The organism is Sphingobium sp. VMM (assembly GCF_056790315.1).
In genome coordinates this window covers 1-55923 of sequence record NZ_JBXGSI010000025.1, presented here as the reverse complement: position 1 = coordinate 55923, position 55923 = coordinate 1, and the positions used below count along the sequence as shown (strand labels likewise).

Sequence of the window (55923 nt, the reverse complement as noted above, 5' to 3'; positions counted from 1 at the left end):
CGCCCCAGATCAATACCACGCCGACCGCCAGGATGAAGGCGAGCGGCTGGCCGGTCCAACTGGCGATCCGTGCCGACAGGGCGGAAAATATCCGATCCATGCAAACTCCTTTGGATGTCCTGCGCATTTAGGCTCTGTTCAGCCATCTGCTGTCATGGCCATGCCCATGGCAACCATATCTTTTCGTGCAACGATCGGCGCGCTCGCCGGCTACCTTCTGCTGGCCTCCTGCGCCAGCGTTTCCCCCGAATCACGTGTGCGTGCCGGATTGATCGACGCTGGTCTTTCGCCGCGAATGGCGGGCTGCATGGCCGAACGCATGGTTGATCGGCTCAGTTTGGTGCAGTTGCGGCGGCTCCAGTCGATCGCATCGCTCCACAAGTCGCACATGGGCAAGATGAGCATGGATGAACTCCTCTATAAAGTCCGTGCGCTGGAGGATCCGGAGATTTTCCTGGTGACCAGCAAGGCCGCCATTCACTGCTCCTTCTGACGCCGATTTCACAATAAAGCAGGGTCGGGCTTCGCAAGGGTTTTGCAATTTTGCAAAGTCGTTTTGCGAAATGGCTCTGGCCCTGCTTCCTCGCCTGTGCTTAACCCGCCTCAACAGTTTTCCTGTGAACAAAGGACGGGCTAGCCCATGAACATTCACGAATATCAGGCGAAGGAACTGCTCGCCAAGTATGGCGCGCCGATCGCCGCCGGTCACGCTGCCTTCACCGTCGAGGAAGCCGTCGAGGCCGCCAAGAAGCTGCCCGGGCCGCTCTATGTCGTGAAGTCGCAGATCCACGCTGGTGGCCGCGGCAAGGGCAAGTTCAAGGAACTGGCCCCCGAAGCCAAGGGCGGCGTCCGCCTCGCCTTCAACCTGGACGAGGTGAAGGCCCACGCCACCGACATGCTCGGCAACACGCTGGTCACCATCCAGACCGGCGAAGCGGGCAAGCAGGTCAATCGTCTGTACATCACCGACGGCGCCGACATCGCCAAGGAATTCTACTTGGCGTTGCTGGTCGATCGCGCCACCAGCCGCATCGCCTTCGTCGTGTCGACCGAAGGCGGCATGGACATTGAAGAGGTCGCCCACTCGACCCCCGAAAAGATCCACAGCTTCTCGGTCGATCCGGCCACCGGCTTCCAGCCGCACCACGGCCGCGCCGTTGCCGCTGCGCTCGGCCTGACCGGCGACCTCGCCAAGCAGGCTTCGAAGGTTGCTGCGTCGCTCTACGCCGCGTTCCTCGACACCGACGCCGAGCAGATCGAAGTCAACCCGCTGGCGCTGACCGAGCAGGGCAACCTCCTCGTCCTCGACGCCAAGGTCGGTTTCGACGGCAACGCCATGTTCCGTCACAAGGACATCGCCGAACTGCGCGACCTGACCGAGGAAGATGCGGCCGAAGTCGAAGCGTCGAAGTACGACCTCGCCTACATCAAGCTGGACGGCAACATCGGCTGCATGGTGAACGGCGCTGGCCTGGCCATGGCGACCATGGACATCATCAAGCTGAATGGCGAATTCCCCGCCAACTTCCTGGACGTGGGTGGCGGCGCCACCACCGAAAAGGTGACCGCGGCGTTCAAGATCATCCTGAAGGACCCGGCCGTTAAGGGCATTCTGGTCAACATCTTCGGCGGCATCATGAAGTGCGACATCATTGCCAATGGCATCGTCGAGGCTGCCAAGGAAGTGAACCTGTCGGTTCCGCTGGTTGTCCGCCTGGAAGGCACCAACGTCCAGCAGGGCAAGGACATTCTGGCCAATTCGGGTCTGCCGATCGTCCCCGCCGACGATCTGGGCGATGCGGCCAAGAAGATCGTGGCAGAAGTGAGGAAGGCGGCCTGAGCCCCCTAATCACCTGAGAAGATACGCCATAGGGCGTGGGTGACCTGGAAACGGGTCGCCCACGTCCGTGTTCGCGTTGGCGGGCGATGGCGTGAAAATGGAGGATGTTGAAATGAAGATCCTTGTGCCCGTGAAGCGGGTTATTGATTACAATGTGAAGCCGCGGGTGAAGGCGGATGGCACGGGCGTGGACCTGGCCAACGTCAAGATGAGCATGAACCCGTTCGACGAGATCGCCGTCGAGGAAGCCATTCGCCTGAAGGAAAAGGGCGCGGCGACCGAGGTCGTGGCGGTATCGATCGGCGTCGCCAAGGCGCAGGAAACGCTGCGCACGGCGTTGGCGATGGGCGCGGACCGCGCCATCCTGATCCAGACCGATGACGAAGTCGAACCGCTGGGCGTTGCCAAGCTGCTCGCCAAGGTTCAGGAAGAGGAAGGCGCTGGCCTGATCATCCTGGGCAAGCAGGCGATCGACGATGACAGCAACCAGACCGGCCAGATGCTCGCCGCGCTGCTGAACCTGCCGCAGGGCACCTTTGCCAGCAAGGTCGAGGTAGAGGGCGACAAGGTCAACGTCACCCGCGAAGTCGATGGCGGCCTGGAGACGGTGAAGCTCAACACCCCGGCGATCATCACCACCGACCTGCGCCTCAACGAGCCGCGCTATGCGTCGCTGCCGAACATCATGAAGGCCAAGTCCAAGCCGCTGGCGAACAAGACCCCGGCTGATTACGGCGTCGACATCGCCGCCCGTCTGGAGACGCTCAAGGTCTCCGAACCGCCCAAGCGCTCGGCCGGCATCAAGGTTGCCGATGTCGATGAACTGGTGGCCAAGCTCAAGGCTCTGGGAGTTGCAGCATGACGAAGACGCTCGTTTGGGTTGAACATGAGGGCGGCGCCGTCAAGGACGCGACCCTTTCCGCCGTGACCGCTGCAGCCAAGCTGGGCGAAGTCCATCTGTTGGTCGCTGGCCAGGGCGTCGACGGCGTTGCCGCCGAAGCCGCCAAGATCGCCGGCGTGGGCAAGGTCCATGTCGCCGACGACGCGGCCTTTGGCCATGCGCTGGCAGAGAATGTCGCGCCGCTGATCGTCGAACTGATGGGCCATCATGACGCGTTCGTCGCGCCGGCCACCAGCAACGGCAAGAATATCGCGCCGCGCGTCGCCGCCCTGCTGGACGTGATGCAGATCAGCGACATTCTGTCGGTCGGGAGCGAAGATACCTTCACCCGCCCGATCTATGCCGGCAACGCGATTGCCACGGTCAAGTCGAAGGACGCCAAGAAGGTCATCACCGTTCGCGGAACGGCCTTTGAAAAGGCGGCCAAAGAAGGCGGCAATGGTGCGGTGGAAGCTGTGGCCTCGACCGGCGACAAGGGCATTTCCTCTTTCGTCGGCGCCGAGATCGCCAAGCTGGAACGCCCCGAGCTGACCAGCGCCAAGATCATCGTGTCGGGTGGCCGCGCGCTGAAGGACGGTCCGACCTTCGAGGAATATATCATGCCGCTGGCCGACAAGCTGGGCGCGGCGGTCGGTGCCTCGCGCGCTGCGGTCGACGCTGGGTATGTCCCCAACGACTATCAGGTCGGCCAGACCGGCAAGATCGTCGCCCCGGAAGTCTATATCGCGGTCGGCATCTCTGGCGCGATCCAGCATCTGGCCGGCATGAAGGACAGCAAGACCATCGTCGCCATCAACAAGGATGAGGATGCGCCGATCTTCCAGGTGGCCGACATCGGCCTGGTCGGTGATCTGTTCAAGGTGGTGCCGGAACTGACCGGTAAGCTGTAAGCCGGATTGGCTTGAGTAGGAAAGGGCGTGGGGAGTGATCCCCACGCCCTTTTTCTGTGCGGGCTATTCGCAGTTGATGTCGTTCTTGTCGATGGCCCGGCCGGCAAGGGCGCCGCCGGCGCCGCCGAGGATAGTGCCGAGCGTCTTGGAGCCGCCGGGAGCGATGACATTGCCGAGCACGCCGCCGGCAAGGGCGCCGACGATGGTGCCGGTGGTGCCGTCATCCCGCTTGCAATAATAGCGGCCGTCGCGGTCGCGGTAGATCTGGTCATTGTCGCCGAGGTGGCGGCGCGGCGGGCGGCGATCCCGGTCGCGGTCACGGCCGCCGGGCGGGCGGTTGTAGCCGCCGGGGCGGTCATAGCCATAGCCGCCGCCATAATTGTCCGAGGCGCAGGCGCCGAGCGGGAGCATGGCAAGGGCGGCAAGCGCCATTATGGGGGTACGCACGGGATAGTCTCCTCTTCTTTTCCCTGTCGGGAGGAGAACCCGCAAGCGACGCGAAGGTTGCGCCAAGATACTGATCAGAAACGCGAAACCGCCCGCCGCTGCCATCGAGAGGGGAGTGCGGCAGCGAGCGGACGGCATCAACGGCGCGTCGAGGAGGCGCGCCGCCGAGAGGATGGGCGTCAGTGCGCCAGGGGCGAGGCGCCGCTGGCCGTGGCCGGGGTGACGACCGGGGCCGGGCTGTCCTGGATGCGCTGGTCCTCCAGCTTGGCCTTGGCGTCGTTGTAGCGGGCGACGAGGTCGTCCTTGAACTCGGTCAGCTTGCCGTCGTCATAGAGCTTCTTGCCGACATAGCCGGCGATGGCGCCGAAAATCAGGGTGCGGATCATGGGGAACTCCTTGGTTGCCATTCGGGGAAAAGAACCGGCGTCGGCGGCAAGGGTTCCGAGCATGATTGCGTCCGCGACGGGCCTTGCTAGTCTTGCGACGGACGGTGGCGGGGGCCGCCGTGACTAGGGGGTGGGCATGTCGGCATTCGATCTGGTGTTCGCGGTGTTCGGGCTGCTGCTGGGGCTGGCGATCGCCGAGGTGCTGGGCGGCTTTGCCCGTGCGCTGAAGCTCAAGCGGACCGCCAAGCCGGTGCGGATCGGCTGGCTGACGCCGCTGCTGGGGCTGTTCGTGCTGCTGGACCTCACCAGCTTCTGGGGCAGCGCCTATATCATGCGGGACCAGATGGATGCGAGCTATCTGACGCTGGTCGTGGTGCTGGCGATCGTGGGCGTCTATCATCTCGCCGCGTCGCTGATCTTTCCCGACGAGCCGGAACAATGGCCCGATTTCGACGACTGGTATGACCGGCAGAAGCGGATGGTGATCGGCGGGCTGCTGCTGGCCAATGTCGCGGTCACGATCGGCCAGGGCGTGCTGGAGGAGGTGAGGCCGGTGGCCGATGCCCCCGCCGGGCCGCTTGCCCCCTATGCCGCGCCGATCCTGCTGGGCGGGCTGGTGGGGCTGCTGACCCTGCTGGTCGCGCTGCTGCGGGTGCGGAGCCGGCGCGCGAACATGGCGATGCTGATCGCGGCGAACCTGATCCTGCTGGGCGCCAGCATTGCCGAGGATTATATCTGAGCGGGATCGGGCGCCACCGTGAGGCGGCGCCCGATCCCGGCCGGGGGCCGATTATTCGGCGTGGGCGATGTTCACCGCGGCCATCTTGCCGCGCTTGTCCTGCTCCAGGTCATAGGTGACGCGGTCCTTCTCGCGCAGGGTGGCGAGGCCGGCGCGCTCGACCGCGCTGATATGGACGAACGCGTCCTGGCCGCCGGTGTCGGGCTCGATGAAGCCATAGCCTTTGTCGGCGTTGAAGAACTTCACGGTTCCGGTGATGCTGCTCATGATATTTCCTTCTTTCATGCGGCGGACCCATGGCGGGCACGCCGGGTCGCTAGAGGGGCAGGGAAAGAGGGAGATAGGTGCCGCAAAGCGCCGAAGACCGTCGATTTGCGACTATAGCAGCGCCCTTGTACGGCATTGCCGGCGTCCTGGCAAATCGCTGGCCGTTTCGGCGGGGTCTGCCGCCGCGTCCTCCTCTTCCTCCTCGTCTTCCTCATCCTCGCTCAGCAGCTCGTAACCGGCCGCTTCCAGGACGGCGATTTCCTCGTCGCTGCCCGGCGCGAAGCCGAAACGGGCGTCGCGGGCGCGGGTGGCGGCTTCCTCATAGGGGCGGGCCTCCGCCTCCAGCTCCGCGGCATAGGCGGCCTCCTCGGCTTGCGTCAGGGTGCGGTCATAATCGTCGATATCGTAATAATCCCCGCTCTGGTCGCCGGTGAAGTCGGGCGGGGCGGGGTAATCGGTGCGCAATTGCTCGCGATCCTCATCCCACCAGACGCCGCGCAAACGGGTCGCGGCCTCCTCCGGCGGCAGGTCGGCGCGGTGGATATGGGGGCGAAGTTCACACCGTTCATTGCGGTCGGAAAAGGGCGAGATGCCGGGCTGGACAGGTGGGCGCTTCGCACCGGGCTGGAGCGCCAGCCGGGCGGCGATGAAGAGCGCTACCGAGGCGGCGGGGGCGAGGGCGGTTGCCGCTTCCGGTGCGACGGGTTCGGGCGTCTCGGGCTGGTCGCCGTTGAGCAGGCGGGCGTCGGCCATCTGGCGGGCCATATGTTCCATTCCCGTGCGGGGCAGGCCGATCAGTTCGGATTCCTTGTCGGCCTCTTCGGCCGGGCAGATGAGGTCGAGATAGGCGGTGAAATCCTGGGCGACGACGCGGGCGAGCGCGGCATCCGACCCTTCGGGCGGGCTGTCGGCCATGCGATCGAGCCGCGCGAGCATCGACATGGCGAGGCGATTGTCATGGCGGTGGCGGCGGACTTCGTAATTGTCGGGATCCTTGCGGATCGTCTCCTCGCTGCCCATGATCGCGCGCGACAGGAGATCGTCGGCAAGGCGGGCGCGGGCGATCAGGATCGCGGCGTCCCAGCCGAGGCGAAAGGCGGCGCCGTCATGGCGGATACGCAGTGTATAGGCCGAGCGCGCGGTGATGTGCACCCCTTCGCAGGCGAGCATGATGACGCCGGTGGCGGCGAGTATCTCCAGGAAGCGCCGCTGGCGCGCCGGGCTCCAGCCATCGACCCGCCGCTGCGGATCGGGCGTGGGCATGGTGTCCGGCAGGGGCGGCGTGATCGGCGGGAATGTGCAGGACATGGCAAGGCCCTTTCAGGGAAAGAGGACGCGTTGCCGGAAGGGTAGGCAGAAAGGCGGGGTGTAGGACAGCGGAATAGGAATTGGCCACCAGTGCGCCCATCCGGGCCTGCAAAGCGCGCCTTTCTGCGTTCCGGTGCTCAGGGATATTGCTGGCGCGCGTGAACGAGCGTCAATATCTCGATCGCCTCGATCCCGACGCGGTAGATGAGGATATAATTGGGATGAACCACGGCTTCGCGCGTGCCGGGCGTGCGGCCTGGGCGATGCGCATAGGGGTGGTTGGGCAGATTGTCGGCAGTGTGCCGGATGGCGGCATAGAGGCGCTCGGCCGCAGTTTTGTTGCGCGGGCCGATATAGTCGAGGATGGTGAGGAGGGCCGTTTCGGCCTCGTCATCCCAGACGACCGGCAGGGTCATTTATATTTGTCGAGAACGGCCTGCGCCTTGGCCATGACTGCGTCATGTGGGATGCGCTGTTTGGTTGATGCCAGTGCCCGTTCCACCTTGGCTCGGACCCATGCGTCATGGGCTTCCGCATCCTCGGTCGTCGCGAATTCGGACTCGATGGGGGTAAGCTTGGTCATGGATAAGAAGGTATCAGGGATGTGGCGTGGTGTCGATTGAGAGGGGTGAGTTTGGTTCAGATTGGAGGATGTTCGGTTGGGGTTTAGCGGTTAAGTAAAATGTCATGATAATCCCGTAACCCCATGAAATTTCCTTCATGCTACCCTCTTGAATGAACTCACGGCTCATCTTATATCTTGCACATCACTTCGGTGAGTCGTTTGTTAAGACTGTCAAGCGGTATCTGCGAGACCAGTGCAAAGAGTAAGTCCATTGTGATTTCTCCTAGCGCAAAGTCGCGCCGATTCTGTGACGGGCGGGCTTTCTGAATCAGAAAGTTCCATACCCCGATAGCAACAGTATAACATACTTCGTCGAACCTCTTCAGGTTAGAGCTTTCGAGTTCGCAGACAACGGTGTGGGGCGGGCCTTGGTTGATGAAGACAACTGGTGCCGCCCCCTCTCGCTCTGTTTCTCAAGATGTTTGGGATCCCAGCTTTGAAGATCTTAAGCATTATCCGCACTTCGATGCGCCGCTGAAGCTATCGGAAATACGAAGCATAGTGAACAGCCCTGTTAAGGTTGCTCATAATGCCTTTTTTCCACTAATACAGTATGAGAAGCGCTGGCAGCCATTCCGTGGTTCAAAAGCGAACCCAAAGCCAGACCCTAAAATTCGAAAGATTAGATATGCTGCGCGGCGTGATGCGTATATCTACGCAAAATATCGCCGGATACTATCGCCGCTCTATGAAGCGCGAATTTCCTCACTGGGAATATCGGATATTCCGATTGCTTATCGGAAGATAGTTGGAGCTGGTGGCAAGGGGAAATGTAACATTGATTTTGCAAAAGATGCCTTTGGTTTTATCGCCAGCATGCCGAATTCTTTTGTTATAACTCTTGATATCTCAAAGTTTTTTGAATCTCTTGATCACCAGATGATTAGGAAGATTTGGACTGATCTGTTGGAGGCGGATGCGCTGCCTGCCGACCATGAAGCGGTCTTGAATTCTCTAACAAACTATCGTTGGGTTGATCGAATTGAAGTTTACGAACGACTGGGCTATTTCGGCAAAAAATTGGCAAAAAATGGCACGTTGGTTCAAGGGTATTTGAAGCCATTCAAGGATATCCCGAAGCAACTTTGTAACCCCAAGGAATTTCGAGAAAAAATTGCAGGATCAAAACATTTTAGTTCGATAATACGCAAGAACCTTGATGATTTCGGCATACCCCAAGGAACTCCGATAAGCGATTTGGTCGCGAATATGAATCTGATGAACTTTGACGTTTATCTGAAAGAGATTGCCGATAGCCACAACGGCAGGGCATTTCGATATTCCGATGATATAATGCTCGTCGTGGCAGTTGAGGATCAGGCGGCGGCTGAGAACCTAGAAAAACAGGTCCGGCTAAAGATGCCATCGTTCGGTAATCAGCTTGTTATTAAAGAGTCTAAAAGCAGCATTCACGAATTCAATATAGATTCTGGAAGTGTTCTAAGGTGTAGGCATATTAAAGGGGCTGGGAAAAATGGATTGGAGTACCTTGGATTTAGATTCGATGGTTCCAAAGTTTTTCTAAGAGATTCGACAGTTTCTAATCTCAAAAGGAAATTAACATTCGCTGCAAGGATTAGGGCTGAAGGCCATAAGCGTCGATATTCAAATAGAACGCCAGTTCAGTTAATTGACAGCTTTAATTTTGATCATCTCTTCCAGACATTTATGCGTGTCGAGGAGTTCGATAAGGCAAAATCGGTGAAGAGCTGGACCTTTTGGACTTATGCACGCCGCGCTTCAGAAACATTTGGCGCGCCCGGCAAGCCGATTTTGAAACAATTAAAATTTCTCAAGTCCGATGGTAAGCGTTTAGTAGAAACTGTGCTCTCGTGATGCACTCGGTGGGCGCCGCTGGCGCGTGCTCGCCAGCGGGCACCGCAGTGTTGTCATTCTGCTGCTTTCACTGAGGCGTGGCTCAGCAACGGCGCCAGATAGCGTCCGGTAAAGCTGCGCGGCTCCTTCACCACCTGCTTCGGCGTGCCTTGTGCGACGACTTCGCCGCCCCCTTCGACTAGGTTCTCGGCTTCGCTCGAACTTCGGTCAGGACAGGCTTTACGCCGCCCTCCGGTTGATCGCGCCGAGACCGTCCCCCGGACGGTCTCGGCGCGATCAAATGTCGATGATCCTTTATTCAGCGGCCTCGGTCTTCGGCTGGCGTAAAAGGGGGGCGAGGTAGTGGCCGGTGAAACTGCGGGGTTCCTTCACGACCTGTTCCGGCGTGCCCGTAGCGACGATCTCACCCCCTTTCACTCCACCCTCGGGACCGAGATCGATAATATAATCCGCCGTCTTGATGACATCGAGATTATGTTCGATCACCACGACGCTGTTGCCCTGGTCTACTAGGGCGTGGAGGACTTCCAGCAGCTTGCGGACATCCTCGAAATGCAGGCCGGTGGTGGGTTCGTCGAGGATATAGAGGGTGTTGCCGGTGGCGCGGCGGGACAATTCCTTGGCGAGCTTGACGCGCTGGGCTTCGCCGCCCGACAGGGTGGTGGCCTGCTGGCCGACCTTGATATAGCCAAGGCCCACTTCGGCGAGCATCGCCATCTTGTCGCGGATCGGCGGCACGGCCTTGAAGAACTCCACCGCATCCTCGACCGTCATGTCGAGCACGTCGGCGATGCTCATCCCCTTGAACTTCACCTCCAGCGTCTCGCGGTTGTAGCGGGCGCCGTGGCAGACGTCGCAGGTGACATAGACGTCGGGGAGGAAGTGCATCTCGATCTTGAGCACGCCGTCGCCCTGACAGGCTTCGCAGCGGCCGCCCTTGACGTTGAAGGAGAAGCGGCCGGGCTTGTAGCCGCGCGCCTGCGCTTCGGGGAGGCCGGCGAACCAGTCGCGGATATTGGTGAAGGCGCCGGTATAGGTGGCCGGGTTGGAGCGCGGGGTGCGGCCGATCGGCGACTGGTCGATGTCGATCACCTTGTCGCAATGTTCCAGGCCCGTGATCTTGTCATGCGGGCCGGCGACGATGCGGGCGCCGTTGAGGGTGCGGGCGCTGGCGGCATAGAGGGTGTCGATGGTGAAGCTGGACTTGCCCGAGCCGCTGACGCCGGTGATGCAGGTGAAGGTGCCGAGCGGGATCGACGCGGTGACGCCGGTGAGGTTGTTGGCGCGGGCATTGTGGACGGTGAGCTTCTTGCCCGAGCCCTTGCGGCGCTTGGCGGGCACCTCAATGCGGCGGGTGCCGTTGAGATAGTCCGCGGTCAGGCTGTCCTTGTGCGCCAATAGCTGCGGCAGGGTGCCCTGGGCGACGATGGTGCCGCCATGGACGCCGGCGCCCGGCCCCATGTCGACAATATAGTCGGCGGCGCGGATCGCATCCTCGTCATGCTCGACGACGATGACGCTGTTGCCGAGGTCGCGCAGGCGCTTGAGGGTGACGAGCAGCCGGTCATTGTCGCGCTGGTGCAGGCCGATCGAGGGTTCGTCGAGGACGTAGAGGACGCCCGACAGGCCCGAGCCGATCTGGCTGGCGAGGCGGATGCGCTGGCTTTCGCCGCCCGACAATGTGCCTGATGTGCGGTCGAGGTTCAGATAGTCGAGGCCGACATTGTTGAGGAAGCCGAGGCGCTCGACAATTTCCTTGAGGATGGCGCGGGCGATCTGGTTCTGTTGCTCATTGAGCGCGTCGGGCATCGCGGTGAAGAAGGCGAGCGCGTCCACCACCGAGCGGCGGGTGGAGACGGAGATGTCCTCGCCGGCGATCTTGACCGCGAGTGCCTCGGGCTTGAGGCGCGCGCCGTGGCAGGTCTCGCAGGGCATGGCGGTCTGGTACTTGCTCAGTTCCTCGCGCATCCAGGCGCTTTCGGTCTGGAGCAGGCGGCGGTTGAGATTGCCGATCACGCCCTCGAACGGCTTCTTGACCTCATAGCTCTTCTTGCCGTCGACGAAGCGCAGGGTGACGGGCTTGCCGCCGGTGCCGTGGAGGATGATGAGCTTCACTTCGCCCGGCAGCTCGGCCCAGGCGGTGTCGAGGGAGAAGCCGAATTCCTTGGCGAGGGAGCCCAGGACCTGCATATAGTAAGGGCTGGGCGGGTTGGACTTGGCCCAGGGGACGACGGCGCCCTTCTTCAGGGAGAGGGCTTCGTTGGGGACGACCAGTTCGGGGTCGAACTCCTGCCGCTCGCCCAGGCCATCGCAGGCCGGGCAGGCGCCCATCGGCGCGTTGAAGGAGAAGAGGCGCGGCTCGATCTCGGGGATGGTGAAGCCGCTGACCGGGCAGGCGAATTTCTCGGAAAAGACGATGCGGTTGGCGGGGATGCCGGCATTCTTCATCTTGCCCGCGGACTGGGCCCTAACGGCTCGCCCAGGCGAGCCGGCTTCGGGGCTGCCTGCTTCCCCCGGAAGCAGGCTGTCCGCCCCTACGCCCTCGCGGCCGGGGACGACGCCCTCGGCCAGGTCGACGAAGGCGAGGCCGTCGGCGAGTTTGAGCGCCTGCTCGAAACTGTCGGCGAGGCGGGTGGCCATGTCGGCATTGACCGCCAGGCGATCGACCACGACCTCGATGTCATGCTTGTATTTCTTGTCGAGGGCGGGGGCATCCTCGATCAGGTAAAGCTCGCCGTCGATGCGGACGCGGGTGTAGCCCGCCTTCTGCCACTCGGCCAGTTCCTTCTTATACTCGCCCTTCCGCCCGCGCACGACCGGGGCGAGCAGGTAGAAACGGGTGCCTTCGGGCAGGAGGGCCACGCGGTCGACCATCTGGCTGACGGTCTGGGCGCTGATCGGCTCGCCAGTGGCGGGCGAATAGGGGATGCCGACGCGCGCCCAAAGCAAGCGCATATAGTCGTAGATTTCCGTGACCGTGGCGACCGTGGAGCGCGGGTTGCGGCTGGTGGTCTTCTGCTCGATCGAGATGGCGGGGGAGAGGCCCTCGATATGCTCGACATCGGGCTTCTGCATCATCTCCAGAAACTGGCGCGCATAGGCGGAGAGCGACTCCACATAGCGGCGCTGCCCCTCGGCATAGATGGTGTCGAAGGCGAGGGAGGATTTGCCCGAGCCCGACAGGCCGGTGATGACGATCAGGCTGTCGCGGGGCAGATCGACATCGACGCCCTTGAGGTTGTGCTCGCGCGCGCCGCGGACGCTGATGTGGGTCAGCATTCGGTAAACCTCTGCTTCGGAATGTGGGTCAGACTCATGGGGGCGTTGTTCCAGATTTGTTCCGTGGGGGCAAGGGGCGTTGCCCGGTCGGGAGGCAAGATAGGAAGGGGGAGCGGCCAGGGGAAGATGGCCGGGCGTGGACGATGGCGCGCTGCGCCGGCCGAAGGGCGTTTCTGGTTCGGCTGCGGGCGCGTCTCGGCCTGTCTCGGGGTTTCCATGGATGGCCGCGGCTATGGGATCGCACGTAGAAACGGGGCATGACCTATTGGCGGCTCCATTGGCATGCGGGCGTCCTGAGCGTGGCGGGCAGCGTCGCGGGCATGGCATTGGCGACGACCGGGGCCATGGCCCAGAGCGAGACGCCGGCGGGGCGGATCATCTTCCTGGGCTGGACCGAGGGCAAGGACCATTCGGTGTGGCTGTCCGGCGTCGATCCGGGCGAGTTTTTCGTCGTCTTTCCCGAGACCGGGGAGCGGGTGGACAGTTGGACCCAGCCCGATACCGGCCTGCACCTGACGGTATCGCCCATCGTGCGGGAAAATGGCGGCACCCATAATCTGTTCGCCCATATCCGCACCGAATATGCGGAATATGACAATTTCGTCGATTCCGCCGACCAGCATCCGGGCGGCATCAATTTCCCCGATTACTGGAACCGGCCCGACCCGGAACTGCCTGATCTGGTGACGCCGGAATTGCGGCCGAACCCGGATACGGTGACGCCGGGGCTGCGCCCCTTGCCGGATACGGTAACGCCGGGGTTGCGCCCCAATCCGGATTTGATCACGCCCGGATTGCGGCCCTTGCCCGAGACCGTGACGCCGGAGCTGCGTCCGAACCCCGATACGGTGACGCCAGGGCTGCGGCCTGACCCCGACACGGTGACCCCGGAACGGCAACCCGATCCCGAAATCGTCACGCCCGAACTGCGGCCAGTGCCCGTTCCCATTACGCCGGAGGCGCGACCAGACCCCGATACGGTGACGCCGGAAGTCCGCCCGGACCCTGATACACCGACACCCGAATTGCGACCTGACCCCGATACGGTGACGCCGGGCCTGCGTCCTGATCCGGATACAGTGACGCCGGGCTTGCGTCCTGATCCGGACACGGTGACGCCGGGCTTGCGGCCTGATCCGGATACGGTGACGCCGGGGCTGCGACCTGATCCGGATACGGTGACGCCGGGCTTGCGGCCCGATCCTGATACGGTGACACCGGGCTTGCGACCTGATCCGGATACGGTGACGCCGGGCTTGCGGCCTGATCCGGACACGGTGACGCCGGGACTGCGTCCTGACCCGGATACGGTGACGCCGGGACTGCGTCCTGATCCGGACACGGTGACACCGGGGCTGCGGCCTGATCCGGACACGGTGACGCCGGGACTGCGTCCTGATCCGGACACGGTGACGCCGGGACTGCGGCCCAATCCGGATACGGTGACGCCGGGACTGCGGCCCAATCCGGATACGGTGACGCCGGGCCTGCGGCCCGACCCGGACACGGTGACACCGGGCTTGCGGCCTGATCCCGATACGGTGACACCGGGGATTCGGCCTGATCCGGACACGGTGACGCCGGGCCTGCGGCCCGACCCGGACACGGTGACACCGGGTCTGCGGCCCGATCCCGATACGGTGACGCCGGGCTTGCGACCTGATCCGGACACGGTGACGCCGGGCTTGCGTCCTGATCCTGACACGGTGACACCGGGACTGCGGCCTGATCCTAATACGGTGACGCCGGGCCTGCGGCCTGACCCGGACACGGTCACGCCGGGCTTGCGGCCCGATCCGGATACGGTGACGCCGGGCCTGCGACCCGATCCGGACACGGTGACGCCGGGCTTGCGTCCTGATCCGGACACGGTGACGCCGGGCTTGCGTCCTGATCCGGACACGGTGACGCCGGGCTTGCGACCTGACCCGGATACGGTGACGCCGGGTTTGCGGCCCGATCCCGATACGGTGACGCCGGGCCTGCGGCCTGATCCGGACACGGTGACGCCGGGCCTGCGGCCTGATCCGGACACGGTGACGCCGGGTCTGCGACCTGATCCTGATACGGTGACGCCGGGCTTGCGTCCTGATCCGGATACGGTGACGCCGGGTCTGCGGCCTGATCCGGACACGGTGACGCCGGGGCTGCGTCCTGATCCCGACACGGTGACGCCAGGACTGCGGCCCGATCCGGACGTGGGCGGGCCGACCGTGCGGCCGATACAGCGGCCGCGCCCCGAGACGCTGCCGCCGATCGCGCCGACCGGTGTCGCGCCGGGCCGCGATGAGCGGCGCCCGATGCTGATGACCGCCGATGAGGTCTGCCGGGCCGGGCGTGAAGGCCGGCTGCGGGGCGATCCGCAACTGGTCGCGAAGGCCTGCCGGATTGCGGCCAATGCCCGCCGGCGCTGGACCGCCTGGGGAGAATGGAGCTATTCGACGCTGAAGGATGACCGTTCCGGCGCCCGGACCAGGGGCAGCGCGAACCAGTATAATATTGGCCTGGATCGCTGGATCGACAAGCGCACCGTTGCCGGCCTGGCCATCCAGTTCGGCAATTCGGATTATAAATCCTTCAATGGCGGCATGCGCCAGCAGGCCGATTCCATCACGGTGAAGCCATACATGGTGCATCGGATGGCAGATTCGGACGTGGTGCTGGATGCCAGCATCGGCTTCAACTTCGGCGAATATGAACAGCATGTGCTGATGCTGTCGGGCAAGCATGACAGCTTCACCCTGTCGGGCACGGTCGGGATGAGCGCGCAGCGCCCGATCGGCAGCTTCCTGCTGCGGCCCCGCCTGTCGTGGAGCTATGCCAGCATCTGGCACGATAATTATGTGCTGCAGGGGCAGGTGGGCAATATCGACCTGCGCGTGCTGCAGGGCGATGCGCGCTATGATTATGGCGCGGTGGCGACGTCGCTGGAGATCAGTCGGCCGTTCCGATCGGATGACATGGTCATCACCCCCTATGTCGAGGGTGGCGTCGATTTCGCCTATCTGCGCCCCAATGGCGGCCGTGTCCTGGGGCCGGACCTGCGCCTGATCGCGACCACGCCGGCGACCGGATCGGTCCGGTTCGGCACGCGCATCCAGTTGCGCGGCAATGTCGCGCTGATCGGATCGGGCGAATATTACGGGATCGGATCGGGCGGCCTGTCGAGCTGGCAGTGGCGGGGGAATCTGTCCTTCCGTTTCTAGCGCGGCGGGACGGGGTGAGCGGGTCGCAGGCGAGGGGGCGGACGAGCTGTCGCGTCGCTGATGGCGCGTATCGGCGCAAAAACACTGGTCAAGCCTGTTCGGGTGCGGCACAGGCGACGGGCATGACGTTGCCCGATCCTTCCACCTTCATTGCCGAGGGCGCTTCCGCCGCGGTCTATCGGCTGGACGGGGGGCGGGTGCTCAAACTATTCCATGAGGGCGTCGACGCCGGGATCATCGCCCGCGAACATGCGACGGCGCAGGCGATCCAGGCGACCGGCCTGCCGGTGCCGCGCGTGTTCGGGCGCGCGGAGGCTGGCGGGCGGCAGGGCATCATCTATAGCGAGATAGAGGGGCCGAACCTGCTCCATCATATCGTCCGCCATCCCCATCGGATCGGCTGGGCGATGGGCGCGATGGCGGCGTTGCAGCGGGCCATTCATGCGCATGACCTGCCCGAACTGCGCAGCCGCAAGGCGATATTGGCCGAGGATATCGAGATGGCGCCGATCGGCGATCGGCTGCGCGCGGCGGCGATCGACCGGCTGGACCAGTTGATCGAGGGCGACCTGCATCCCGCCAATCTGATCGTAAGTGGCGACGGGCTGGCGGTGATCGACTGGTCGAAGGCGGCGCGATCGGCCCCGGCGGCCGATGTGGTGCGCAGCGAGATGCTGATGCGTTTCGGGCCGGGGCAGTCGGCCGGGAGGCTGGAGGGCATGCTGCGCGACGCGACGACGGCCTATTATGTCGGGCGCTATCGCAAGCTGGCGGGGATGGAGCCGGAAGCGCTCAACGCCTGGCGGGCGCTGGTGGGGCTGGCCTGGTTGCGGCACCGTCTGCCGGGACGGGATGCCGCCTTTGCCGCCTATCTGGCCGATGCGTTGCGGCGCGCCGGATTGCCGCCGCTGGAAGGCTGATGTCGTTGGTGGATGGCGGTGGGCGGTTCGTCCGCGTCCGATGCCGCCCGGCGGATGCTGTGCCCCGGTTATCGAAGCGGCGTGCGCAGCGCTAGTCCTGTCGCTATTCTGACATGGAAACAGGCCAGAGAGCAGCGCGTTAAGCGACGGTTCACGGCCGATGGTGCCGTGTTGACGGTAACAGTTGAGACAAGATCTGGAGTGCCCGACAGCATCCGGATACGCCCCCGGCATTCCCTTGCGCCGGGGGCGTTTTCATGTCCGCTTTCCTTCAATCTCCGTAATTTCCCCTAGGGAATTGGCTGTCGTTTCGCGGACGAATGCCATTCGTCCGGTCGTTCGTCCTCGCAAATCCGCGCTTGGTCGATGGATCGGTCGTTGGCCGATGACGAGGGTTGCCGGTCGAAGCGGACGAGCGGCGAGACGGCCGGGCGCGTACACAGGATGGGCGAACGGGATATGGCGCAACGCCCCTACAAGACCCCCGCCGAACCGTTCGCATCCGGCGCGTCGACGCCCCCTGACGACGCAGGCCGGATGCCATGACAGTTTTGAGGAGACACGCCATGTTCGCCACCGCCAAGATCATCACTGCCCTGAGTGCCGCCGCCGCCCTGCTGGCAGGTTCCGGCATCGCTTCGGCCGAGGAGTTCACGTCCAACGGCCGCACCACCGAGGTCCGCTTCGGCGACCTGGACCTCACGCGCCACGCCGACCAGCAGGAACTGCGCACCCGCATCTCCCGTGCGGCCAGTCGGGTCTGCTTTAGCACCGACATCAACACCATGAGCGCGTGCCGCGCGGCGGCGATCGCCCAGGTCGAGGCGCCGATCGCGACCGCCATCGCCCGCGCCCAGACCAACGAACGCTATGCCGATGCCAAGGATGCCCGGCCGGTGGTCGGCAACTGACGCCCATCATCCCGCCAAGGGAGGGAGAGGGCCTGGCGCGAGCCGGGCCCTTTTCGCGTTGGGATAACCGGCGCGTCCGCCCCGGCCATTCTCGGTATTTCCCCCGATAGCGGACCTCCGGATTTGCGACGATCAGAAGGGACAGGTTCAAGGGGATAATGGTCATGCGCGCGCGTCTTCCCGGCACTTCGCCCGTCATCATGGCAATGCTGATGGCCGGGGGGCTATGCGCGCCCGATGCCTGGGCGCAGAGCACGGAATCGCTCTACGAACCGATCGGCCACCATAGCGGCGGCGACGTGCATGCGGTGGACGAGACGCCGAGCTATGTCGTCCCCGATTTCGCGCCGGCCAAGCCCGCCGACCCGAACAAGGAACTGCCCTTCTTCAAGATCCGGCTGGGCCTGTCGCTGATCGGCGACTGGACCGATTTCAGCCAGGACGCGGTCAATGAAAGCCAGATCGGCCGGCAGGAGAATGAGTTTCAGGTGCGATCGGCGCGGCTCAGCCTGATCGGATCGGTCGGCGGCGATTATCGGGTGAGCTATCAGGTCAGCGGCGAATATAAGGGGTTCGACACCAACCCCGAGCAGAAATGGAAGCTGACCGACGCGTCGCTGACCTTTCCGCTGGGCAGCCGCACCAAGATGACGCTGGGCAAGACCAAGGAGACATTCTCCTACGAAATGGTAGGGGATTCGGCGAACCTGCCGCATAGCGAGCGCGTGCTGACGCCCTTTTTCACGTCGCGCAATTTCGGCGTCCGCTTCGTCCAGGTGCTGGGCGCGAACAAGGCGGCGACCTTTTCGGCGGGGGCCTACAAGGATAGCTGGGATTTCGGCAGCTCGACCGATCGTGGCTGGGACTATTCGGCGCGCATGACCGGGCTGATCTGGGACGTGCCGGACCGCAACGAGTTCCTGCATGTCGGTGTCGCCTATCGCCATGCGGCAGCGGACGGCACGATCCGCTATAGCGGCCGGGCGGAAACCAATGTCGGCGATGTCGCGATCGACACCGGGAAATTCGCGGCGCAGAGCAGCGACGGCTTTGCCGGCGAGGCGCTGCTGAATGTCGGGCCGGTGTCGTTCCTGGGCGAATATATATTGAACCGGACCAATTCGCGCGAATTTCGCGATCCGGTCTTCCATGGCTGGTATGTCACCGGCAGCTGGATATTGACCGGCGAAACCCGGCCCTATGACCGCAATGTCGGCTATGCCCGGCGCGTCATTCCCAAGGGCCGCTGGGGCGCGCCGGAACTGGTGGCGCGCTATTCGGAAATGGACCTGGACGATAGTGGCATCGAGGGCGGCCGCTTCAAGAAGACGATGCTGGGGCTCAACTGGTGGGCGACGACGCGCTGGAAATTCGGCGCGACGTGGGGCCATACTTGGCTCGATCGGTTTGGCGAGCGCGGCGAGAGCGACACGGTGCTGACCCGCATCCAGTGGATCTACTGAGCGGGTAGCGGGCGCCTGTTTTGGAAAATGCGCGGAAGAGCGCATTTTCAGTTCGGCACCGGCCCGCCCCCCCACCCGACCGCCCAGGCATTCTACCCTGATGGGTGGTCGGGTGGAGGTGCGGACCCGTCAGGACATTCCTAAAAGAACACTCAGCGCCTGATTAGCGTCCCGTCATCGCCCGTGCATTGGCGAGATAGGTGCGGCCGATGCGGATCTCGTTGCCGTCGGCCAGCGCCGCGAACCAGACGCCGCTGCCATCATGGCGCAGTCGCGCAATATGCGGGCGGCGGACGATGTGCGAGCGGTGCAGGCGGACGAACGCCTGCGGATCGAGCCGTTCCTCCAGCGAACTGATGGTCTGGTGCAGCAAATAGCTATGGGCGCCGACATGGAGGCGCATATAATCGCGCTCCGCCTCGATCCGGTCGATCTGGTCGGCGGCGATGCGGACCAGTTCGGAACGGTGCGGCACCCAGAATTCCTCGGCCCATTCGGGCGCGGGTTCGGCCGGGGCGGGCGGGGCGCCATCCTCCCCCTCGCGGCTGCGCAGCGCCTGTTCGACGCGGTCGACCGCGCGGGTCAGGCGATCATGGGCGACGGGTTTCAGCAGATAATCGACCGCGGCGAGATCGAACGCCTCGACCGCGAAGCTTTCGAAGGCGGTGACGAAGATGATCGCCGGGCGGATGCCCATCTGGCTGATCGCGCGGGCGACGCCGATGCCGTCGAGCAGCGGCATGGCGATGTCGAGCAACAGCAGGTCGGGCTTGAGCCCTTCGACCAGGCGCAGCGCCGCCTCGCCATCATTGGCGGTGCCGACCAGCGCGATGCGCGGTTCGCGCGCGCACAGCATCTGCAATCGCTCGACCGCAAGCGGCTCATCATCGACGATCATGGTGCGGATGGACATGGGCGTCAGCACCCCCGGCGGTTGAGCGGAAGGAAGAGATTGACGGCAAAGCCGCCATCGGCCTGCGGACCATAGTCGATCCGGCCCTGATCGCCAAAGCGGGCGGACAGGCGGTCGCGCACATTGGCGAGGCCGATGCCGCTGCCGCCATCGCCCGGGCTGGGCGGCTTGTCGCCATTGTCGGCGACGATGAGGTGCAGCAGGCCATGCTCCTCGCGCGCGCGGATGGTGATGGCGACCGGGCTGGAGGTGCGCGAGACGCCATATTTTATCGCATTTTCGACCAGAGGCTGGAGGATGAGGCCCGGCACGCAGGCGGTCAGCAGGTCGGCGGGAATGTCGATCCGGGTGGCCAGACGGTCGGGGAAGCGCACCGCCTCGATATCCAGATAGAGTTTCTGGAGATGGACTTCCTCCTCCAGCGGCACGTCATCGAGCGGATCGCCGGTGAGGCTGGTGCGGTAGAAATTGGAGAGCGACATGATCATCTGTTCGGCCTCGTCGCGCCGGTCCTTCATCACCAGGGAGGAGAGCGAGTTCAGCGTGTTGAACAGGAAATGCGGGTTCACCTGATAGCGCAGCGAGCGCAGTTCGGCCTGCTGCGCGGCGCGTTCGAGGCGCGCGGCACGGCGTTCGGTGCGATGCGCCTCGCTGGCATAGGAGAGGCCGAGATAGAGGCCGGCCCAGGCGGACAGGAAGAAATAGCGGCTGACGGCGTCATCGACGATATAGATCAGCGCATGGGACTGGGCCTCATATTTCTGCTGGTCCATGTCGGGAAACATACCCATCGGGTCATAGATGTTGAACACATAATAGTTGGCAACCGCCATCGCGAGCGCGAAGGGCGCGGCGAGCGAGAAGGCGGCGACGATGCGGACCGCCAGCGGCTTGGCATCGAACCGGCGTATCGCCAGATAGAGAATCCACGTCACGATGATGCCGATCAACGTCACCACGGCGCGGCGGGCCGCCATTTCGCCCTGATAGTCGAAGCCCACCACCAGCGCCCGCACGCTGATGAGGATCGCGTAGAAGAACCAGAAGCCGATGATGGAATAGAGGGCGGCGGTCGGCGAAACGCCGCGTGGCCCCTCTTCGGTGGGAAGTGTCATGGAGGATATCTACGCCAGCTTGGCGACGCTGTCGCCCCCTGCGCGCGATGCTGGTCGAAGCGGCTTGGCGGTTGGTCGAAGCGGTGGCGTGGGGAACCGATGCTGGCTCCTGTCGGTTGATCCGGCAGGAGAAAAGGAGACGCGCAGATGAGCGATACCAGGCGCGAGAGCGAGAAGAAGCTGGACGAGGCGCTGGAGGACAGCATGGACGCGTCGGACCCGCCCGCGACCAGCCGGCCAGACGATGACGGCGAACCGGTGCCGTCATCGGGATTTCCAGAAAAGCCCGAGCGCTGACCGATAGCGGACCGCGAAAATCCATGTTATTCCAGTCGGGCAAGCGCGGCCCCGACCGCCATCAGGCGTCAGGCCGGCTTCCCGCGCGAGAGGAGCAGACGACGATGCCGACTTCCACCACCCCCGCGATCGAACGCATTGCCCGCGTGCTGGCCGGGCGCCAGCTCAGCCTGAATGGCGGCGGCAAGGACCCCCATGCGGCGGGCGCGGTGGATGCGGCCTGGCCCGACCATGTCGACGATGCCTATGCGATCCTGCACACGCTGCGCGAACCCGATGCCGACATGGCGCGCGCCGGCGACGTGGCGGTGTGGCGCAGCATGATCGGCGCGGTGCTGGAGCGGCGCCCGGCCTGAGCAGGGGCGTCCCCGGAGCGAAATATTAACCCGGTCGTGGCAGGGAGCGCGCAGGAGACTGCGCCATGTACCACATCGAATTTCGCCATGATCTGAACCTGCTGGACATCAAATGGTCCAAGCTGTTCACGGCGGAGGAAGTCGCGGCCTATGCCCGCGAGTGCAAGGCCCGCTTCCTGGCCGAGGGGTTCAAGCCGGGCTATCTGCTGCGCATGGACATGAGCGCCAGCAGCGCCCAGCCGCAGGAGGCGGTCGCGTCCTTCCGCGCGAATCTGGGCGATTTTCCCAAGGCCCGGCGGATCGCCATCATCACCGGCAGCGCGATCACGCGGTTGCAGGTGAAGCGGGAAATGACGCAGCCCTATCTGCGGATATTCGATGATGCGACGGCGGGGCTGGCCTGGTTGCTGGAAGCCGAAGCGGTTGAAGCGGAGGCATAATCCTCCGTCCGTCGCATTTCACAAAAATATCATGTTGCACTGCAAAACGAAATCTGGTCCCTTGTGACAATCGGTGGGACAGGTGCCCGTTAAGCCTTTGCTAACCATGTGAGGCGCATGTTCTGCTGATCGACTTCAAGTCGGAGGGCATGAGCAATGGGCACGAGTGCAAGACCGGCGGACGGGGCCATTACCCTGGCGGAATTGCGGGAATTCGCCAGTTTCCCGTCGGCCACGCAAAGATATATTCGCAGATCGCTGGACATCGGGCTGCATCGCCGCGACGCGATGAAGCTATGGTCGCGCGACATGGTCGAGGAAGCCAGCATCCGTGCCCAGGCGCGCATCTATGGCCGGCTGGACGAGATCAAGGCGCATGTCCCCGACGATAGCGGGCTGGACCAGGTGGAGCCGTTCATGGCGCCGCTGGTGACGGTGTCCGCCTTCGACCTGGGGCAGGACCGGCTGGCGAGCTTCTCGGCCTATCGCTTCCTCTATGAGCGGCTGCTGGGGGCGGGGGCACGGCCCTGGCTGCCGGGCGCCTTTTGCGCGGCGGCGAGCCTGCCGCATCTTCATCCCGAAAAGCGCCGGCTGCTGTTGCAGTCGATCAGCGAGGCGGCGGCCACCGCGGTCGGCTGGTCCAACCGCGAGCCGACCTTCTACCCCGAATGGGTCGAGAAGGTGGACCTGTCCAAGGCCAACTGAGCTGGCCTGATCCTGCCGGCGCCCCTGGGGAGGGCGCGGGCGGGATGGCCGCTTGGCTGCTGGTCTGGCGGCGGCATTCGGCCTGTCCTTCCTCCGCCTTCTTCACGGCGCCGCGCGCATGAACCGCGCGGCGGGCGACCGTCCTCCACCATCTCTTGCTCTCGAAGAACAGGAAAATCACAGCCTTCACCGGGTGGGATTTGGGTGGGAAGCTGGCCACCTGTTTCACAGCGTCATCCCCGCGCAGGCGGGGATCCATCTCACCAGCTTCGGACCAGATGCGAGGTCAGGAGATGGATTCCCGCCTACGCGGGAATGACAAAATGGGGTGGGAACAAGACATTCCTCCCCGTCACGGGGAGGGGGACGGCTCGCGTAGCAAGTGGTGGAGGGGCACAGACCTGATAGCGCAGCGCTAAGAGGCACCTGCCCCTCCGTCAGCGCTTCGCGCTGCCACCTCCCCGTGCCGGGGAGGAATGTCCGCTTCTGGTCGAAGCCGTGGAGTAAGTGGAGGGTGCTCCTTCTGGGCGCCAGCCATCAAGGCTTCATGGCGGGGGGCTGTGGGCGTCCCGCTGCAAAAGGCCAGAGGCGGGGGCTGGAGATCACGAAGGTCAGGCTGATCGACATTCGGTTGCGGGCCGGTACTGGATGCGGCTCGGCAGATTTCCGGTCCTGGCGGCCAGGCGGATCGTGCGGGCAAAGAAAAAGGGGCTGCGCGGCGGCAGCCCCTCCATGATCCCGATCGGGCCGGTCCTCAGCGGATAGGCGAGTCCGGCGACAGGCGCATGTCGAGATAATTGTCGACCGACTTCATCAGCTGGTCCAGCTCATGCTCGAAGAAGTGGTTGGCCCCCTTGATCTCGTCATGATGGATGGTGATGCCCTTCTGGGTGCGCAGCTTGTCGACCAGCTTCTGCACCGCGCTGGCGGTCACCACTTCGTCCGCCGTGCCCTGGACGATGATGCCCGACGAGGGGCAGGGCGCCAGGAACGAGAAATCATACATGTTGGCCGGCGGCGCGACCGAGATGAAGCCGCGGATTTCCGGGCGGCGCATCAGCAGCTGCATGCCGATCCAGGCGCCGAAGGAGAAGCCGGCGATCCAGGTGGTCTGCGCTTCGGGGTGGAAGCTCTGCACCCAGTCGAGCGCCGCTGCGGCATCGCTGAGTTCACCGATGCCATTGTCGAACGTGCCCTGGCTGCGGCCGACGCCGCGGAAGTTGAAGCGCAACACGGCAAAGCCGCGCTTCACGAAGGTCTTGTAGAGCGCCTGGGTGATGCGGTCGTTCATCGTGCCGCCGCCCTGCGGATGCGGGTGCAGGATCATGGCGACCGGCGCGCGCGGGCGGGGCGGGGGGCTGAAGCGGCCTTCGAGGCGACCTTCGGGTCCGGGGAAAATGACGTCGGGCATGGCACCTGTTATGGTCTGGGCTGCCACGGGGCAGCGGGGAAAGGGTCCGTGCGCGCGCCGGGGCTTGGCCATATGGCCTTCACGCTGGCGCAGCGCGGCAATCCGCCTATATAGATGCCGCCGCCATTTCCGCAATCAATGAGTAGTTCCGCTTGGCCGCCGACCGCCTTTATCTCGATCATGCCGCGACCACCCCGATGCTGCCGCAGGCGCAGGCCGCGATGGTCGCCGCGATGGCCGGCTGGGCCAACCCGTCCAGCCCGCACAGCGACGGGCGCGCGGCGCGGGCCATGCTGGAGGATGCGCGGCGGCGGATCGCAGCGGCGCTGGGATGGGATGGCCATGTCCTCTTCACCTCCGGCGCGAGCGAGGCGATCGCCATCGCGCTGACCCGCGCCAAGGCGGCGCGAATCGTGACCTCGCCGGTCGAGCATGATGCGGTGCTGCGCGTGACCAAGGATGCTGAGCGGCTGGCGGTGGATGGCGATGGCCGGGTGCTGTTGCCGGAGCTGGCGCCGGGCAGTCTGGTCGCGATCCAGCATGTGAACAACGAAACGGGCGTGATCCAGCCACTGGCGGATTTCCGGCGCGCGGGGCTGTTGCTGTTTGCCGATTGCGCCCAGAGCGCGGGCAAGCTGGCCCTGCCCGACGCCGACATGATCGCGATCAGCGCGCACAAGTTCGGCGGGCCGCCGGGGATCGGCGCGCTGCTGATCCGCGACCTGGCGCTGGTCGAGCCGAGCGGCGGGCAGGAACAGGGCTATCGCGCCGGCACCGAAAATCTGCCGGCGATCATGGCGATGGCAGCGGCGCTGGAGGCACGGGGCGACTGGATGCCGGTGGCGGCCGCGCTGCGGGCAAGGCTGGACGCCGGGATCGAGGCGGCGGGCGGGCAGATCGTCGCGCGTGACGCGCCGCGCCTGCCGGCGATCGCCAGCTATCGCATGCCCGGCCTGTCGGCGCGGGCGCAGCTGATCCAGTTCGACCTGGCCGGCATGTCCGTGTCGGCGGGCAGCGCCTGTTCATCCGGATCGCTCAAGACCAGCCATGTGCTGGGCGCGATGGGCTGGGACGCGGCGGCGGCGGGCGAAGTGGTGCGGGTGAGTTTCGGCCCGCAGACCAGCGCGGGCGGTGTCGATCGCTTCCTGGCCACATGGACCGCCATGGCGGAGCGGGCGGGCCGGTGATCTATCTCGACTATCAGGCGACGACGCCGCTGGCGCCCGAAGCCTTCGAGGCGATGGTGCCGCTGCTGCGTGACCAGTTCGCCAATCCGCACAGCGCGCATCGCGCCGGCCGCATAGTCGCGGCGCAGGTGGAACTGGCGCGCGATGCGATCGGCCAGTTGCTGCCGCCGGGCGGCAGGCTGCTCTTTACCTCCGGCGCGACCGAGGCGCTGAACATCGCGATCCAGGGCGCGCCGGCGGGCGACATCGTCACCATCGCGACCGAACATGCCGCCGTGCTGGATACGGTGGCGGCGATGCGGCGGACGGGCCGGGCGGTGACGGTCTTGCCGGTGGATGGCGACGGGCTGGTCGATCTGGCGGCGGCGGCGCGGGCGATCGTGCCCGGGGTGGCGCTGGTCGTCGCGATGCTGGTCAATAACGAGATTGGCGTGATCCAGCCCGTCGGCGCGTTGGCGGAACTGGCCCATGGCGCGGGCGCGCTGTTCCTGTGCGACGCGGTGCAGGGCTATGGCCGGGTGCCGATCCCCGACCCGTGCGATATGGTGGCGATCAGCGCGCACAAGATTCACGGGCCCAAGGGGGTCGGCGCGCTGTGGCTGCGCGACGGCGTGAAGATCGACCCGCTGATCCATGGCGGCGGGCAGGAAGGCGGGTTGCGGTCGGGCACCTTGTCGCCTGCCTTGTGCGCCGGCTTTGGCGTGGCGGCGCGCCTGATCCGGGAGCAGGCGGAGGCCGATCAAGCGCATGTGGCGGCGCTGTCTGCGCAGGCGCGCGCACTGTTCGCCGACTGGACGCTGAACGGCAGCGCCGACGCGCGTTATCCCGGCAATCTCAACATTCGTCGCGCCGGGATCGACGGCGCGCGATTGTTGTCCGATTGCCGCAATGTGTCTTTTTCGCTCGGCAGCGCTTGCGCGAGCGGGTCCGGGCGGCCTAGCCATGTGCTGCGCGCCTTGGGTCTTTCAGACAGTCAGGCGCGCGGATCGGTGCGGATCGGCTTTGGCCGATACACGACATCGGCCGAACTGGAGGAGGCTGCGAAGGTGATTAACGGGGCGGCGACCGCACAAGCGGCGCCGTGAGCAGGGAGCATCGCATAGCATGACCATGGTCACCTTCATCAGCGCCGACGGCGAAAATCGACTGGAGGTCGATGCGCCTGCCGGGTCGGTCCTGCTGGAGGTTGCACAGGCGGCGGGTCAGCCGCTGGAAGGAACATGCGAAGGACAGATGGCCTGTTCGACCTGTCATGTCATCGTCGATGCCGCCGATTTCGACCGGCTGCCGCGCGCGAGCGAGGATGAGGAGGATATGCTGGACCTGGCCGCTGCGGCGACCCGCACCAGCCGCCTGGCCTGCCAGATCATCTTGTCCGAACAGCTGGACGCGCTGACCGTCCGTATCCCCGGTGAATTCTACAATATGCAAGGTATGTGAGCCATGGCGCTGCGCAAATCCCTCTCGCTCGCGGCGCTGACCGCCTGTCTGGTCGTGGCCCTGCCGCTGTCGGCTGCGCCCAAGAAGAAGGCACCGGCCAAGAAGGTGGAGGAGGCGCCGACCCTGCCGACATTGTTGCCGCCTGCGCCGCGCTATCTGGTGCCGCAATCCGCGCTGACCTCCGTCCGCAATCCCAAGGAGATCGAGGAGGAGACCGGCGGGCGCATGGGCATCGCGCTGGTCGATCGCGAGGGCGCGCTGATCCTGGGTTTCAACCGTGATGATCGCTTTGCCATGTGCTCGACCTTCAAGGCGCCGCTCGCGGCCGCCGTGCTGATCGGCGCGCAGGGCGGCAAGTTCGGGCTGGAGGGGGAGATTCCCTTCACCAAGGACGATATTCTCGATTACGCGCCGGTGGTGAAGAAGAACAAGAAGCGCGGCCGCATGTCGATGGCCGAACTGGCCGCGGCGGCCGTGGAGGTCAGCGACAATAGTGCCGCCAACCTGTTGCTGCCGATGCTGGGCGGGCCGGAGGGGCTGACCTCCTTCATCCGCGCCCATGGCGACAAGATCACGCGGCTCGACCGTATCGAACCCGAGTTGAACGAGAATGTCGCTGGCGATCCGCGCGACACGACCAGTCCGGCGGCGATGGCCGGGCTGATGGGGCGACTGTTGTTTCGCGACATGTCAGCGGCCGATGCCGACAGGCTGCGCGGCTGGCTCAATGCCAGCACCACCGGCGACAAAAGGATCAAGGCGGGCCTGCCCGAAGGCTGGACCTCGGGCAGCAAGACCGGCAGCTGCGGCACCGCCTATAATGACGTCGCGCTGGTGAAGTCGCCCGCGGGCGAGGAATATATATTGGCCATCTATCTCGACCGGCCGACCGTGGACGACAAGAAGGCCGAGGCGGCGATCGCCGAGGCCGCCCATTCGGCGCTGGAATTCGTCAGCAAGGCGCAGAAGAGCGGCTGAACTAGGCTTATGGCATGGCAAGGGCATGGAAGCCCTTGCCTTCCTGTCATGAGTTCGCCATATGCCCGGCCGGGAGTCGGGCGGACGTAGTCGTCGCCAACCTGGTCAGGTCCTGACGGAAGCAGCCACAACGATTTTTCTGCGGGTCGTTCCGGCTCCCACCTTTAGCACTCAGGGACATATGCTCTATTCTGAGGCATTCCAGAAATTAGGCTATCGTTTAGTGCGTCCACGGCTCGATTGGACGGCATCGAAGGACGATGGAATTTGTGTCTCTTTGTGGAAAAAAGAGATCGATTGGGAAGCGCGGCCGCTTTCTATGTCATCCCAAGTACGCAGCGGACCGCTAGAGGATTGGGTCGGACGACATGGCAACAAGTTGCGTAAAAAGCATCTGGCCGTCGCGCTGAAGGAATATGGCGGCTGGGTCGATGCCGTGATCGTGGAAGGTGAACCGGGGGCGGGCGTTGATCGCGCAGAACCTTGGAGGCCTGAAGCGCGGCAAGGATTAAAGTGGCGTGTCGTGGCGTTCGATGTTGAGACTGGGCACTTCACAGTAGAAGCTCATCAGATGCGTGACGTCGGCGTAGCTAATCTCTAGGTTGGTTTGATGTCCGATTCCCCTCAGCCCTATCGCGTGCTTGCGCGCAAATATCGTCCGCGCAACTTTCGCGAGCTGATCGGGCAGGACGCCATGGTCCAGACGCTGGGCAATGCGATCCGGCGCGGCCGCCTCGCCCATGCCTTTCTGATGACCGGCGTGCGCGGGGTCGGCAAGACGTCGACCGCGCGGCTGATCGCCAAGGCGCTGAACTGCATCGGCCCGGATGGGCAGGGCGGGCCGACGATCGACCCGTGCGGCGTGTGCGAACCCTGCATGGCGATCGCCGAGGGCCGGCATATCGACGTGGTCGAGATGGACGCCGCCAGCCATACCGGCGTCGACGATGTGCGCGAGATCATCGAGGCGGTGCGCTATGCCGCCGTGTCGGCGCGCTACAAGATCTACATCATCGACGAAGTCCATATGCTCTCGAAGAACGCGTTCAACGCGCTTCTGAAGACCTTGGAGGAGCCGCCGGCCCATGTGAAATTCCTGTTCGCCACGACCGAGGTGAACAAGGTGCCGGTGACGGTGCTGTCGCGCTGCCAGCGGTTCGACCTGCGCCGCATCCCGGCCGAGATGCTGGCCGGCCATTTCGCCCATGTGGTCGAGGCCGAACAGGTCGCGGCCGAGCCCGATGCGCTGTCGCTGATCGCGCAGGCGGCCGAGGGCTCCGCGCGTGACGGCCTGTCGATCCTGGACCAGGCGATCGCCCATGCCGAAATGGGCGAGGGCGAGCCGATGGTCACGGCCGCGCAGGTGCGCGAGATGCTGGGCCTGTCGGATCGCGGCTCGACGCGCCGGCTGCTCGGCCTGCTGCTGGAGGGCGATACCGCCACGCTGCTGGGCGGGGTGCGCGACCAATATGCGCTGGGGGTCGAGCCGCTGTCGCTGATGCGCGGCCTGCTGGAGCTGGTGCATGCCGTCACGCTGGTGAAGGCCGGGCGCGATATTGCAACGCCGGGCCAGTCCGACGAGGAGCGCGGCGCGCTGGCCGACTGGGCGTCGCAGATCGGCTTTGGCCCGCTGCATCGGCTGTGGCAGCTGATGCTCAAGGGTCATGACGAGGTGGCGACCGCCGCCTTGCCGATCGAGGCGTGCGAGATGGCGCTGCTGCGCGTGATGCATGCCGCGACCATGCCCGATCCCAGCGACCTTGCCCGGATGTTGCAGGGCGGGGTGCCGATGGCCGCGCCGGCGCTGCCGGGCCAGGCGCCCGCCGCCGCCGCGCCCGCGCAGGAACCCGCGTCCAGCCTGCCTGCCACATTCGAGGATCTGATCGAGGCCTTCTGGCAGAAGAGCAAGGGGCATCTGGCGCAGGAAATGCATGATTGCGTGGGGATCATCCGCTATGATCCGCCAATGCTGGAATATCGCGGCACGGCCAGCCTGTCGCCCGACTTCGCCACCCGGATCATCCCGGCGCTGCGCGAGGTGACCGGTGTCGCCTGGACGGTGACGCAGGGCGAGGGGGAGGCCAAGCCGACCCTGCTGGCCAATGAACAGCGCCAGCTGGCCGACAGCCGCGCCGCAATTTTGGAAACCCCGGTGGTCAAGGCGGCAATGGACGCCTTCCCCGATGCCGAGCTGGTCCATTCGGACGAGCCGGAACAATGGAGTGCCGAAGCATGAAGGATCTGAACGAAATATTGGGGATGGCCAGCCGCGTGCAGGAAGAGCTGCAGCGCGCGCAGGACAATCTGGACAAGCTGGAAGTCGAAGGCGCGGCCGGTGGCGGCCTGGTCAAGGTGAAGGCGTCGGCCAAGGGCCGCATCCTGGGCGTGTCGATCGACGACAGCCTGCTGGCGCCGTCGGAAAAGCAGATGCTGGAAGACCTTATCACCGCCGCGTTCAACGATGCGCGCAAGAAGGCGGACGAGGTCAGCAACACCGAAATGGGCAAGATGACCGCCGGCCTGCCGCTGCCGCCGGGCTTCAAGCTGCCCTTCTGAGCCGGCGCGCACTGCCGTTCCGGGGCTGCCGCTGGCGGATAAGCCCTTGTTCATCGTTGCAGCAATATGGTGATCGCTGATTGATTGACGCGACGGGCATCCCCATAAAGGCGATGAACCGCATGACGGGCCGCAAGTCCGGCCCTGGAGAGTGAATGACTACGCAATATCCCCTTCTGCCGCTGCGCGACATCGTCGTCTTCCCGCAGATGATCGTCCCGCTCTTCGTCGGTCGCGACAAGAGCGTCGCCGCGCTGGAAGCGGCGATGGAGGGCAATAAGGAAATTTTCCTGGTGTCCCAGCTGGACCCGGCCGAGGATGATCCGGGCAAGGACGCGCTGTATGACACCGGCGTGGTGTCGGTGGTGCTGCAGCTGCTCAAGCTGCCCGACGGCACGGTGCGCGTGCTGGTCGAAGGCAAGCATCGCGCCCAGCTGGCCGATCTGGCGCCGGCCGAGGCGGGCTATCTGGTCGCCGAGGTCGCGCCGGTCGAGGAGATCGTCGCCGAAGGTCCGGAAGCCGCTGCGCTGATGCGCTCGGTGGCCGAGCAGTTCGAGAATTACGCCAAGCTCAACAAGAAGCTGCCGGCCGAAACGCCGGTGCAGCTGCGCGAGATCGACGATGCCGGTCGCCTGGCCGATTCCGTTGCCGCCAACATCAACGTCAAGGTCGCCGACAAGCAGTCGCTGCTGGTCGAGCCCGATCCGGTCAAGCGGCTGGAGATGGTCTTTGCCTTCATGGAAGGCGAGCTGGGCGTGCTGCAGGTCGAGAAGAAGATCCGTGGCCGCGTGAAGCGCCAGATGGAAAAGACCCAGCGCGAATATTATCTGAACGAGCAGCTGAAAGCGATCCAGCGCGAGCTGGGCAATGGCGAGGGCGAGGAAGGCGATGAACTCGCCGAACTGGCCGACAAGATCGCCAAGGCGAAGCTGAGCAAGGAAGCCCGCGCCAAGGCGACGGCCGAGCTGAAGAAGCTCAAGGGCATGCAGCCCATGTCGGCCGAAGCGACGGTGGTGCGCAACTATCTCGACGTGCTGCTGGGCCTGCCCTGGGGCAAGAAGGGGCGGGTCAAGACCGACCTCAAGAAGGCGCAGGCGATCCTGGACGAGGATCATTTCGCGCTGGAGAAGGTCAAGGACCGGATCATCGAATATCTGGCGGTGCAGGCGCGCACCAACAAGCTGAAGGGGCCGATCCTGTGCCTCGTCGGCCCGCCGGGCGTCGGCAAGACCTCGCTGGGCCGTTCGATCGCCAAGGCGACCGGCCGCGAATTCGTGCGCCAGTCGCTGGGCGGCGTGCGCGACGAAGCCGAGATCCGGGGCCATCGCCGTACCTATATCGGATCGCTGCCGGGCAAGGTCGTGTCGAACCTGAAGAAGGCGGGCACCATGAACCCGCTGTTCCTGCTCGACGAGATCGACAAGCTGGGCCAGGATTTCCGCGGCGATCCGGCATCGGCGCTGCTGGAAGTGCTGGACCCCGAACAGAACAGCAAGTTCCAGGACCATTATCTGGAGATCGACGTCGACCTGTCCGACGTGATGTTCGTGACGACGGCCAACTCGCTGAACCTGCCGCAGCCGCTGCTCGACCGCATGGAGATCATCCGGCTCGAAGGCTATACCGAGGACGAGAAGGTCGAGATCGCCCAGCGCCATCTGGTGCCCAAGCAGATCGACGCCCACGGCCTGAAGAATGGCGAGTTCGAGGTTACCGAGGCCGCGGTGCGCGACCTGATCCGTTACTACACCCGTGAAGCCGGCGTCCGCACGCTGGAGCGGGAAGTGGCGCGTCTGGCCCGCAAGGCGCTGCGCAAGATCCTGGAAGGCGCGTTCGACAAGGTCGAGATCACGCCCGAAAACCTGGCCGACTATGCCGGCGTGCGGAAATTCCGTCACGGCGTGGGCGAGGAAGAGAATCAGATCGGCGCCGTCACCGGCCTGGCCTGGACCGAGGTGGGCGGCGAACTGCTGACGATCGAGGCGGTCACCGTGCCCGGGAAGGGTCTCATCAAAACGACCGGCAAGCTGGGCGAGGTGATGAACGAATCGGTGCAGGCCGCCTTCTCCTATGTGAAGGCGCGCTCGCCCGGCTATGGCATCAAGCCGAGCCTGTTCAACCGCAAGGACATCCATATCCACCTGCCCGAGGGCGCGGTGCCCAAGGATGGTCCGTCGGCCGGTATCGGCATGGTCACGACCATCGTGTCGACCTTGACCGGCATTCCCGTCCACAAGGATGTGGCGATGACCGGCGAGGTGACGCTGCGCGGCCGGGTGCTGCCGATCGGCGGCCTCAAGGAGAAGCTTCTCGCGGCGCTGCGTGGCGGCATCAAGACGGTGCTGATCCCGCAGGAAAACGAGAAAGACCTAGCGGAAATTCCGGCCAACATCCGCGAGGGGCTGGAGATTGTTCCGGTGTCCCATGTCGACGAGGTGCTGGCGCGCGCGCTGGTGTCCAAGCCCGAAGCGATCACCTGGACCGAGGAAGATGATCTGGCCGCGCAGCCCAGCGCCGGCCAGGGGCGCGACGGCGATCCCGCTATCCGTCACTAAAAGCCCGGTTTTCGGCGCGTTTATGCCCATGGGGGCAAAAACGCGCCGACGCCGGCTTTTTTGACGCTTTCCCTTTGACACCGCTTGAAAGCTGGGCCTTATTGCCCCGCCTACGCCGCGATTCCTTGACTATCCAACATCTATAAAGGGGGTTCCCAAGGCATGAACAAGCAGGATCTTATCAGCGCCGTCGCTGAAAGCAGCGGTCTTAGCAAGAGCGACGCCAGCAAGGCGGTCGAGGGCGTGTTCGACGCCATCACCGGCGCGCTGAAGAAGGGCGACGAAGTGCGCCTGGTTGGTTTTGGCACTTTCTCCGTGTCGCAGCGCAAGGCTTCGACCGGTCGCAACCCGCGCACCGGCGAGACGATGACGATCAAGGCGTCGTCGCAGCCGAAGTTCAAGGCCGGCAAGGGCCTGAAGGATTCGGTCAACTAAGGATGCAGGCGCGCCCGTTCGGGCGCGTTTACGTTCGATGATCTGCCGGCGTCGCGGTCGAAAGTAGGTTTGCGGGAGAGTGGCGCTGCGGCAGGGGAAACCCGCCCGGCGCGTGCATGTCGAAAGGAAGGGGTAGGGGCCGGCGGCCTCTGCCCCTTTTTTCATGGCCTTGTGCGGCGGATCGCGGCGATGATCGGCTCGCTGCCCTCGACCTGCTCCGCCTGCGGGGGTAGGAGGGGGGCATGAGAGCGATCAGACGGGGTATCGGGACTTCGGGGGCGGCCTTGGCGCTGCTGGGTGCATTGTCGGCCTGTGGCGGGGGGAATTTCCGTCCGGTGAGCGACATGCCGGTGCGCATCGGCAAGCCCTATACGGTGCGTGGCACCACCTATGTACCGGCCGACCAGCCGGGCTATGACCTGGTCGGCTATGCCAGTTGGTATGGATCGGAATCGGGCAATCGCACCGCCAATGGCGAACGCTTCCGGCCGGGCTGGATTACGGCTGCGCACACCAGCCTGCCCTTGCCCGCCTATGTCGAGGTGACGGCGCTGGATAGCGGGCGCACGATCCTGGTGCGGATCAACGATCGTGGCCCCTTTTCGCGTGGGCGGATCATCGACCTGTCGCGCGGCGCGGCGGAGGAACTGGGGATTCGCGGGCAGGGCCATGCGGCGGTCCGGGTTCGCGCCGTCGATCCCCCGGAAAAGGATCGCAAGAAGCTGCGCAAGGGCAAGCCGGCGGAGGGGCGGCCGCGCGTCGGGGCGGACGAACTGGCCGTGCTGCGCGCCCGTCTGGCGGCGTCCGGCAACGATGCCGGGCGATAATTTTCATCCTTTGACATAAGCTGCTTGACGGGGGAGGGGCGGCCGCATATGTGGCCCTTCTCGCGGGGCAACAGCCCCTGTGGCGATCGTAGCTCAGTTGGTTAGAGCGCCGGTTTGTGGTACCGGAGGTCGCGGGTTCGGATCCCGTCGATCGCCCCATTTCCTTCGGGAATGCGCGAAATGAAACCCCGTCCTGCCTTGGCAGGATGGGGTTTTCGCGTTTCTGGCTTCGTTGATTTTCCTGGCGCGTGGCGGCGGCCTTCCGCTGCCCTGGGCGCAACAAGAAAGGGCGCCCCTTGCGGGACGCCCTTCCTCTGCCGACTAACGCCTATGGGGCGCTTAGACTTCGGTTTAGAAGCTGGCCTTGATCATGCCGCCGATGATGCGCGGCTCGTTGATCATGCCGGTCAGGTTGTTGAAGTCGATCGCGCTGACGGCGCGGATCTGGTTGGTGATGTTGCGGGCGAAGGCCGCGATCTCATAACCATGGTTCGACTTGTAACCGACCTTGAGGCCACCCTCCAGCGACGAGCGGCCGCGGAATTCGGCTGCCGAGTAGAGGAAATAGTTGATTTTGCTACGATAGGCCCAGTCGGTATAGGCGAAGACTTCGCCCGCATCGCCGACCGGGATGCCATAGCGCAGGGTCGCATTGGCGATGTAGCGCGGCGCCTGGGGCAGGTCATTGCCGTCCAGATAGCTGTAGGTGGTGCCGCCATCGACGAAGGTGTTGCCGGTGGGCGTGCACATGCCCGAGCCGCAGACCGCCACGAAGGCGTTCTTGTCGCGGATTTCCGTGAAGTTGTAGCTGCCGCCCACGGTCAGGTTCAGGTGATCCAGCGGCTGCGCCTCCAGATTGCCTTCCAGGCCATAGCCGACCGCCTTGTTCACGTTGATCAGGCGGGCCGAGTTGCCGACGCCGCCGACAGCCGTCAGCTGCAGATCGTCGGTGTTCCAATAATAGGCCGACAGGTCGAAGCGGACCATGTTGGCGATCGCGCCCTTAATGCCGCCTTCATAGGAGATGGTGGTCTGCTTCTTGGCGACCGAGGGGACGCTGAAGAAGGTCACGCGATCCTGGATCGCCGGGCCCTGATAGCCGGTGGCGACGCGGCCATAGAGGTTGACGTCGGGGCTGAGCGCATAGGTGGCGCTGACGTCCCAGGACAGGTTGCTGCCCTGCGCGGTGTTGCTGAGCGGCAGGTCGACGCCGATCAGCTGCGACGAGATGCTGCTGGCGGCGAGCGCCGGATCGAGCGTGATCGTGTCGCGCTTGTCGTCGTGCGAATAACGCACGCCGGCACGCAGCGTCAGGGCCGACGTCACCTTGGCTTCGCCCGAGGCGAACAGGCCGATATTCTCGTTGGTGTTGTTGTGCAGGATCGCACTCACCCGGTTGCCCGCGAGATCATAGGCATATTCGTTATATTTCAGGCGCTGGTGGAAGAAGTAGGTGCCCGCCTGCAGGCGGATGCCGTTCATGTCGTCCGTCGCGAAGCGGAATTCCTGGCTGAATTCCTCCGGCTTGGTCACGCCGCCGGTGTTGGAGTCGAACGAGCCGACGCCGAGCTGGCCGGCGGTGCAGCCGGTATAGGGGTAGCAGCCGCCGCCATCGATGTCGCCGGTGCTTTCGACGCTGGCCTTCTCATAGCCGGTGGTCGAGAAGAAGGTGCCCAGGCCGTCGACATGGAGCTGCATGCGCAGATTGCCGCCGCCCTGCTTCATCGACTGGCTGGTATAGCCGTCCAGGTTCACATGATCCTTGTCGAAGCCGTCGACGAAATGGTTGCTGCCCTGCTTGAAGATGTTGGCGCGGAACACGCGCGGGCTGCCGTCCAGGTCACGATAATGACCGCTCAGCACCGCCTTGAAGTCGCCGGCTTCATAGGCCAGCTGCACGCGGCCGGCCATGTCGCGATAGCCTTCCAGCTCGCTGGCGGCGTTGCCGCCTTCATTGTCGTTCTTGACCCAGTCGTCGCGACGCTGGAGCAGGCCCGACACGCGGAAGCTGAGGCCGTCGGCGATCGGGCCGCCGATCGCGGCTTCGGCATTGACGGTGTTGTAGGTCGCCCAGGAGGCGCTGGCATAGCCGGTGAAATGATCGGTCGGCGCGGCCGAGGTCATCTTGACGACGCCCGCCGGGGTGTTGCGGCCGAACAGCGTGCCCTGCGGGCCGCGCAGCACTTCAACGCTGGCAAGGTCGAACACCGGGAAGCTCTTGAGCATCGGATTTTCGAGCGCGACATCGTCGAGCACGACCGAGACCGGCTGGGCGGCGTTGGGATCGAAATCGGTGTTGCCAAGGCCCCGGATGTAGAAGCGCGGGAAGGTGCGGCCGAACGAGCTTTCGACCTGAAGGCTGGGCGTGCGCGCGGCGAGGAAGCGAACGTCGAGGCCGCTGCTGTTGAGCGCGTCGAGCTTTTCGCCGCCGATGGCGGTCACGGCGACCGGCACGTCCTTGGCATTTTCAGCCCGGCGCGAGGCGGTGACGACGATTTCACCCAGGCCTTCGCCCGATGCGGCGGGCGCTTCGGTCTGGGCATGGGCGGCACCGATCGGCGCCAGAGCGGTGAGTGCGACGGCGAGCGCGCCGCGCGAAATGCTGGTGAAGATATGCGAAGATGTCATATTTGGCCCCCTTGATTGGCCTGGCATCCGTTTCCCTGCTGCTGTCCGCTGTTGCGGATCGCGCGCGACGCTATGCGCGCGCGGGCCTCGGAGCAAGCAGGACTGTCGCCATTCTGTAGCATCCGTGCAACAGATTTGCCAAAATGCGACAGTCCGACCCAATGGGGCTGTCAGGCCGTGCCCCAATGCAAAGCGCCGAAGGGACTTCGCACGGGCCGCATTGCCGATTATAGCGCGCGGATGGATGACGCACGCGACCGGGGGCTGACCCTCAACCCCAAATATGATGATCATGGCCTTATCACCGCGGTGGTGACCCATGTCAGCTCGGGGGAAGTGCTGATGGTGGCGCATATGAATGCGCAGGCGCTGGCGCTGACGGTCGAGACGGGCCTGGCCCATTTCTGGTCGCGCAGCCGCCAATCACTGTGGAAGAAGGGCGAAAGTTCCGGCCATATGCTTGGCGTGCGCGACATCCGGATCGACTGTGACCAGGACGCCGTCTGGGTGCTGGCCGAGCCGGCGGGGCCGACCTGTCACACCGGTGCGCGCTCCTGCTTCTTCCGCCGGATCGGACCCGATGGGCTGAGCGCGGTCGATGAACCGGGTGTCGATGCGGCGCACTAGCCTTTTCCTCGCATGTCTTCTAGCCGGGTGTCAGCAGGCCGTGACGCCGGGCGCAGCCGCGCCCGATCGCGCCGGGGCTGCAGCTTCGGGGCTGGAGCGCGCGGCGATCGCGACCGGCGCCATTGCCGACGCGTCGCGGATCGCGCCGGTCGGGCTGTTCCAGCGGCGGCATGAGGCGGGGCGGGATACGCTCTGCGTCCTTCCCGCCAAGTCGGGCGACTATCGTTTCGGGCTGGAGGCGATTTTCGGCACCGAACAGAGTTGCCATGGCGCGGGCACTGCGCGGCGGGCTGGCGACAAACTGATCCTGAGCTTTTCCGGGGGCAGGAAGTGCATCATCGTCGCCCAATATGATGGCGACCAGGTGGCGCTGCCCGGCGTGGTCGACATGGCCTGTGACCGGCTGTGCGACGGGCGCGGCAATCTGGAAGGGGTGACCTTCCCGCGCATCGCCAATGATGCGGGCGCGGCCCTGCGTGCGCGCGATCGCGAGGAGGAACCGCTGTGCGAGGCGGACTGAACGGGACGGACTGAACAGGGCCGGCATTTTGGCCGGCCCCATCAGGTTGATCAGCGATAGCCGGCTGCGGCGAGCAGGGCGACTAGGTCCATCCGCTTGACCTTGAGCGATTCCGGCGCCGACACGTCGATCCATTCGTCGGGCGAGTGACCCCGGCCGCCGGTCGCCGCGCGCGGGATGGTGATGGCCGGGATGCCCAGGCTCATCGGCACATTGGCGTCGGTCGAGCTGAAGCTCATCCGCGCGGTGACGCCTTCGGCGGCATAGGCAGCGGCGGTCTGGCGGACCAGCGCCGTGTCGGCGGCGGTGCTGCCGGCCGGACGATCGCCCACGACCTTCTTGTCGACGCGGATTGGGCCTTCCTTGATCGAGCGGGCGCCATTTTCGGTCTCGACGGCCTTGTCCACCGTGGCGAGGAACGCCTGTTCCAGCTTGGCCAGTTCAGCCGCGCTTTCCGATCGCATGTCGACCTGCAGCCAGACTTCCTGCGGGATGGCGTTGACCGAGGAGCCGCCGCCCACGACGCTGGCGCTGTAGGTCGTCTTGGGCGACTGGGGCACCGGAATCTTGTAGAGATCGACGATCGCCTGGCTCATCGCCGTCATCGGATTGACCAGGCCGAAGGCGCCGAAACTGTGGCCGCCGGGGCCGGTGAAGGTCAGGCGATAGCGCTTTGATCCGACGCCGCCATTGATCAGGCCATCGACCGAGCCATCGTCGATCGAGAAGAAGCTGGCGATGCGGTCCTTGTATTTGCCCTTGTGGAACAGCTGCTTCATGCCGCGCAGGTCGCCCAGGCCTTCCTCGCCGACATCGCCGACGAACAATATGTCCATCGGCGCGCTGATGTTGGCGCCGACGATCGCCTTGATCAGGCTCAATTGGGTGGCGAGGCCGGCGACATCGTCCCCGACACCGGGCGCGTGGAGCTTGTTGCCCTCGCGCCGGACCGTGACCGGCGTGCCTTCGGGAAAGACGGTGTCGAGATGGGCGGACACGACGATCAGCTTGCCGCCCGGCTTGCCGCTGCCACGGCGCAGGCCCAGCACATTGCCGCCCTCGTCAATCTCCACATCGGTAAGGCCGGCGGCGCGGAACATGTCGGCATAGGCCTTGGCCCGCGTCTCTTCCTTGAAGGGGGGCGCCGGAATCTGGGTCAGGGTGACGATATTGTCGACCCACTGGTCATGTTCGGCCTCCAGCGCGGCGAAGGCGGCCTTGACCGCCGGGCGCGCGCGGATCGCGGCAATGGCGCGGGCATCGGCCGGTGCGGTCGCGCTGGTGGGCGTGGCGGCACTGGCCGGAACCGACAGGGCCGTGCTGGCCAATATTATACAGAGCGCGAACCGCTTCATTCTGGACCCCTTTTATGATGGGCGCACCGGCGTGGGCGCCGGGGTCCGTCTAGCCGGGGAGGCAGGCGCGCATCAATGGCCGATATAGCGGCCGGGGCGGTGGTTGACGAACAGCACGGCGTTGATCGCGGCGGCCGACAGGACGGAAAGGCCAAAACGCTCGGCATTGAGGATCGGCAGCGAGGCGAGCAGGATCAGCACATCGCAGGCCATCTGGGTGCGACCGGCATTCCAGCCGCGCGATTTCTGCAGGATCAGCGCGACCACGCCGACGCCGCCCACGCCCGCGCCATGGCGGGCGATGGCGAGGATGCCGAAGCCGATGATCGAGCCGCCGAACAGCGCGGCGAAGAAGGGGCTGATCCGGGCGATTTCCATCGCATAGGGCATGGCAAGGCCGACGCCCATGATCGCGATATTGGCGAACAGGGTCTTGAGGCCGAAGGCCATGCCCATCGCCCGCCCGGCGAACAGGAAGAAGGGGATGTTGATCAGCAGGAACAGCGTCGCGGGCGACAGATGGATCAAATAGGACAGCAGCAGCGCGATGCCGGCCATGCCGCCGGTCACCAGCTTTGCCTGTTTCAGCAGCATCAGCCCCATGGCGATGAAGGCGCAGCCGATGGCGATCGCATAGAAATCCTCGGCAGGACTATGCGGCCGCGCGACATGGGCGGGCGGAACGGGCAGGGCAGGGGGCGGCGCCGGGGGCGTCGGGTCGATCGAGGTCATGGCATGTCCGAAAAGCGTGAGCGCCCCGTGCCATCCTCTCTTGTCGTCTTTGTCCGCGCCCATAGTCGCAGATGGGCGTTCTGAAAAGAGGCGGGTTAGCCGGCATCCACCTGTTTCGGGCCGAAGCGGTCGATCGCTTCGAACAGGCGTGTGAGCGCGATCCGTTCCTCCGCGTGGATTTCCGGGCGCCAGACTTCGAACAGCAGGATGACGCGGGTGTCATTGCCCCGGTTCCAGGCCTCATGTTCGATGCTGTCATCGAAGATCAGCATTTCGCCCGGCGCCCAGGCGCGGGTCTCTGCGCCGACCCGCAACGCGCAATTGTCGGCCACGATCAGCGGCAGGTGGCAGATCAGACGGGTGTTGAGCACGCCATGATGGGGCTGGATGTGGGTACCCGGTTTCAGCAGCGACCAGAGCGCCATGGGCGAGCGGCCGGCGATGACCGGACGGGGCACCTGTTCCAGCGCCGCCATGACAGCTGGGCAGCGTGCGGCATGATCGGCCACGATCTCGCCATCCTGCCAGAAATAATAGGCGCCCCAGGAGGGATCGTCGCGCAGCGGATTGTTGGGCGCCGGGCGATCGGTGGGCGTCTGGACATAGGGCGCGAAATCGGGCGCACCGGCGCGGACGTCGTTCAGTTCGGCGATAATGGCGTCGGTTGCCGCTTCAACCGCCGGTACCCAGGCAAATTCGTCGCGCTCGTAAAAGGCGCGCTGCGGCAGGCCGGGAAAATAGAACATGCTGGGTTGCTGGAGATAGAGCGGCGTCTTGCCCAGCAGCAGGTCGGTCGCCTGGGCAATGCGCGGCAACGTGGGGAGACCCGCCATCGCCGCGTCGAGATGATCCTCGAAATCCCGGCTGGCGCCAGCGATCGCCTCCTGCGCGCGTTGAAGCAGCGGTTGTAAAGCGGGCGGGGTGCCATGGGCGGCGGCCTGTGCCAGGGCGCTGCGGAACCAGGATGTCGCGCCACGCAGATCGCCGCGCCGCTGGAAATTCTGCCCCATGGCAAGCAGCGCTGGCAGGTTGCGCATATCCTGTTGCAGGATGCGATTGAGCGCTGCCTGTTCGCCGTCCAGATCACCCAGCCGATTGCAGGCCTGGGACAGCAGCATGGCCGGAGGATCGGCCATTTCGGAGAGGGTGGCGCGCGCCACTGCCGCGTCGCCGCGGCGCAATGCGGCGATTGCCGCGTCCTGTAAGGTCTGTTCGCGTGCCCGATCCGTCATCCGCCCGCCTTAGCCAGCGGAACGGATGGAAGGAAGCGGCTTATTCGCAGGGCACCAGCGCGGGCTGGGCGCTGCGCCGCGCGGTGGCGATGGCGACCAGATAGATGGCCAGGCCGCCCAGCGACAAGGCGCAGCCGATCCAGCCGGTCGACACCAGGCCATAGCCCGCCGCGATCGACAGGCCGCCGAGCCAAGGGCCGAGCGCATTGGCGATGTTGAAGGCGCTGTGGTGCAGTGCGGCGGCCAGCGTCTGGGCGTCGCCCGCAACGTCCATCAGTCGCGCCTGCAACGGCGTGCCCATGCCGCCGCCAATACCGATCAGGAAGACGATGAGGCTGAGGCTCCAGATATTGCCGGCCATGAAGGGGAAGAGAGCCAGCGCAACCGCGCTCCACACGAGGATGCCGATGACGGTGCGGTTGAGCGCACGGTCGGCCAGCCAGGCAACGACGAGATTGCCGATCGTCATGCCCAGGCCAAAGACGATCAGGATCAGCGGCACCAGGGTTTCGGACACATGGGTCACCTCGATCATGGTCGAGGCGACATAGGTGTAGACCGCGAACAGGCCGCCAAAGCCGATCGCGCCGGTCAGCAGGGTCAGCCAGACCTGCGACTTGCCGAGTGCGCTCAGCTCGCGCATCGGGCTGGCCTTCGGATCACCGGCGTCGCGCGGAGCGTAGAGGGCGACCAGGCTCATGGTCAGCACGGCGAGCGCGCAGACCACGAAGAAGCCCGAGCGCCATCCCAGTATCTGGCCCATCCAGTTGGCGACGGGCACGCCCAATACCGTGGCGATGGTGAGGCCCGACATCACCTTGGCGATCGCCAGGGTGCGCTTCTCGATCGGCACCAGGCTGGCGGCGACCAGGGCGGCGACGCCGAAATAGGCGCCATGGGGCAGGCCCGAAAGGAAGCGGAACAGCAGCAGCCAGTGATAGCTGGGCGACAGCGCCGACAGGCCGTTGCCGACCGCGAACATCGCCATCAGCGCGATCAGCAGCGTGCGGCGCGGCAGGCGCGCGGCAAAGGCGGCGATCAGCGGCGCGCCGACCACCACGCCCAGCGCATAGGCGCTGATCGCATGGCCGGCGGTCGGCAGGTCGATGTGGAGGTCGCGCGCGAAGAAGGGCAGCAGGCTCATGGAGGCGAATTCGGTCGTGCCGATCGCAAAGGCGCCCACGGACAGCGCGAAAAGGACGAGCGCGGGGTGCGCCTTGTGGGACTGGCTGCCCATGACAAGCTCCATGCTGCAATGCAAAATGACGGAAGTCCGCCAGATGGGCCGAGTGACAGCGATGGTCAAGGCTGCATACGTATGAGATTCTTGCAACTGGCAACGCATCTGGTGCAACGCCGCATCGAATGACGCTTTTCCAATTAATCGTATATGGTATTCATTGAACATGAGCAGGATTGAGATGAACGGGCAGGGCGCCGTGCTGGCGGGGGCGGGCGCCGTGCTGGCGTCGCTGCTGTCGATGAACATGGGCGCGGCCTTTGCCAAGACGCTATTCCCGATCGTCGGTGCCTATGGCATTGCGGCGCTGCGCATCTTCCTGGCGGCGATCCTGCTGATGCTGTTCCGGCGGCCATGGCGCCGACCGATCCCGGCCGATGTGCGCTGGCCGCTGCTGATCTATGGCGCGACCCTCGCGCTGATGAACCTGCTCATCTATCAGGCGTTCGCCCGGATCCCGTTGGGCATCGCCATGGCCATCGAGGTGACGGGGCCGCTGGCGATCGTGCTGTTCGGGTCGCGCCGGCCGCGCGATTTCCTGTGGCTGGGGGCGGCGGTGATCGGCCTGCTGCTGCTCTTGCCGCTGCGCAGCGACGCCGTACTTGATCCTTTGGGTGTCATCTTCGCTGTCGGGGCTGCGGCCTGCTGGGCGCTGTATATCCTGACCGGCAAGCGGGTGTCGGGCGCGCTGCGCGGCGATGCGGTTGCCTGGGGCATGCTGGCGGCGGCGATCCTGGTGCTGCCGGTCGGGCTGACCCATGCCGGCGCGTCGCTCTTTTCGCCCTGGGTGCTGATGGTCGGGCTGGCGATCGCCCTGCTGTCGAGCGCCTTGCCCTATTCGCTGGAGATGGAGGCGATGCGGCGCCTGCCCGCGCCGGTGTTCGGCCTGTTGCTGAGCGCGGCGCCGGCGATCGGCGCGCTGGCGGGCTTCGTCGTGCTGGGCGAGCGGCTGACCGCGCTGCAGGGCGTGGCGATATTCTGCATCATCGCGGCATCAGGCGGCAGCGCGCTGACGGTGCGTCATGCACCCGCAATCGAGGATGCGCCGCAATAGGGGGGGGGCGGTCAGCCGCTGACGACGGCCTTGCTGGTGTCCAGCATCTTGCCGTTGGTGATGATGACCATGTCGCCGACCTTGGTGACGCCGAACAGCTTCTGCGCAAATTCCTTTGGCACGCCGATGCAGCCATGGGTGGCATAGCCCCATTTGACGTCGCTGCCGTGGATGGCGACGCCGTCGCTGGTCAGCCGCTGCATATAGGGCATGGGCGCGTTGTTGTAGGTGCTGGAATAATGGTCGGCGTCCTTCTGCATGATCGGGAAGGCGCCCAAGGGGCTCTGCTTGTCGGTCGCGCCATAGAGGATGACGGCGGCGCCGATTTCATAGCCGTCGCGGAAGACAGAAAGGGTCTGGGCTTTCAGGTCGACGGTGATGATGACCGGCCCCTTGGCCGGTGCGCCTTCCTCGTCCCAGGCATAGTCGCCATGCTCGAACGGCCCCTCGATCTTGAGTACGCGCTTGACCGCCAGGGCGTGGGGATCGACCTTCATGCCCTGATCGCTGCGCCGCTCGACCAGCGGCAGCGGCTTGGGCGCGGCGGCGGCCTCGGCCGGTTTGGCCTGGGTCGCGTTGCCGGCGTTGCGATCGATCTTGTCGGTCAGCAGCAGCGCGCCGCCGCCCAGGACGGCGCCGATCAGCAGTTTCGGGCCAAGGCTGCGAGCCAATGTGCCGATGACGCCTGCCATGATCTTCCTCGCTTCATCCTTTGCCGGTCAAGCTAACAGCCTAACCGGCAAAGGTTAAGGTCAGCCTTCGCGCGCCACTTCGGCGGCGGCGATGGCGGTCAGGTTGAGGATGCCGCGCGCGGTGACGCCGGGCGTCAGCACATGGATCGGCTGGGCGGTGCCGATCAGCATCGGTCCGACCGTGGGCGAGCTGGACGAGGCGCCGAGCGCCGTCAGCGTGATATTGGCGGCGTCGAGGTTCGGCATCACCAGCAGGTTGGCCGGCCCCTCGAACCGGGAGTCGGGGATCAGCCGTTCGCGCAGCGCCTGGCTGAGCGCGGCGTCGGCGTGCATTTCGCCATCGACCGCCAGCTCCGGCGCGGCCTGGCGCACCAGGTCGAGCGCGGCCCGCATCTTGCGGGCGCTGGGGCTGTTGGACGCACCGAAATTGGAGTGCGACAGCAGCGCCACGCGCGGCTTCAGGCCGAAATGCTGCAATTCGGTCGACGCGAGCAGCGTCATTTCTGCAATCTGGTCCGGCGTCGGGTCCGGCACCATATGGGTGTCGGTGATGAACAGCGCGCCCGCGTCCAGGATCAGGCCCGACAGTGCATAGATGCGGCTGTGGTTGGGCGCGCGATCGATGATGCGCAGCACATGTTCGACCTGGCCCCAATATTCGGAACGGCCACCGACCAGCGCGGCGTCGACCCGGCCGGTGCGCAGCAGCATGGCGGCGGTGACGGTCGGGCGGCGATAGACATGGCGCAGGATTTCGTCTGGCGGCACGCCCTTGCGCGCGGCGATCGCGCGATAGGCCTCGACCAGTTCGCGCATGATGTCATGATCCGTCTCGGGATCGATCACCTCGACATCGCGGTCGAGCTGGAAGCTGAGGCCCATGTCGGCCAGCTTCTGTTCCAGCAGGCGACGGCGCGCGACGATGGTCGGCTTGACGATGCCTTCGTCCAGACCGTCCTGGATCGCGCGCAGCACGCGCTCATCCTCGCCCTCGCCATAGACGATGCGGCACTGGCTGCCGCGCGCGGCATGGAAGACCGGCAGCATCAACTGACCCGAGCGGGTGTTCTGGTGCGACAGGGCGCGCTTATATTCTTCCAGGTCCAGCGTCTTGGTGGCGACGCCACTGTCCATCGCCGCCTTGGCCACGGCACCGGCAATCTCGCCGATCAGGCGCGGATCGAACGGGGTCGGGATGATGTAATCGGCGCCGAACACCAGCTTGCGTCCGCCATAGGCCTGCGCCACGCTGTCATGCGCGGGCATGCGGGCGAGGGCGGCGATCGCGTCGGCGGCGGCGACCTTCATCGCTTCGTTGATCTGGGTCGCGCCGCAATCCAGCGCGCCGCGGAAGATATAGGGGAAGCACAGGACGTTGTTGACCTGGTTGGGATAGTCCGACCGGCCGGTGGCGATGATCGCGTCCGGGCGCACTTCGCGCGCGGCTTCCGGGCGGATTTCCGGCTCCGGATTGGCGAGCGCGAAGATCAGTGGATTGGGCGCCATCAGCGGCAGCCATTCCGGCTTCAGCACGCCCGGAGCCGACAACCCTAAGAACAGGTTGGCGCCCGGCAGCACGTCGGGCAGGGTACGCGCGTTGGTGTCGCGGGCATAGCGCGCCATGTTGGGCAGCATGCCCTCGCGGCCCGAATGGATGACGCCGTCCTTGTCGGTCATCGTCACATTGTCGATCGGCAGGCCCATCGAGACGAGCAGGTCGACGCAGGCGAGCGCGGCGGCGCCGGCGCCCGAGGTGACGAGCTTTGCATCGGCCAGGGTCTTGCCCTGCAGCACCAGCGCGTTGCGCACGGCCGCGGCGACGACGATGGCGGTGCCATGCTGATCGTCATGGAAGACCGGAATGTTCATCCGTTCCTTCAGGCGCCGTTCGATCTCGAAACATTCGGGCGCCTTGATGTCTTCCAGATTGATGCCGCCAAAGGTCGGCTCCAGCAGGGCGACGGCTTCGACGAACTTGTCCGTGTCGGTGGTGTCGACTTCGATGTCGAACACGTCGATGTCGGCGAATTTCTTGAAGAGGACAGCCTTGCCTTCCATCACCGGCTTCGACGCCAGCGCGCCGATCGCGCCGAGGCCGAGGACGGCGGTGCCGTTGGAGATGACCGCGACCAGATTGCCACGCGCGGTATAGTCCAGCGCCTTGGCGGGATCGGCAGCGATCTCCTCGCAAGGGGCGGCCACCCCCGGCGAATAGGCCAGCGCCAGATCGCGCTGGTTCACCATGCGCTTGGTCGGCTCGATCGCGAGCTTACCGGGCTGGGGAAGGCGGTGATAGTCTAGGGCGGCGCGGCGGGTGTTATCGTCCATGCGATGCGCCTTAGAGACTGTGTTCCGCTAGGGCAAGCCAGTGCGGTCCGTCCGCGACTCCCACGGCGGCGCAATGGCATATTGCGCAGCAAGAAAGTCGACGAAGGCGGTTATGGCCAGCGGCGGATTGGCCTGTGGCAGTTGCACGGCATAGAGGGCGACGTCGCTCGACCCTTCATGATCGGGCAGGATCTGGCGCACATCACCCTGTGCCAGCGCGTCGCTGATGTCCCAGAGCGAACGCAGCGCGATGCCGCTGCCCGACAGCGCCAGTTCGCGCACGACTTCGCTACTGTTGGTGCGGATATGGCTGTGGCCGTCGACCGCGACCGGCCCCTTGGGACCGATCAGGCGCCAGGGCAACTGGCCGTCGGCCGCGAGCAGGCGGTGCTGCTTGAGGTCGGCGATGCGGCGCGGCGTGCCGAAGCGCTCAAGATAGGCGGGCGCGGCGCACAGGATGCGGCGATTGGGCGCCAGCCGCCGGGCGGTGAGGCCGGCGCCCGGATCGGCGGCGATGCGGATGGCCAGGTCCGCCCGGCTTTCGATCAGGTCGACATAGTCGTCCGACAGGTCGAGGCGCAGGTCGACGCGCGGATGGTCGTCCAGGAAAGGCTGAAGATAGGGGGCAAGATGCATGCGGCCAAAGGAAGTCGGGGCGGTGATTCGCAGCGGGCCGGACGCGATCGCCGACACGCCCGATACGCGACGTTCGGCTTCGTCGAGGGAGGCGAGGATCGCGCGCAGGTCGCCATGGAGCCGCTCGCCCGCCGGGGTCAGCGCCAGCCGACGGGTGGTGCGGTGGATCAGCCGGGCGCCCAGCCTGTCCTCCAGCCGGGCAAGCCGCTTGGACATCATCGCTGGCGATATGTGGAGCCGCCGTCCGGCGGCCGCCAGCCCGCCTTCATCGACGATGCTCACGAACAATTCATGGTCCGGGTCCATCATATTCGTTCACCACAGGAAAGTCTCTATTCGAATAATAGCGTCTACACGGCATAATTGGAAAGGCGTAAAAGGACGGCATAGCAAGGAGTGGATTGCATGACCGACCGTATGACGGACCGCGCCGGCCTGAAGGTTGCCGCAACGCTGGCCGACTTCATCGAGCAGCGCGCGCTGCCGGGCACGGGCATTGATGCCGACGCATTCTGGGCGGGCACTGCCGACATATTGGCGCGTTTCACCCCCGACAATGCGGCGCTGCTGCGCACGCGCGACGACCTGCAGACGCAGATCGATGCTTGGCATCAGGTGCGCCGGGGGCAGGCGCATAATGCGGCCGCCTATCAGGCCTTCCTGCGCGAGATCGGCTATCTGGTCGAGGAACCGGCGCCGTTCGCGATCGCCAGCGAGAATGTCGATACCGAAGTCGCCCGCATGGCCGGGCCGCAACTGGTCGTCCCGATCCTCAACGCCCGTTTCCTGCTGAATGCCGCCAATGCCCGCTGGGGCAGCCTCTATGATGCGCTCTATGGCACCGATGCCATTGCGGGCGCGGCTTCGGGCAAGGGTTATGACGCGGCGCGCGGGGCGCAGGTCATCGCCTGGGCCAAGGCGTTTCTGGACGATGCCGTTCCGCTGGCGACGGGACGCTGGGCCGATCTGGCGGGCGAGGAAATCATCCTGGCCGATCCGGCGCAGTTCGTCGGCACGAGCGCGAAGGGCAGGCTGTTCCGCCATAATGGCCTGCATATCGAGGTCGTCTTCGACCCGGCCCATCCGATCGGCGCAACCGATCCGGCCGGCATATCCGACGTCATCCTGGAATCCGCGCTGACCACCATCTGCGATCTGGAGGACTCGGTCGCGGCGGTCGATGCGGCGGACAAGGTCACCGCCTATGCCAACTGGCTGGGGCTGATGCAGGGCGACCTGACCGAGACGTTCGAGAAGGGCGGGCGGCAGATGACCCGCGCGCTCAATCCCGATCGCGCTTATGCTGCGCCCGATGGCAGCAGCTTCACGTTGCCGGGCCGCAGCCTGTTGTTCGTCCGCAATGTCGGTCATCTGATGACCACGCCGGCGATCGCGCTGGCCGATGGGCAGGACGCGCCCGAGGGGATCATCGACGGCATCGTCACCAGCCTGATCGCGCTGCATGATCTGGCCAAGGCGGATGGCAACAGCCGCGTGGGCAGCGTCTATATCGTTAAGCCCAAGATGCACGGGCCGCAGGAAGCGGCCTTCACCAACCGCCTGTTCGACGCGATCGAGGATATGCTGGGCATGGCGCGCCACACGATCAAGGTCGGGGTGATGGATGAGGAGCGGCGCACGTCGGCCAATCTGGCGGCCTGCATCCATGCCGTCCGCGACCGGATCGTCTTTATCAATACCGGCTTCCTCGATCGCACCGGGGACGAGATGCACACATCGATGCAGGCCGGGCCGATGATCCGCAAGGGCGAGATGAAGGCGAGCGACTGGATCACGGCCTATGAGGATCGCAACGTCCAGATCGGCCTCGCCTGCGGCCTGTCGGGCCGGGCGCAGATCGGCAAGGGCATGTGGGCGGCGCCCGATCGCATGGCCGACATGCTGGAGCAGAAGATCGGCCATCCCAAGAGTGGCGCCAACACCGCCTGGGTTCCGTCCCCGACGGCGGCGACGCTGCACGCGACCCATTATCATCGCATCGACGTCTTCGCCCGTCAGGAAGAACGCAAGGCCGAGGGCATTGCGTCGCTCGACAAGTTGCTGACCATTCCCGTCGCGGTCGGCCGCAATTTCTCCGAAGAAGAGATCGCGCAGGAACTGGACAATAATGCGCAGGGCATATTGGGCTATGTCGTCCGCTGGATCGACCAGGGCGTCGGCTGTTCCAAGGTGCCCGATATCCATGATGTCGGCCTGATGGAGGATCGCGCGACCTTGCGCATTTCCTCGCAGCATATGGCCAACTGGCTGCTGCACGGCGTCTGCACCGCGGAACAGGTCGATGCCGCGCTGACCCGCATGGCGGCCAAGGTCGATGCGCAGAATGAAGCCGATCCGCTCTATCAGCCGATGAGCGGGCGCGAGGACGAGAGCCTGGCCTTCCAGGCGGCGCGCGCCCTGGTGTTCGAAGGCGTCGCGCAGCCCAATGGCTATACCGAGCCGCTGCTGCACGCCTATCGCGCCCGCGCCAAGGCGGAGGAAGTCCTCGAGATAGCGTAAACTTCGCTGTCACTCTTTCCCATGCTGCGTTAGCCCTGATCGGGTCGCAGCATGGGAGAGGCGCCATGACCATCATCGTCCATCATCTGAACAATAGTCGTTCGCAGCGCATCCTGTGGCTGCTGGAGGAACTGGGCGAGCCATATGAAGTGCGCCGCTATGAGCGGGACCGCAAGACGATGCGCGCGCCCGCCGCCCTGCGCGCCGTCCATCCGCTTGGCCGGTCGCCGGTGGTGGAGGTGGATGGCCATCGGCTGATCGAGACCGGGGCGATCATGGAATATCTGGTCGCGCGGGCCGGTGGTCGCTTCGGCGCGCCGACCGAGGCAGAGGGCGCGATCCGCTGGCGCCAGTTTCTCCATTATGGCGAAGGATCGATGATGCCGCCGCTGCTGGCCCTGCTGGTAGTCGGCAAGCTGGGCCTGCTTGGCCGACCGGCGCGGCCGACGGTGCAGGGGATGCTGGACGATCATCTCGACTGGCTGGAAAGCGAACTGGCAAGCCGCCCCTATTTTGCCGGGCCGGACTTCTCCGCCGCCGACATGATGATGAGCTTCCCGATCGAGGCGTCGCGGGCGCGCGGCGGGCTTGACGAATCGCGTCCGCATCTGATCGGGTGGCTGGAGAGAATACAGGCGCGGCCCGCCTATCAGGCCGCGCTGCGCACCGGGGGACATTATGCTTACGCCTGATCGCCGCACCTTGCTTCGCTATGCCGCCGCCGGGGCCACCACCGCGCTGGTCAGCCCGCGCCTGTTCGCGCAGGAAAAGGCGGTCGAGGCGCTTCAGTCGATCACGCGCGACGTCACCCCGATCGGCAAGGCAGAGCGCGCAGACCGGCTGGCGCGGGCGCAGAAGATGATGCAGGCACAGGGCATCGACGCGCTGCTGGTCGAGCCGGGTGCGAGCCTCATCTATTATAGCGGCATTCGCTGGTGGCGCTCCGAGCGGCTGACCGCGCTGGTCATTCCGGCCAGCGGCACGCCTCTGGTCGTCTGCCCCTTTTTCGAGAAGCCCTCGATCGACGAATCGCTCGCCATTCCGGCCGAGGTCCGCGTCTGGCAGGAGCATGAAAGCCCCTATACGCCGATCGCCGATTATCTGACGGCGCGGGGCCTGGACAAGGGGCGGATCGGCATCGAGGAGACGGTCCGCTATTTCGCGGTCGATGGGTTGAAGGCCGCGCTGCCCGCCGCGACTTTGGTGAAAGACCCCGTCACTCGGGCCATCCGCATGCGCAAGACGGCGGCCGAGATTGCGCTGATGCAGAAGGCGGCGGATGTCACCATGGGCGCCTATCGCTGGACCCATCCGCAGGTGAAGGCGGGCATGACCCCTGCCGATATCGGCGCGCTGATGACGGCCGCGACCAGCGCGCTGGGCGGCAAGGGCGAGTTCAACCTGATCCTGCTCGGCGAAGCAGCCGCCTATCCGCACGGCTCGGGCAAGCCGCAGTCGGTGCGCGCGGGCGAGGTAGTGCTGATGGATTGCGGCTGCACGGTGGAGGATTATCAGTCCGACATCAGCCGTACCTTCGTCTATGGCGCCGCGCCCACCGCGCAGCAGCGAAAGGTCTGGGGCGAGGTGGCGCAGGGTCAGCAGGTCGCTATCCAGGCGGCGAAGCTGGGCGTGGCGGCCGGTACGGTCGACGATGCGGTCCGCGCTTATTATGAGAAACTGGGCTATGGCCCCGGCTACAAGCTGCCCGGCCTGTCCCACCGCACCGGCCATGGCATCGGCATGGAGGGGCATGAGCCGGTCAACCTCGTCCATGGCGAAACGACGAAGCTGGACGTCGGCATGTGCTTTTCCAACGAACCGGGCCTCTACCTGCCCGGCGCGATGGGCGTGCGCATGGAGGACTGCTTCCACATGACCGCGCAGGGGCCGCAATGGTTCTCCAGACCGCCGATGTCGATCGAAGAGCCGATGGGGTAAGCGACGGGCCATGCAGCTGATTGAACTTGATGCTTCCGGCTGGGCAAAGCCATTGGACTTTTATCTGGCCTTGCTGCCACAACTGGGCGCGCCCGAATGGCATGGCCTTAACCTGGATGCGCTGTACGACAGTTTGTTGGGCGACATTAACGCCGTCGAGCCGCCCTTTTCGGTGACGATAAGAAACATCGACCGCCTGCCGGCCGAAATGGCCGATTTTATGATGCGAGTGGCAACCGTGTTCGCGGATGCCCGACAGGACCATGGTGTGGACGTCACGCTGCAATTAATCTGACGAGGGATGTTGTGCCACGACCAAATCCCCCGCTTGTGCGGCGGGCCGCTTCCCACTAAATCGCGCGCATGACCTCGACCAACGACATTCGCCGCAGCTTCCTCGATTATTTCGGGGCCAATGGCCACACCATCGTTCCGTCCGCGCCGCTGGTGCCGCACAACGACCCGACGCTGATGTTCGTGAACGCCGGCATGGTGCCGTTCAAGAATGTCTTCACCGGTCTGGAAACGCGTCCCTACAAGACCGCGACGTCGAGCCAGAAGTCGGTCCGCGCCGGCGGCAAGCACAATGATCTGGACAATGTCGGCTATACCGCGCGCCATCACACCTTCTTTGAAATGCTGGGCAATTTCAGCTTCGGCGACTATTTCAAGGAACAGGCGATCCATCATGCCTGGACCCTGCTGACCAAGGAATGGGGGCTGCCCGCGGAAAAGCTGACGACGACCGTCTATCACACGGATGACGAGGCGTTCGACCTGTGGAAGAAGATCGCGGGCCTGCCCGATCACAAGATCATCCGCATTCCGACCAAGGATAATTTCTGGGCGATGGGCGACAGCGGCCCGTGCGGCCCCTGCTCGGAAATCTTCTACGACCATGGCGACCATATCTGGGGCGGCCCTCCGGGATCGCCGGAAGAGGATGGCGATCGCTTCGTCGAGATCTGGAACCTCGTCTTCATGCAATATGAGCAGGAAGCCAACGAGATCGTTTCGGAACTGCCCAAGCCCTCGATCGACACCGGCATGGGGCTGGAGCGCATCGCCGCGGTGATGCAGGGCGTCCATAACAATTATGATATCGACACGTTCAAGGCGCTGATCGCCGAGAGCGGGGCGCTGACCCGCACCGCGACCGACGGCGAGTTCCAGGCCAGCCACCGCGTCATCGCCGACCATCTGCGCTCGACCAGCTTCCTGATTGCTGACGGTGTGCTGCCGGCGAATGAAGGCCGTGGCTATGTGCTGCGCCGGATCATGCGCCGCGCCATGCGCCATGCGCACATCATCGGTGCCAAGGATCCGCTGATGTATCGCCTGGTGTCGAGCCTGGTGTCGGAAATGGGCGGCGCCTATCCCGAACTGGTCCGCGCCCAGCCGCTGATCGAGGAAACGCTGCTGCGCGAGGAAACCCGCTTCCGCAAGACGCTGGAAAATGGCCTCAAGCTGCTGGACGAGGCGACCGCCGATCTGGCCGAGGGCGCGACCCTGCCGGGCGAGACCGCGTTCAAGCTCTATGACACCTATGGCTTCCCCTATGACCTGACCGAGGATGCGCTTCGCACCCAGGGCCTGTCTGTCGACCGGGCCGGCTTCGACGCCGCCATGGCCGAGCAGAAGGCCGCGGCGCGCGCCGCCTGGAAGGGATCGGGCGAAAAGGCGTCGGACGAGATCTGGTACGATATCGCCGAAACGCTCGGCAGCACCGAGTTCATTGGCTATGCCTCGACCAAGGGCGAGGGCGAAGTGCTGGCCCTCCTCAAGGATGGCGCGCGCGTCGATGCGGCGTCGGCCGGCGACAAGGTGACGATCATCACCAACCAGACGCCCTTCTATGGCGAGAGCGGCGGCCAGAATGGCGACGCCGGCACGATCACCACGCTGGGCGGCCTGGTGGCCGAGGTTGCCGACACGTCCAAGCCGCTCGGCCGCCTGCATGCGCATCAGGCGACGATCAGCGCGGGCAGCGTCAAGGTCGGCGACACCGTCAACCTGACGGTGGATGTCGAGCGCCGCGATCGCATTCGCGCCAATCACAGCGCCACCCACCTGCTCCATGCCGCGCTGCGCAAGGAACTGGGCGGCCATGTCACCCAGAAGGGCAGCATGGTCGCGGCCGACCGCCTGCGCTTCGACTTCTCGCATCCCGAGGCGCTCACCCAGGCGCAGATCGCCAAGGTCGAGGCCGATGTGAACGCGCAGATCCGTCATAATGACGAGGTCATGACCCGTCTGATGACCCCGGACGATGCGATCGCCGCCGGCGCGATGGCGCTGTTCGGCGAGAAATATGGCGACGAGGTTCGCGTCCTCTCGATGGGTAAGGGCGACGATCATAGCTATTCTGTCGAACTGTGCGGCGGCACCCATGTCCGCGCGCTGGGCGACATCGCCCTGTTCGAGATCGTGTCGGAAAGCGCCGTGTCTTCGGGCGTGCGCCGGATCGAGGCGCTGACCGGCGAGGCGGCGCGCCTGTGGCTGGTCGAGCGCGACGAGAAGCTGCGCCAGACGGCGGCGGCGCTCAAGACCACGCCGGAAGAGGTGCCCGCGCGCATCGCCGCGCTGGTGGAGCAGAGCCGCAAGCTGGAACGGGAACTGGCCGAAGCCAAGAAGGCGCTTGCGCTGGGCGGTGGCGGTTCGGCCAAGCCGGCCGGTCCCGAGAAGGTCGGCAGCGTCGACTTCCTGGGCCAGGTGATCGACGGCCTCGACCCCAAGGAACTGCGCGGCATTGTCGACGGCAACAAGAAGATGCTCGGCAGCGGCGTGTCGGCCGTGCTGGCCGTGGTCGATGGCCGCGCGACCATTGCCGTGGGCGTGACCGACGACCTGACCGGCAGCTTCAGCGCGGTCGATCTGGTCCGTGCGGGCGTCGAGGCGCTGGGCGGAAAGGGCGGTGGCGGCCGTGCCGACATGGCCCAGGGCGGCGGCCCCGATGGCGACAAGGCGCAGGCCGCGATCGACGCGGTCAAGGCCGCGCTCGCCAGCGTTCCGGCCTGACACGATGGGCAGGCGCGCGATAAGTGCGCCTGCCTCCGTCCCGATGCTGCGCCTGATCCTTGCATCCTGTCTGCTCGCCCTGCCGATGACGGCGCGGGCGGGTGAGGCGGTGACCATCACCTCGCCCGAGCCGTTGCCGGCCGCGCATGATCGCGCGCGCCTGTTCCTGGGCGGCAGCATCGACATGGGCAAGGCGACCGACTGGCAGCGCGACATGATCGCGGCGCTGGCCGACGAGAAGGTAACGATCCTCAATCCACGTCGGGCCGACTGGAACCCGGCCTGGAAGCCCGAAGCGAGCGATCCCCATTTCCGGCAACAGGTGGAATGGGAACTGGCGGCGCTGGACAGCGCCGACATCATCATCCTCTATCTGGCGCCGGGTACGCAGAGCCCGGTCAGCCTGCTGGAAATGGGCCTGCATGCGCGCGGCGGAAAGCTGGTCGTGCTGTGTCCCGACGGCTTCTGGCGCAAGGGCAATGTCGACATCACCGCGGCCCGCTATGGCGTGGAACAGGTGTCGACGATTGAAGAACTGACGCGCGTGGTGCGGCGACGCATCGGCGCGGTCAACAAGGCGCTGCCCGCAGCAGATTGACCCGACCCTGCACGGCTGACAAGTTGCGATGCAGGGGGATATATGGCCAGCATTGCAAGCACATCGTCGCAGCCCAAGGGGATTGCGCCCGACCGTTATGAACGCGTACTGGCGGTGGCGTCCGTCATCCTGCTCGCCGTGGTGCTGACCGCGATCGGGCGGGGGCATGGGCAGTGGGGGCAGGTGCCGGGCCTCGTCTGGTTCCATCTGCTGACGATCCTGGTCGCGCTGGCGCTGACGCCTGTGATGCTGTTGCGGCGGCGTGGCGACGGGCGCCATCGCTGGCTGGGCTGGGTGTGGAGCGGCGCGCTGTTCCTGACCGCACTCGACAGTTTCCTGCTGCACGGGCCGGGCAGCCGGTTCAGCATCATCCATATCCTGTCGATCTTCACCCTGATCCAGGTGCCGATCATCGTACTGTCTGCGCGGCGCCATGACCTCAAGCGCCACCGTCGCTCGGTGCGCGGCATGGTGACGGGCGCGCTGCTGATCGCCGGCTTCTTCACCTTCCCGTTCGATCGGATGCTGGGCCACTGGCTGTTTGGCTGAATCTCCGTTTGAGAAAGCCGGTA

General features: G+C 65.2%; 53 protein-coding genes, 1 tRNA gene and 1 other RNA gene (1 of these 55 only partly in view). 36 read left to right on the top strand and 19 right to left on the bottom strand.

Translation table 11 applies throughout. The annotated features are described in order from the left end of the window. On the bottom strand, positions 1 to 100 hold the 5' portion of the coding sequence (locus ACUCV3_RS24135) for a low affinity iron permease family protein (RefSeq protein ID WP_010336658.1). It extends 299 nt beyond the left edge of the window; only the first 100 of its 399 coding nucleotides appear in the window; the start codon lies at positions 98 to 100; its stop codon lies beyond the left edge, outside the window. A gap of 66 nt (positions 101 to 166) precedes the next feature. Between ACUCV3_RS24135 and ACUCV3_RS24130 the strand changes: the two genes are divergently transcribed. The 4 genes from ACUCV3_RS24130 (at position 167) to ACUCV3_RS24115 (ending at position 3631) form a co-directional block, all read left to right on the top strand. Beyond that, on the top strand, positions 167 to 493 hold the full coding sequence (locus ACUCV3_RS24130; protein ID WP_432215174.1) for a hypothetical protein: 327 nt from the start codon (positions 167 to 169) through the stop codon (positions 491 to 493). Positions 494 to 640: 147 nt separating this feature from the next. Next, positions 641 to 1840, top strand: coding sequence for an ADP-forming succinate--CoA ligase subunit beta (gene sucC / locus ACUCV3_RS24125; RefSeq protein ID WP_004207732.1), 1200 nt, complete (start codon positions 641 to 643; stop codon positions 1838 to 1840). Positions 1841 to 1952: 112 nt separating this feature from the next. Continuing rightward, complete coding sequence (locus ACUCV3_RS24120; RefSeq protein WP_004207731.1) at positions 1953 to 2702, top strand: electron transfer flavoprotein subunit beta/FixA family protein; 750 nt, start codon at positions 1953 to 1955, stop codon at positions 2700 to 2702. Next, the gene (locus ACUCV3_RS24115; RefSeq protein ID WP_482241217.1) at positions 2699 to 3631 is read left to right on the top strand and encodes an electron transfer flavoprotein subunit alpha/FixB family protein; all 933 of its coding nucleotides are present in this window, start codon (positions 2699 to 2701) and stop codon (positions 3629 to 3631) included. The genes ACUCV3_RS24120 and ACUCV3_RS24115 overlap by 4 nt, the downstream gene beginning before the upstream one ends. Before the next feature lie 63 nt (positions 3632 to 3694). Here the strand turns inward: ACUCV3_RS24115 and ACUCV3_RS24110 are convergent, their stop codons facing one another. Next, on the bottom strand, positions 3695 to 4078 hold the full coding sequence (locus ACUCV3_RS24110; RefSeq protein WP_029547555.1) for a glycine zipper 2TM domain-containing protein: 384 nt from the start codon (positions 4076 to 4078) through the stop codon (positions 3695 to 3697). 179 nt (positions 4079 to 4257) lie between these two features. Further along, positions 4258 to 4464, bottom strand: a complete 207-nt coding sequence (locus ACUCV3_RS24105) for a hypothetical protein (RefSeq protein WP_010336653.1) — start codon at positions 4462 to 4464, stop codon at positions 4258 to 4260. 136 nt (positions 4465 to 4600) lie between these two features. On the opposite strand from ACUCV3_RS24105, the gene ACUCV3_RS24100 reads away from it, so the two are divergent. Continuing rightward, on the top strand, positions 4601 to 5203 hold the full coding sequence (locus ACUCV3_RS24100) for a hypothetical protein (RefSeq protein WP_037491660.1): 603 nt from the start codon (positions 4601 to 4603) through the stop codon (positions 5201 to 5203). A 51-nt stretch (positions 5204 to 5254) separates the two neighbouring features. On the opposite strand, the gene ACUCV3_RS24095 is transcribed toward ACUCV3_RS24100, so the two are convergent. The 4 genes from ACUCV3_RS24095 to relB form a co-directional block, all read right to left on the bottom strand. Beyond that, positions 5255 to 5470 carry a cold-shock protein gene (locus tag ACUCV3_RS24095; protein ID WP_004207726.1) on the bottom strand — a complete coding sequence of 72 codons (216 nt, stop codon included), beginning with the start codon at positions 5468 to 5470 and terminating at the stop codon, positions 5255 to 5257. A 111-nt stretch (positions 5471 to 5581) separates the two neighbouring features. After that, the gene (locus tag ACUCV3_RS24090) at positions 5582 to 6778 is read right to left on the bottom strand and encodes a hypothetical protein (RefSeq protein ID WP_482241216.1); all 1197 of its coding nucleotides are present in this window, start codon (positions 6776 to 6778) and stop codon (positions 5582 to 5584) included. A 137-nt stretch (positions 6779 to 6915) separates the two neighbouring features. Next, positions 6916 to 7194, bottom strand: coding sequence for a type II toxin-antitoxin system RelE/ParE family toxin (locus ACUCV3_RS24085; protein WP_161731919.1), 279 nt, complete (start codon positions 7192 to 7194; stop codon positions 6916 to 6918). After that, positions 7191 to 7361, bottom strand: coding sequence for a type II toxin-antitoxin system RelB family antitoxin (gene relB, locus ACUCV3_RS24080; RefSeq protein WP_279731784.1), 171 nt, complete (start codon positions 7359 to 7361; stop codon positions 7191 to 7193). The genes ACUCV3_RS24085 and relB overlap by 4 nt, the downstream gene beginning before the upstream one ends. 414 nt (positions 7362 to 7775) lie before the next feature. Here relB and ACUCV3_RS24075 point away from each other — a divergent pair, with 414 nt between their 5' ends. Further along, positions 7776 to 9239, top strand: a complete 1464-nt coding sequence (locus ACUCV3_RS24075) for an RNA-dependent RNA polymerase family protein (RefSeq protein WP_482241215.1) — start codon at positions 7776 to 7778, stop codon at positions 9237 to 9239. Positions 9240 to 9533: 294 nt separating this feature from the next. On the opposite strand, the gene uvrA is transcribed toward ACUCV3_RS24075, so the two are convergent. Beyond that, positions 9534 to 12518, bottom strand: a complete 2985-nt coding sequence (gene uvrA, locus ACUCV3_RS24070; RefSeq protein ID WP_482241214.1) for an excinuclease ABC subunit UvrA — start codon at positions 12516 to 12518, stop codon at positions 9534 to 9536. A gap of 257 nt (positions 12519 to 12775) precedes the next feature. Here uvrA and ACUCV3_RS24065 point away from each other — a divergent pair, with 257 nt between their 5' ends. From ACUCV3_RS24065 to ACUCV3_RS24050, 4 genes are all read left to right on the top strand, one after another. Continuing rightward, the gene (locus tag ACUCV3_RS24065; RefSeq protein ID WP_482241213.1) at positions 12776 to 15724 is read left to right on the top strand and encodes an autotransporter domain-containing protein; all 2949 of its coding nucleotides are present in this window, start codon (positions 12776 to 12778) and stop codon (positions 15722 to 15724) included. Between the two features lie 122 nt (positions 15725 to 15846). Beyond that, positions 15847 to 16644, top strand: a complete 798-nt coding sequence (locus ACUCV3_RS24060) for a phosphotransferase family protein (protein WP_279729637.1) — start codon at positions 15847 to 15849, stop codon at positions 16642 to 16644. A gap of 566 nt (positions 16645 to 17210) precedes the next feature. Further along, positions 17211 to 17555, top strand: a complete 345-nt coding sequence (locus tag ACUCV3_RS24055; protein ID WP_004207717.1) for a UrcA family protein — start codon at positions 17211 to 17213, stop codon at positions 17553 to 17555. A gap of 164 nt (positions 17556 to 17719) precedes the next feature. Further along, positions 17720 to 19018, top strand: coding sequence for an OprO/OprP family phosphate-selective porin (locus ACUCV3_RS24050; protein ID WP_482241212.1), 1299 nt, complete (start codon positions 17720 to 17722; stop codon positions 19016 to 19018). A gap of 163 nt (positions 19019 to 19181) precedes the next feature. On the opposite strand, the gene ACUCV3_RS24045 is transcribed toward ACUCV3_RS24050, so the two are convergent. Then, positions 19182 to 19931: a LytR/AlgR family response regulator transcription factor gene (locus ACUCV3_RS24045; RefSeq protein ID WP_279729639.1), complete on the bottom strand. Its 750-nt coding sequence runs from the start codon at positions 19929 to 19931 to the stop codon at positions 19182 to 19184. A gap of 5 nt (positions 19932 to 19936) precedes the next feature. Beyond that, positions 19937 to 21046: a sensor histidine kinase gene (locus ACUCV3_RS24040; protein WP_482241211.1), complete on the bottom strand. Its 1110-nt coding sequence runs from the start codon at positions 21044 to 21046 to the stop codon at positions 19937 to 19939. A 147-nt stretch (positions 21047 to 21193) separates the two neighbouring features. Between ACUCV3_RS24040 and ACUCV3_RS24035 the strand changes: the two genes are divergently transcribed. The 4 genes from ACUCV3_RS24035 to ACUCV3_RS24020 all read left to right on the top strand — a co-directional run bounded on the left by ACUCV3_RS24035 (position 21194) and on the right by ACUCV3_RS24020 (position 22844). Beyond that, positions 21194 to 21343: a hypothetical protein gene (locus ACUCV3_RS24035; protein ID WP_279729641.1), complete on the top strand. Its 150-nt coding sequence runs from the start codon at positions 21194 to 21196 to the stop codon at positions 21341 to 21343. Between the two features lie 104 nt (positions 21344 to 21447). Beyond that, complete coding sequence (locus ACUCV3_RS24030; RefSeq protein WP_037507992.1) at positions 21448 to 21699, top strand: hypothetical protein; 252 nt, start codon at positions 21448 to 21450, stop codon at positions 21697 to 21699. Between the two features lie 65 nt (positions 21700 to 21764). Beyond that, positions 21765 to 22139: a hypothetical protein gene (locus ACUCV3_RS24025; protein WP_010335366.1), complete on the top strand. Its 375-nt coding sequence runs from the start codon at positions 21765 to 21767 to the stop codon at positions 22137 to 22139. Between the two features lie 156 nt (positions 22140 to 22295). Next, entirely contained in the window at positions 22296 to 22844 is a 549-nt protein-coding gene (locus ACUCV3_RS24020; RefSeq protein ID WP_004207710.1) for a hypothetical protein, read from the top strand. Between the two features lie 754 nt (positions 22845 to 23598). Here the strand turns inward: ACUCV3_RS24020 and ACUCV3_RS24015 are convergent. Further along, positions 23599 to 24255 (bottom strand): alpha/beta hydrolase, encoded by a 657-nt coding sequence (locus tag ACUCV3_RS24015; RefSeq protein WP_004207708.1) that lies wholly within the window; start codon positions 24253 to 24255, stop codon positions 23599 to 23601. Between the two features lie 152 nt (positions 24256 to 24407). Here ACUCV3_RS24015 and ACUCV3_RS24010 point away from each other — a divergent pair, with 152 nt between their 5' ends. The 12 genes from ACUCV3_RS24010 (at position 24408) to ACUCV3_RS23955 (ending at position 34392) form a co-directional block, all read left to right on the top strand. After that, positions 24408 to 25442, top strand: coding sequence for a cysteine desulfurase family protein (locus ACUCV3_RS24010; protein WP_482241210.1), 1035 nt, complete (start codon positions 24408 to 24410; stop codon positions 25440 to 25442). Further along, entirely contained in the window at positions 25409 to 26527 is a 1119-nt protein-coding gene (locus ACUCV3_RS24005) for a cysteine desulfurase family protein (protein WP_279729643.1), read from the top strand. Before ACUCV3_RS24010 ends, ACUCV3_RS24005 begins: the two co-directional genes overlap by 34 nt. A gap of 19 nt (positions 26528 to 26546) precedes the next feature. Then, positions 26547 to 26882, top strand: a complete 336-nt coding sequence (locus tag ACUCV3_RS24000) for a 2Fe-2S iron-sulfur cluster-binding protein (protein WP_279729644.1) — start codon at positions 26547 to 26549, stop codon at positions 26880 to 26882. Between the two features lie 3 nt (positions 26883 to 26885). Continuing rightward, complete coding sequence (gene blaSGM / locus ACUCV3_RS23995) at positions 26886 to 27860, top strand: SGM family class A beta-lactamase (RefSeq protein WP_279729645.1); 975 nt, start codon at positions 26886 to 26888, stop codon at positions 27858 to 27860. A 68-nt stretch (positions 27861 to 27928) separates the two neighbouring features. Beyond that, an RNA gene (ffs, locus tag ACUCV3_RS23990) (signal recognition particle sRNA small type) lies at positions 27929 to 28026 on the top strand. Positions 28027 to 28041: 15 nt separating this feature from the next. Then, the gene (locus ACUCV3_RS23985; RefSeq protein ID WP_279729646.1) at positions 28042 to 28461 is read left to right on the top strand and encodes a hypothetical protein; all 420 of its coding nucleotides are present in this window, start codon (positions 28042 to 28044) and stop codon (positions 28459 to 28461) included. A gap of 9 nt (positions 28462 to 28470) precedes the next feature. Further along, the gene (locus tag ACUCV3_RS23980; protein WP_279729647.1) at positions 28471 to 30096 is read left to right on the top strand and encodes a DNA polymerase III subunit gamma/tau; all 1626 of its coding nucleotides are present in this window, start codon (positions 28471 to 28473) and stop codon (positions 30094 to 30096) included. Next, the gene (locus tag ACUCV3_RS23975) at positions 30093 to 30416 is read left to right on the top strand and encodes a YbaB/EbfC family nucleoid-associated protein (RefSeq protein WP_004207701.1); all 324 of its coding nucleotides are present in this window, start codon (positions 30093 to 30095) and stop codon (positions 30414 to 30416) included. The genes ACUCV3_RS23980 and ACUCV3_RS23975 overlap by 4 nt, the downstream gene beginning before the upstream one ends. Positions 30417 to 30571: 155 nt before the next feature. Then, on the top strand, positions 30572 to 32971 hold the full coding sequence (gene lon, locus ACUCV3_RS23970; RefSeq protein WP_004207700.1) for an endopeptidase La: 2400 nt from the start codon (positions 30572 to 30574) through the stop codon (positions 32969 to 32971). Positions 32972 to 33133: 162 nt separating this feature from the next. After that, positions 33134 to 33406 (top strand): HU family DNA-binding protein, encoded by a 273-nt coding sequence (locus ACUCV3_RS23965; protein ID WP_004207699.1) that lies wholly within the window; start codon positions 33134 to 33136, stop codon positions 33404 to 33406. A 242-nt stretch (positions 33407 to 33648) separates the two neighbouring features. Continuing rightward, on the top strand, positions 33649 to 34233 hold the full coding sequence (locus tag ACUCV3_RS23960) for a septal ring lytic transglycosylase RlpA family protein (protein ID WP_279729649.1): 585 nt from the start codon (positions 33649 to 33651) through the stop codon (positions 34231 to 34233). Between the two features lie 82 nt (positions 34234 to 34315). Further along, positions 34316 to 34392 (top strand) — tRNA-His (locus tag ACUCV3_RS23955). A gap of 192 nt (positions 34393 to 34584) precedes the next feature. Here the strand turns inward: ACUCV3_RS23955 and ACUCV3_RS23950 are convergent. Next, the gene (locus tag ACUCV3_RS23950) at positions 34585 to 36861 is read right to left on the bottom strand and encodes a TonB-dependent receptor (RefSeq protein ID WP_010337130.1); all 2277 of its coding nucleotides are present in this window, start codon (positions 36859 to 36861) and stop codon (positions 34585 to 34587) included. A gap of 240 nt (positions 36862 to 37101) precedes the next feature. Between ACUCV3_RS23950 and hisI the strand changes: the two genes are divergently transcribed. After that, positions 37102 to 37488, top strand: coding sequence for a phosphoribosyl-AMP cyclohydrolase (hisI, locus tag ACUCV3_RS23945; protein ID WP_279729650.1), 387 nt, complete (start codon positions 37102 to 37104; stop codon positions 37486 to 37488). Continuing rightward, on the top strand, positions 37475 to 38008 hold the full coding sequence (locus ACUCV3_RS23940) for a hypothetical protein (RefSeq protein WP_482241209.1): 534 nt from the start codon (positions 37475 to 37477) through the stop codon (positions 38006 to 38008). Before hisI ends, ACUCV3_RS23940 begins: the two co-directional genes overlap by 14 nt. A 50-nt stretch (positions 38009 to 38058) precedes the next feature. On the opposite strand, the gene ACUCV3_RS23935 is transcribed toward ACUCV3_RS23940, so the two are convergent. The 4 genes from ACUCV3_RS23935 to ACUCV3_RS23920 form a co-directional block, all read right to left on the bottom strand. Beyond that, entirely contained in the window at positions 38059 to 39363 is a 1305-nt protein-coding gene (locus ACUCV3_RS23935; protein ID WP_279729652.1) for a M20/M25/M40 family metallo-hydrolase, read from the bottom strand. Positions 39364 to 39435: 72 nt separating this feature from the next. Then, on the bottom strand, positions 39436 to 40095 hold the full coding sequence (locus tag ACUCV3_RS23930) for a YitT family protein (protein ID WP_279729653.1): 660 nt from the start codon (positions 40093 to 40095) through the stop codon (positions 39436 to 39438). A gap of 95 nt (positions 40096 to 40190) precedes the next feature. Beyond that, positions 40191 to 41327 carry an aspartyl/asparaginyl beta-hydroxylase domain-containing protein gene (locus tag ACUCV3_RS23925; RefSeq protein ID WP_482241208.1) on the bottom strand — a complete coding sequence of 379 codons (1137 nt, stop codon included), beginning with the start codon at positions 41325 to 41327 and terminating at the stop codon, positions 40191 to 40193. A 40-nt stretch (positions 41328 to 41367) separates the two neighbouring features. Next, positions 41368 to 42564 (bottom strand): MFS transporter, encoded by a 1197-nt coding sequence (locus tag ACUCV3_RS23920; protein ID WP_125999847.1) that lies wholly within the window; start codon positions 42562 to 42564, stop codon positions 41368 to 41370. Positions 42565 to 42748: 184 nt separating this feature from the next. Between ACUCV3_RS23920 and ACUCV3_RS23915 the strand changes: the two genes are divergently transcribed. After that, positions 42749 to 43621, top strand: a complete 873-nt coding sequence (locus ACUCV3_RS23915; RefSeq protein WP_037507587.1) for an EamA family transporter — start codon at positions 42749 to 42751, stop codon at positions 43619 to 43621. 11 nt (positions 43622 to 43632) lie between these two features. On the opposite strand, the gene ACUCV3_RS23910 is transcribed toward ACUCV3_RS23915, so the two are convergent. The 3 genes from ACUCV3_RS23910 to ACUCV3_RS23900 are packed head-to-tail and all read right to left on the bottom strand — an operon-like array spanning position 43633 to position 47586. Next, on the bottom strand, positions 43633 to 44313 hold the full coding sequence (locus ACUCV3_RS23910; RefSeq protein ID WP_010337124.1) for a L,D-transpeptidase family protein: 681 nt from the start codon (positions 44311 to 44313) through the stop codon (positions 43633 to 43635). 60 nt (positions 44314 to 44373) lie between these two features. Then, complete coding sequence (locus tag ACUCV3_RS23905; protein WP_004207688.1) at positions 44374 to 46641, bottom strand: NADP-dependent malic enzyme; 2268 nt, start codon at positions 46639 to 46641, stop codon at positions 44374 to 44376. A gap of 27 nt (positions 46642 to 46668) precedes the next feature. Further along, positions 46669 to 47586 (bottom strand): LysR family transcriptional regulator, encoded by a 918-nt coding sequence (locus tag ACUCV3_RS23900; RefSeq protein WP_482241207.1) that lies wholly within the window; start codon positions 47584 to 47586, stop codon positions 46669 to 46671. Between the two features lie 96 nt (positions 47587 to 47682). On the opposite strand from ACUCV3_RS23900, the gene ACUCV3_RS23895 reads away from it, so the two are divergent. The 7 genes from ACUCV3_RS23895 (at position 47683) to ACUCV3_RS23865 (ending at position 55900) form a co-directional block, all read left to right on the top strand. Next, positions 47683 to 49797, top strand: coding sequence for a malate synthase G (locus tag ACUCV3_RS23895; protein WP_279729656.1), 2115 nt, complete (start codon positions 47683 to 47685; stop codon positions 49795 to 49797). Positions 49798 to 49862: 65 nt separating this feature from the next. Continuing rightward, positions 49863 to 50489: a glutathione S-transferase family protein gene (locus tag ACUCV3_RS23890; RefSeq protein ID WP_279729657.1), complete on the top strand. Its 627-nt coding sequence runs from the start codon at positions 49863 to 49865 to the stop codon at positions 50487 to 50489. Further along, positions 50476 to 51735 (top strand): M24 family metallopeptidase, encoded by a 1260-nt coding sequence (locus tag ACUCV3_RS23885; RefSeq protein WP_279729658.1) that lies wholly within the window; start codon positions 50476 to 50478, stop codon positions 51733 to 51735. Before ACUCV3_RS23890 ends, ACUCV3_RS23885 begins: the two co-directional genes overlap by 14 nt. 10 nt (positions 51736 to 51745) lie before the next feature. Next, complete coding sequence (locus tag ACUCV3_RS23880) at positions 51746 to 52030, top strand: barstar family protein (RefSeq protein ID WP_279729660.1); 285 nt, start codon at positions 51746 to 51748, stop codon at positions 52028 to 52030. Positions 52031 to 52098: 68 nt separating this feature from the next. Next, positions 52099 to 54753, top strand: coding sequence for an alanine--tRNA ligase (gene alaS, locus ACUCV3_RS23875; RefSeq protein WP_279776301.1), 2655 nt, complete (start codon positions 52099 to 52101; stop codon positions 54751 to 54753). Between the two features lie 43 nt (positions 54754 to 54796). After that, a complete protein-coding gene (locus ACUCV3_RS23870) occupies positions 54797 to 55351 on the top strand; it encodes a nucleoside 2-deoxyribosyltransferase domain-containing protein (protein WP_279776300.1) in 555 nt (184 codons plus the stop codon). Between the two features lie 42 nt (positions 55352 to 55393). Then, positions 55394 to 55900 carry a DUF2306 domain-containing protein gene (locus ACUCV3_RS23865; RefSeq protein ID WP_279776299.1) on the top strand — a complete coding sequence of 169 codons (507 nt, stop codon included), beginning with the start codon at positions 55394 to 55396 and terminating at the stop codon, positions 55898 to 55900. Positions 55901 to 55923: the final 23 nt, after the last annotated feature.

Bases quoted from the DNA above. Each gene is read 5' to 3' on its own strand.
- ACUCV3_RS24130 (WP_432215174.1), top strand. From the start codon at position 167: ATGGCAACCATATCTTTTCGTGCAACGATCGGCGCGCTCGCCGGCTAC.
- sucC (WP_004207732.1), top strand. From the start codon at position 641: ATGAACATTCACGAATATCAGGCGAAGGAACTGCTCGCCAAGTATGGC.
- ACUCV3_RS24120 (WP_004207731.1), top strand. From the start codon at position 1,953: ATGAAGATCCTTGTGCCCGTGAAGCGGGTTATTGATTACAATGTGAAG.
- ACUCV3_RS24115 (WP_482241217.1), top strand. From the start codon at position 2,699: ATGACGAAGACGCTCGTTTGGGTTGAACATGAGGGCGGCGCCGTCAAG.
- ACUCV3_RS24105 (WP_010336653.1), bottom strand. From the start codon at position 4,464: ATGATCCGCACCCTGATTTTCGGCGCCATCGCCGGCTATGTCGGCAAG.
- ACUCV3_RS24100 (WP_037491660.1), top strand. From the start codon at position 4,601: ATGTCGGCATTCGATCTGGTGTTCGCGGTGTTCGGGCTGCTGCTGGGG.
- ACUCV3_RS24095 (WP_004207726.1), bottom strand. From the start codon at position 5,470: ATGAGCAGCATCACCGGAACCGTGAAGTTCTTCAACGCCGACAAAGGC.
- ACUCV3_RS24090 (WP_482241216.1), bottom strand. From the start codon at position 6,778: ATGTCCTGCACATTCCCGCCGATCACGCCGCCCCTGCCGGACACCATG.
- ACUCV3_RS24085 (WP_161731919.1), bottom strand. From the start codon at position 7,194: ATGACCCTGCCGGTCGTCTGGGATGACGAGGCCGAAACGGCCCTCCTC.
- relB (WP_279731784.1), bottom strand. From the start codon at position 7,361: ATGACCAAGCTTACCCCCATCGAGTCCGAATTCGCGACGACCGAGGAT.
- uvrA (WP_482241214.1), bottom strand. From the start codon at position 12,518: ATGCTGACCCACATCAGCGTCCGCGGCGCGCGCGAGCACAACCTCAAG.
- ACUCV3_RS24065 (WP_482241213.1), top strand. From the start codon at position 12,776: ATGACCTATTGGCGGCTCCATTGGCATGCGGGCGTCCTGAGCGTGGCG.
- ACUCV3_RS24060 (WP_279729637.1), top strand. From the start codon at position 15,847: ATGACGTTGCCCGATCCTTCCACCTTCATTGCCGAGGGCGCTTCCGCC.
- ACUCV3_RS24055 (WP_004207717.1), top strand. From the start codon at position 17,211: ATGTTCGCCACCGCCAAGATCATCACTGCCCTGAGTGCCGCCGCCGCC.
- ACUCV3_RS24050 (WP_482241212.1), top strand. From the start codon at position 17,720: ATGCGCGCGCGTCTTCCCGGCACTTCGCCCGTCATCATGGCAATGCTG.
- ACUCV3_RS24045 (WP_279729639.1), bottom strand. From the start codon at position 19,931: ATGTCCATCCGCACCATGATCGTCGATGATGAGCCGCTTGCGGTCGAG.
- ACUCV3_RS24040 (WP_482241211.1), bottom strand. From the start codon at position 21,046: ATGACACTTCCCACCGAAGAGGGGCCACGCGGCGTTTCGCCGACCGCC.
- ACUCV3_RS24035 (WP_279729641.1), top strand. From the start codon at position 21,194: ATGAGCGATACCAGGCGCGAGAGCGAGAAGAAGCTGGACGAGGCGCTG.
- ACUCV3_RS24030 (WP_037507992.1), top strand. From the start codon at position 21,448: ATGCCGACTTCCACCACCCCCGCGATCGAACGCATTGCCCGCGTGCTG.
- ACUCV3_RS24025 (WP_010335366.1), top strand. From the start codon at position 21,765: ATGTACCACATCGAATTTCGCCATGATCTGAACCTGCTGGACATCAAA.
- ACUCV3_RS24020 (WP_004207710.1), top strand. From the start codon at position 22,296: ATGGGCACGAGTGCAAGACCGGCGGACGGGGCCATTACCCTGGCGGAA.
- ACUCV3_RS24015 (WP_004207708.1), bottom strand. From the start codon at position 24,255: ATGCCCGACGTCATTTTCCCCGGACCCGAAGGTCGCCTCGAAGGCCGC.
- ACUCV3_RS24005 (WP_279729643.1), top strand. From the start codon at position 25,409: ATGGACCGCCATGGCGGAGCGGGCGGGCCGGTGATCTATCTCGACTAT.
- ACUCV3_RS24000 (WP_279729644.1), top strand. From the start codon at position 26,547: ATGACCATGGTCACCTTCATCAGCGCCGACGGCGAAAATCGACTGGAG.
- blaSGM (WP_279729645.1), top strand. From the start codon at position 26,886: ATGGCGCTGCGCAAATCCCTCTCGCTCGCGGCGCTGACCGCCTGTCTG.
- ACUCV3_RS23985 (WP_279729646.1), top strand. From the start codon at position 28,042: ATGCTCTATTCTGAGGCATTCCAGAAATTAGGCTATCGTTTAGTGCGT.
- ACUCV3_RS23980 (WP_279729647.1), top strand. From the start codon at position 28,471: ATGTCCGATTCCCCTCAGCCCTATCGCGTGCTTGCGCGCAAATATCGT.
- ACUCV3_RS23975 (WP_004207701.1), top strand. From the start codon at position 30,093: ATGAAGGATCTGAACGAAATATTGGGGATGGCCAGCCGCGTGCAGGAA.
- lon (WP_004207700.1), top strand. From the start codon at position 30,572: ATGACTACGCAATATCCCCTTCTGCCGCTGCGCGACATCGTCGTCTTC.
- ACUCV3_RS23965 (WP_004207699.1), top strand. From the start codon at position 33,134: ATGAACAAGCAGGATCTTATCAGCGCCGTCGCTGAAAGCAGCGGTCTT.
- ACUCV3_RS23960 (WP_279729649.1), top strand. From the start codon at position 33,649: ATGAGAGCGATCAGACGGGGTATCGGGACTTCGGGGGCGGCCTTGGCG.
- ACUCV3_RS23950 (WP_010337130.1), bottom strand. From the start codon at position 36,861: ATGACATCTTCGCATATCTTCACCAGCATTTCGCGCGGCGCGCTCGCC.
- hisI (WP_279729650.1), top strand. From the start codon at position 37,102: ATGGATGACGCACGCGACCGGGGGCTGACCCTCAACCCCAAATATGAT.
- ACUCV3_RS23940 (WP_482241209.1), top strand. From the start codon at position 37,475: ATGCGGCGCACTAGCCTTTTCCTCGCATGTCTTCTAGCCGGGTGTCAG.
- ACUCV3_RS23935 (WP_279729652.1), bottom strand. From the start codon at position 39,363: ATGAAGCGGTTCGCGCTCTGTATAATATTGGCCAGCACGGCCCTGTCG.
- ACUCV3_RS23930 (WP_279729653.1), bottom strand. From the start codon at position 40,095: ATGACCTCGATCGACCCGACGCCCCCGGCGCCGCCCCCTGCCCTGCCC.
- ACUCV3_RS23925 (WP_482241208.1), bottom strand. From the start codon at position 41,327: ATGACGGATCGGGCACGCGAACAGACCTTACAGGACGCGGCAATCGCC.
- ACUCV3_RS23920 (WP_125999847.1), bottom strand. From the start codon at position 42,564: ATGGGCAGCCAGTCCCACAAGGCGCACCCCGCGCTCGTCCTTTTCGCG.
- ACUCV3_RS23915 (WP_037507587.1), top strand. From the start codon at position 42,749: ATGAACGGGCAGGGCGCCGTGCTGGCGGGGGCGGGCGCCGTGCTGGCG.
- ACUCV3_RS23910 (WP_010337124.1), bottom strand. From the start codon at position 44,313: ATGGCAGGCGTCATCGGCACATTGGCTCGCAGCCTTGGCCCGAAACTG.
- ACUCV3_RS23905 (WP_004207688.1), bottom strand. From the start codon at position 46,641: ATGGACGATAACACCCGCCGCGCCGCCCTAGACTATCACCGCCTTCCC.
- ACUCV3_RS23900 (WP_482241207.1), bottom strand. From the start codon at position 47,586: ATGATGGACCCGGACCATGAATTGTTCGTGAGCATCGTCGATGAAGGC.
- ACUCV3_RS23895 (WP_279729656.1), top strand. From the start codon at position 47,683: ATGACCGACCGTATGACGGACCGCGCCGGCCTGAAGGTTGCCGCAACG.
- ACUCV3_RS23890 (WP_279729657.1), top strand. From the start codon at position 49,863: ATGACCATCATCGTCCATCATCTGAACAATAGTCGTTCGCAGCGCATC.
- ACUCV3_RS23885 (WP_279729658.1), top strand. From the start codon at position 50,476: ATGCTTACGCCTGATCGCCGCACCTTGCTTCGCTATGCCGCCGCCGGG.
- ACUCV3_RS23880 (WP_279729660.1), top strand. From the start codon at position 51,746: ATGCAGCTGATTGAACTTGATGCTTCCGGCTGGGCAAAGCCATTGGAC.
- alaS (WP_279776301.1), top strand. From the start codon at position 52,099: ATGACCTCGACCAACGACATTCGCCGCAGCTTCCTCGATTATTTCGGG.
- ACUCV3_RS23870 (WP_279776300.1), top strand. From the start codon at position 54,797: ATGCTGCGCCTGATCCTTGCATCCTGTCTGCTCGCCCTGCCGATGACG.
- ACUCV3_RS23865 (WP_279776299.1), top strand. From the start codon at position 55,394: ATGGCCAGCATTGCAAGCACATCGTCGCAGCCCAAGGGGATTGCGCCC.